Below are 57,671 nucleotides of genomic sequence, written 5' to 3'. Positions count from 1 at the left end.
TGTTATTGGAACTACCATCACTATCACCCCTACGCCTATGGCATGGGTTGGTGGTACAGGAGGTACAGGTCATGAGTCTGAATGGAACAGAGTAACCAACTGGAGTTGCGGTTTTGTGCCCACAGTTTCAGACGACATTCAGATCTCTGCGGCTACATTTAACCCTGTTGTTCCTGGCTCCTTTACTGCAACTGCAAGAAACCTTACAATTAACAGTGGCGCGGTGCTGGTAGTAGATGGTTCTGGCGAACTGGACGTCAAGGGTTCATTAAATAATAGTAATGAGATTACAGGTAATGGAAAGATTGTATTGAACGGCACTTCAGCCCAGTCAATTACTGGTATCGGTGCTATATCGAATCTGGAATTGAATAATAGTGCCGGCGCAGCAATAACAGCTGGTTCACGACTTATTTTAGGCCGATCACTTACAGTAACTTCAGGTACATTTATCACAAATGATAGCCTGGAGTTGGCATCTGCGGATACCAATTTTACCGGCCGTATTGCTGAACTTCCTTCTTCCGGAGCAGCAATATCGGGGAAGGTAAGAGTAGACCAATTTGTAATGGGTGGATATCGCAGATATCGTTTCTTCGCGCATCCTTTCACCGACACTATTTCTCTCGGCCAGTTGCAGACATATATCGACATAACAGGGCCGGGCGGCACTGCCAACGGGTTCAGATATACAGCGTCCAATGCGCCATCAGCGTTCAGATTAGACCCTTACACAAGTAATTACCTTGCCGGTTATGATCCGGGTTGGAAACCTTTTACAAAGATCAATTCCGCCGCCGCTGACACCAATAAAGTGCATCCGGGTCAGGGTATACGTGTGTTCTTCAGAGGCGCTAAAGGTGAAGGTTTAGGCTATGCCGGATACTTAGGTAGCTATTCACCTTCTTCTACTATCTTCAAGATGACAGGGAATGTGAATCAGGGTAGTGTTTCTATACCATTGGCTCAGGGTGTATCGGCAACATTACAAAGCTTCAATATGGTCGGTAACCCTTATCCGTCGCCTGTAGATATGGGTACAGTTATATGGAATGCACGTGCTGCCGGCCAGGTGACCGGTGGAGCATTCTATGTATTTGATCCGGCAATGGGAGCCGGTGGTCAGTTCGTTTCAGTGAACTTAGGTGGATCCGCGGTACCTTACTATGTGCAGGCCAATACTTGCATACAGGTGCGAGCCGACCATGATGGGGCTCATATAGACTTTACGGAATCGAATAAATGTGCAAACACCTCTAACTACCTCTTTAAGACTCCTGTTCAATATACCAGGCTGAGCGTTTATGATGTAAACAACCACATGTGGGATATGTTGCAATTTGACTTTAATGATAACGCAACTGATGATGAGGATAAAATGCTGGATGCGGTAAAGCCAATGGGTATAGCTGATTTTAACTTTTATAGTCAATCAGCCGACGATCAGAAACTTGCTGTTGATAGTCGTCCGTTCGTAGCGGAGAAGGTGATTCCTCTGGGTCTAACGAGCGGATACCAACAGCAATTCGTTATTCGTGCCGACAACGTATTTGTACCTGCAGGAGGTAAACTGGTACTTCATGACAAGTTACTCGGAAAGTATGTTGATATTAACCAGGGTACTGAATATGCGTTTACTATTGGTAAAGACGAGGCTACTCAGGGAAATCGTTTTGAGTTAGCTCTGAAATCCAATATGCCTGCACCTGTTAAAGCCCTTGCGGTAACTATGTCTCCTAATCCAACAACCGATGATGTTAAGGTTCGCTTCACATCGGGCAAGAACGAAAAGGTAACGATTCGTGTAGTGGACATTACCGGTGCAAGTATCTACAACAAGGACCTTGGCGAACAGCAAAATGGCACGATTAGTGTCCCGTTGAATACCTTTGCTGCGGGTATATATATGGTAGAGTTGACGCAGGGTGAACAAAAAGTAACACAGAGACTAGTGAAGGAATAGAAAACAATTGTTTCATATCAACAAAAATGCAGGGGCACTCCCTGCATTTTTGTTGATATTTTGTTGATAAGAAATAGTATATTGATAAATAATGCCTTACATTGTTCAATAGAAGCTTGTAAAAGCTGATTCCATTGATTATTTTTGTATTTTTATGCCCTGTTTGGAAGAACAGCCATTTACCGTTGTATTAAATTATAATTAAATTAATAAAAGATGAGGAAACTATTTTACTTTTCAAACCTATTTACCCTTTGTTTGATCTTATCGTCAATGTCATTAAAGGCACAGACAATTACTACCAACCCTACAAATCAGACTGTTTGTAGCGGATCTATTGCACAGTTCACAGTTGCGGCTTCTGATACGCCTTCGTTTGTTTGGCAGAAATCGATTGATGGTATTAGCTGGGATACATTGACAAACGGTGGTGCTTATGCCGGAGTTACAACTGATACATTGTCTGTTGCAGGTTCTGCAGCAGTTAATGGTCTGATGTACAGGGTTATTGCGTATAAGGCTGCCGGTGCTAATAATTCTGCAATGGCTATGCTTACTGTAAATCCATTGCCTGTGGCAGGAACGATTTCCGGTGCAGCTAATGTTTGTCTCACTTCATCAACAACACTTACTAACTCTGCTGGCGGTGGTACATGGAGTAGTACAGATCCTTCAATTGCTACTATTTCCGCTTCAGGTAATGTAGTGCCGGTTGCTCTTGGTATGGCTAGCATTTTGTACACAGTTACTAACGGTTGTGGTACTGCGGTTGCTTACTTTATGGTTACTGTAGACGGAACTATTACTCATATGCCTCTTTCAGGTCCTACAACTTTGTGCGTAGCATCTTATATTAATCTTACCGGCGGTCACGTTGGTGGTGTATGGTCTGCTTCAAATGGTAATGCTACTGTATCCTCCACTGGTATTGTTTCAGGTGTTGCTGCAGGAATGGACACTATTACAAATACTTATACTAATGCATGCGGTACAGACGTGGCGACAATGGTAGTTACCGTTGAAACACCGATAACTGCAGGTGCAATTTCCGGTCCCGCAGCTGTTTGTGCCGGTTCTCTGGCGCCGTTTACTGCTACTGTTTCTGGTGGTGTTTGGTTAAGCAATGATGCTGCTGTAGCTACGGTTGATCTGTTTGGTATGGTTACCGGAAGAGGTCAGGGTATTGCAATCATCTCTTACCTTTTCAGTAATTCTTGTGGCTCATTTACTGCAATGGATACATTACAGGTTGATCGCACCGTATCAGTGATCACTGGTGATGACAGTGTTGGTGTGGGCATGCATACAACGCTATCTGATAGCGTAATTGGTGGCATGTGGACATCAAATGATACATTGATCGCTACCGTTAATCCAACAACAGGCTATGTTACTGGTGTTGCTACAGGTACTACCAACATCGTTTATACTGCAACTAATATTTGTGGTGTTTCTTCTAATTTCATAGTAATGCACATTGGTATTCCTGGCGCTGCCGGTACATTGACTGCTGCTGATAGTGTATGTGTAGGTAGTACTATAACTGTGGTGCCTACAGTTGCCGGTGGTGTATGGACTGTCACTAATCCAAGTGCATCTGTATCTGCAACTGGTGTTGTTACCGGCCTTATTGGCGGTCGTCGTGATACTGTTGTGTACACTGTTACAGATGGTTTTGGTAGCACAGTTGTAAAGAAATCTATTTATGTCAATCAGCCTCCTGTTATTCATGTTGGCTTCCCTGCTACATATGTATTGGGTACTCCTTACACACTTGCTGATACCCCTTCTACGGGTACTTGGGTAAGCACAGTTGATTCTATTGCTACCTTCATCAGCGGACATACATTTATACTAACGCGCAGAGGTTTTGTAGATCTTATTTATACAGCATCTAATACTTGCGGTACTACTATTGATACATTTACTGTTGGTATTCAGGGTCATACTGCTGGCGTTAATAATGTAGTTAATAATGCCGGTGCGGTGTCTATTTTCCCTAATCCTAATAATGGTTCGTTCACTATCAACATTTCTTCTGAATCAAATGAAGTAGCAAATGTTATTGTAACGAATATGGTTGGAGAAGTTGTGAGCGAAATTAAGGTGCCTACAAACACACCTGCAGATATCACTTTGTCTCAGCCGGCAGGCATCTACATGGTTAGTGCATTTACAATAGATGGTAAGTCTACAGCAAGGGTAGTTGTTACTAAATAAGTATTTTATTTCCATAGTTTATTACATTAAGGAGGTTCATTAGAACCTCCTTTTTTTGCTTTTATTTAAGTTCAACTTCGACTATTTTTTGCTTGCAATTCTTTTTTAGGTTGTATTTTTTAATAAAAGTTTCTTATCTTCGCACTCCCAAAAGCGGGAAATGGCGTGTTGGTCAATCGGTTAAGACGCCTCCCTTTCACGGAGGAATGACGGGTTCGACTCCCGTACATGCTACCAAAGAGGGAACATGCAATTCAAATTGCAGTTCCCTCTTTTCCTTTTCCCCTGAAAGCCTTTCCAGTCTTGCAAAGTAGCGGAATGCCACATTTACTTTTGGGGTTCGACACTCGTCTTTTTTCCGATTGTAGTATATTCCATCAGGAAAGACCATATACTGAAGTTCCTGTCTGTCGTTGTAATCAGCGGAAGCCCATTCTGGAGCGAGTTTCGAGGACGTTCTAAAGGCAGCGTCTATGTATAAATCAAGGTTCGACACCCTATTCCCAAATTTTGCCCGTTCCTTTTCAATATCCTTCTTTTCGTCAATGAATTTCGCCTTGAATTTATCGAACATATCCTTGGTTATTTCCTCCAAAACATATCGTTCTTCTAGGCGTTCCAACTTCTTATCTACCTCAGTTAATTGCTTTTCGATATTCTGAATGTTCTCTTCTTTCTGCTCATTCGACTTATTATATTCCACAATCATTTGCTCTTTTATCAGGTACTGCATCGCATCGTCAAATTCAAGGCAGTATTCTGACAACGTTTGAGCAAAACGTTCATGAAGTGTATCTGCCCTCATATTGCAGTTGCATCCCTTTGTGTTGCACTTGTAGTAGTACTTCTGATTCTTGTATGCTTTGTATGCCCTAAGAAACTGCCCACACTCATCGCACTTATAAAACCGTTTAAGCGGTATTTCGTCATTCTCAGGGTTGGTGCGATAACCTTGCTTGTTTTCAGATAGAACGTCATTCGCTTCGAGGAATAGCTCTTTAGAGATCATCTTCTCGTGATTACCTTCTATTACCTGTCCTTCCAAAGCCGTATGCACCATAAGGCCACAATAAAAAGGATTGCGGAAGAAGGCTGAGATTCTCTGATTAGTTATTTTAAGCCCCTGAGTAGATGGAGGTGATGTTGAAATAACTTTAAAAGACCTCAACCTAACTATATCCAATTCTTCACCATACCCGGAACTAGATTACAATAAATTATTCAAACGCTTTTATAGGGGCGCACATTCAGAAGATGGAAACGGACTGGGATTATCTATTGTAAAACAAGTCTGCGATATGGCGGGCTACTCAATTAAATATCAATATGTCAATGACAGGCATGATTTTACGATTACTTTAAAACAAATCACTAAAACTGATTTTCATTAGAAATTGCCAATTATCTGTAACAAAATAAAACGCAGTACTATGTTTGCAAATTTGTATAAACTTAAACTTGCGATAATACTGCTCTTCATTTTTAATGATACTGTTGTCGCTCAAAATAGAAATCTGGACTATTATCTTGAATTAGGGCTGGCAAATAGCCCCTTAATAAAGGATTATCAAAATCAGGTTACAGGAGGTTTGATTGATAGCCAGCGGCTAAGGGCAACTTTTAGACCGCAGATAACTGCAACGTCCAACAATTCCATTTCACCAATCATAGGTGGCTATGGGTACGATGCAGCTTTGAGCAATCAGCAATCATTTAATGAGCTGATAAATGTAAACCAAGCCATAATCGGGAAAAATAATCTTAACTCACAGTATAAAAGTATTCGCTATGCAAATGATTCTGTCAGGAACGGAAAGAAACTAATTGAACAAGATTTAAAAAGAAGTATTACATCTCAGTACATTACAGCGTATGGCGACTTGCAACAATTGAACTTTAATATTGAAGTAAATTACATTTTAAGAAACCAAGAGGTAATCTTAAAAAAGCTAACCCAAAGCAATATTTATAGACAAACAGATTACCTGACTTTTTTAGTTACAATGAAGCAACAGGAGTTGCAGATGAAACAATTGCAAATCCAATACAATAGCGACTATGCTACGCTTAACTACTTATGTGGCATATTTGATACTACAGCCGTTAACATTGATGCTCCCGACATTAAGCTACAGTACCTGAATGATCCCTCTTCTTCAGCTTTTTTCCTTCGTTATAAAATAGATAGTATAAGACTTGCAAATGATATTTCAGTACTTAAGTATAGCTATCGCCCTAAGTTAACTGCATTCGTTAACGCGGGATATAGCTCTACTTTGCTTTATCAAGCTTACAAAAACTTTGGTACGGGTATAGGCATAAACCTGACAGTTCCAATTTATGATGGACACCAGCGTTCATTTCAGGAAAAGAAGATACAACTATTAGGCAGCACAAACCAGCACTATAAAGATTTTTTCACACTACAATATGCTCAACAAACAAGTATGCTGAAACGGCAGTTAGCGGCTACTGACTTACTGACCGCTGATATAAATGAGCAAATTAAATTTTCCGAAGGGTTGATAAATGTAAACGAAAAATTGTTGGAAACGGGAGATGTGAGAATTGTAGATTTTGTAATTGCAATAAATAACTTCCTGACTGCAAAAAATTTATTGACGCAAAACAACGTTAGCCGATTACAAATCATCAATCAATTGAACTATTGGAACCAATAAATTAAACGAGATGCGAGTATTGAATATTAAATATTGTTGGCTACTATACTTATTCACAATAGGCACTGCCTCTTGTCATACCGGTTCTTCGAAAGAGGAAACTTCTGGCGAAAAGCAGCCATTACAAGGTACTCCTGTCACCGTTACGAAAGTTAGTATCGATACGCTTACAGAATTCGTAGATCTCAGTGCCACGTCTGTATTTCTTCAGAAAAGCTACGTAAAAGCAAATGTAAATGGTTATGTACAGTCAGTGAATGCTGCACTTGGGAAGCATGTAGCTGCCAGGCAAACATTATTTATCCTTAAAACCAAAGAGGCGCAAAGTATCGGTAATTCAGTAAACAAGCTCGACCCCGGTTTCCGATTTTCAGGTATCAACAACATAAAAAGCAGTACAGGTGGGTATATCACGTTACTTAGCCACCAGTTAGGAGATTATGTGCAGGATGGTGAGCAACTGGCGGTGATCAGTGACGAAAGCAGTTTTGCATTTCTGTTGAGCCTTCCTTTTGAATTGAAGCGATACCTTCCCAATAACAATACGGTGGAGCTTTCCTTACCCGATGGCACAAAGCTAAAAGGTGTTGTAACAGAATCCATGCCTACGGTAGATCCTGGCTCGCAGACACAAAGTATTGTAATTAAAGTGCCGAATAGCCGGAACATCCCTGAGAACTTAATTGCCAAAGTGAGGATAATAAAAACAAATAAGGTTAATGCCCCTTCATTACCTAAAGCTGCGGTTCTCACCAATGACGTGCAAAGCAGCTTCTGGGTGATGATGATGATAGATTCAAACACAGCGGTTAAAGTACCTGTCAGAAGAGGAATTGAGACAAGGGATAACGTGGAAATACTGGAGCCAAAATTTGACACCAGCGCCAAGATACTCCTAACCGGAAATTACGGATTACCCGATACAGCAAAAGTCACGATTGTACAAAAACCAGAATGAAAAGTTTCTTCGTATCATATAAAAACCCGCTAACGGTCGTCATTGTATTCCTCATCATGGGGGGTATGTTTGCTTATAGTAAAATGCAAACAGCACTATTCCCGGAGATCACTTTTCCGAAAATCAAGATCATTGCGGATGCGGGGTTACAGCCCGTGAACAAAATGATGATAACGGTGACCAAGCCGCTGGAGAATGCTATAAAGCAGGTGCCTGATCTTAAAACAATACGTAGTACTACCAGCAGGGGCAGCTGCGAAATATCTGCATTTATGAACTGGGATGCTAATATAGACCTCAGTAAGCAGCGCATAGAATCTAAAATAAATCAAATAAAAAACGCATTGCCACCTGATGTGCAGATCACGGTGGAGAAAATGAATCCGTCCATACTGCCGGTAATGGGCTATACACTGGAAAGCAATAAACGCTCTCCTATTGAACTTAAGCAACTTGCAACTTATACCATAAAGCCATTTTTATCGCAGGTGGCAGGCATTTCGGAGATACGGATAATAGGTGGTCGGCAAAAGGAATACTGGCTTATGCTGGACCAAGCGAAAATGACCTCGTTATCCATAACGCCTGACTCCATAAATGCTGCACTGGCGCAAACAAATTTTATTAAATCGAATGGCTATCTTTCTGACTACCGTTATTTATATCTTACGGTTACCGATGCTACCGTTCGAACCACGGAAGAACTTTCTAATATTGTTGTTAAGAATGATGGTAAGCGTGTGGTGCTGCTCAAAGAAATTTCTGCCGTGCAGATACATGAGGGAACTGAATACATAAAGATCAATGCCAATGGAAAAGACGGGTTGCTGATAGCCGTGATAAAACAACCTAATTCGAACCTGGTAAATATTTCAAGGGACATTGAAGCGAAAATAAAGGAGTTGAGGAAGATACTGCCCAAAGATGTTGCTGTAAAACCTTATTACATACAGGCCGACTTTGTAAACGAATCTGTGAAAAGTGTTAAGGATAGTTTATGGATTGGGCTGGCACTGGCTATAATTGTGGCCATTATCTTTTTGCGGTCACTGAAGGCAAGCGCCAGCATTCTCATTACGATACCTGTTACGCTTGGGCTCACCCTGATCGTTCTCTATGCAGTCGGGTACACATTTAACATCATGACGCTTGGCGCTGTGGCAGCAGCTATTGGCCTGATCATTGACGATGCTATTGTGGTGGTAGAACAGATACACCGAACCCACGAGGAACATCCGGATGAGCATACAAATGACCTGATCCAAAAAGCGATCAATTATTTATTGCCCGCTATGGTCGGATCTTCTATAAGTACCATCGTTATATTCCTTCCGTTTGCTTTAATGAGCGGTGTGGCGGGTGCTTATTTTAAAGTCATGACCAACACCATGATCATTACGCTTGTATGCTCCTTCTTTGTTACATGGATATGTTTGCCGGTTGTTTATCTATTCCTTACCCGCAAGAAAAAAGCAGCAGTAGTCAAGAAAGAAGAAGTGGTACATAATGTAAAACCCCAGCCATGGGTATCTTTCTTTATTCACAAACCCTTGATAAGCATCATTTTTGTCGCCGGGCTTATCGTTTCGATTGTACTGATATTGCCAAGACTAACGACAGGTTTTTTGCCGGAGATGGATGAAGGAAGTATCGTACTGGATTATAGCTCACCTCCCGGTACATCGCTGGAAGAAACAGACAGGATGCTTCATGAAGTGGAGAAAATAATTATTGCTACACCGGAAATAGATGCCTACTCCCGCAGAACAGGAACGCAAATGGTTTTTTTTATTACAGAACCTAACCGTGGGGATTACCTGATACAGCTTAAGAAAAAGAGAAACCAGCGTACGGATGAAGTAATCAATGGCCTCAGAAAGAAAATTGAATCTAGCCAGCCAGCCCTGAGAATTGACTTCGGCCAGGTGATTGGAGATATGCTGGGCGACCTAATGTCATCAGTACAGCCGATAGAAGTTAAAATTTTTGGTGATAACCAGCAAAAGCTACAGGAGTTGTCTGCACAAGTAGCTGCTATTGTCTCAGGAGTTAAGGGCACCGCTGATGTTTTCAATGGAATAGTGATCGCTGGCCCATCTGTTCGCATTGTACCGACTTATGAACGACTAGCTCTTTTGGGTATTAGTCCAGCAAGCCTGCAATACCAGTTACAGACTTCTATGGAGGGGAACGTAATGGGGACAATACTTGAGAAAGAACAACAAACAAATATTAGAGCCGTTTATCCGGGCAACAGGAAAATAAGTGCAGCAGACATCGGCAAATTGCAGGTATTTCTGCCAAACGGTAATCTGACGCCTATAAGCTCACTCGCTCAAATTATAGTAGATTCAGGTGATGCTGAAATACAGCGGGAGAATATCCAGTCGCAGGGGGTAATTACCGCCCGACTGGAAAACAGAGACCTTGGCAGTGTAATAAATGATATTCAACAAACTGTAGCATCAAAGATTAGACTGCCACAGGGCTATCATATAGAATATGGCGGATCTTATGCAGAGCAACAGCAATCCTTTAAAGAACTGTTGATAATATTGATCTCGTCCAGTCTATTGGTATTCGGAGTGATACTTTTTCTCTTCCGAGATTTCCGAGTTGCGGTACTGATAGTGCTGCTCGCGGTACTGGGTATATCTGGCAGCTATATTGCATTATTTATTACACACACACCGTTGAATGTAGGCAGCTATACCGGCCTTATAATGATTGTGGGTATCATAGGAGAGAACGCAATTTTCACCTTTTTGCAGTTCCGAGACGCACTAAATGAAAAAGGTGTAGATGAAGCTGTGATATACTCCATATCCACACGGCTGAGACCAAAACTAATGACTGCTCTAGGAGCAATAATAGCTTTGATGCCATTAGCTTTGGGTATTGGGAGCGGAGCACAGTTACATCAACCATTGGCAATATCAGTAATAGGAGGATTTGTAATTGCATTGCCACTATTGCTAATTGTATTGCCCTCTATGTTAAGAATATTGTTTAGAAAAAGTATAATAACCGAAGTATAAGTTACAAATTAACCGACAGCAATATGCGTCAGCTAAATTTAGGATTAGTAGATGATAGATCATCAAAAACATTTGCGGATTTAATAGTAATCGGCTCCGATTTGCCCAGAATTCGGAAAATCTTTCACGATGTTTGCCCGAACATTAGAACACCCTTAGATTTGGATTAAGAACATTCGGATTTTATACGGAAAATCATTGCTGTTATGTCAAATAATGCTGAATTTACCATTGCACGGCTGGAAATAAAGGTCAAAAACCTCAATAAACAGGTCGTAGAAAAGCAAAATGCGCTGAATGATGCCCTGAATCAGGTAAAAGACCTCTCTACAGAAAATGAAAAGCTGAAAAGGAAGCTGAAAAAGCATGAAACGCCTGCTGAACATTACGATTATAGCTGGTCATGGATCAGCAAGATCGTTTTTTTAGTTACACTGGCTAACAAACCGCTCCGTTCTGCCGAAATCATTGAGGTACTACAAAAGAAAGAGCTGATATTGCATGAAAAGGTCAGCAAGGAGAAGTTTTTGTCGGCATTTCTGAATATGGCTATGCAACATGGCAGGCTAATTCCTTATAAATTGAAAGGGGTTAGGGGAAATTACTATTGCCTGCCGGAATGGGTGGATGAGGAAGGGAAACTAAAGCCGGAGATGAGGAGGAAGATTTATTGATTGAGTAATCATAAGGGGAACATCATGTTTGTTTATTGTTCCTTTTGTATAAGAATTAATGATAGAGCCTGTTTATTAATAGCTATTAAGGCTCGAATTTGAGACACATTGAGACCGCTATCTATGCTATGGCTTCAATCGTTCCACGACAAACTCTTCAAATGAATTTACGGCATAATTAGTGCTATTATGCTTCAGTAATGATATGTGTGTGTCATCTAATTTAGGTAAGTATTTATTTGCTCTGATTATTTTAAGTTCATCAGGCACCATATTACGAGGCAATACAGTAATACCCATCCCCGCTTTGACTGCGGCAATTGTGCCTGCATAACTATGACTTGAAAAAACTATACGCCATTTTTTATTCAACTTTTCAAGAGAGTGTATGGCCCTTGCGCGATATACGCATGGCTGTGGTGACAAAACAAGTTGCACAGGGTCATCATCTTCAAATCGGGTGATATTACTATTACCTACCCATTCTAATGCTTCCGACCACACTTCCATGCCGTTGGGAAAATCTTCAGGCTTATTCATTTTTACAAGAACAAGATCAAATTCCTTCTTCTTAAAACGGGCAAACAAATTAAGTGTAAGATCACATTCAACATTAAGCATGATTCGAGGATGAAGGGATGCGTATTCAGTAAGTACATCAGATAGAAAAACACTTGCGAAATCTTCGGGTAATCCAAATCTGACTTCCCCCTGAAGTTCAGGATGCTTGAAACGATCCATTGCATCGCGATTTAGCTGTACGATCTTTTTAGCATAGGTAAGCAGTATTTCACCCTCAGAAGTGAGTGAAAGATGTCTACCTCTTAAAAACAATGGCTTTCCAACCAAAGATTCAAGCTTGCTTATTTGCTGACTTACTGCTGACTGGGTGCGGGCAACTTTGCCTGCGGCACTCGTAAAACTGGCTGTGTCCGCAACAGCTATAAAACATTCAAGAGTTAGCGCATCAAAAAGCATTATTAGATTTTCTTATTGTAATCATTAGAATTAGTCGTTTTTCTTATACGCAAACATAAAATACTTTTGTGTCATTCTAAACCAAATTTTAAAAAATGAGGCAAATTTTGACAGATTTTACAAATTTATTTCATGTTGACAGGCTCAGTTTGCTCCTAATGGGGCTGGTTGCATTTGTGGCAATATCCATCGCATCATTCTCTATCCGCTATCTGAAAGGAGACAGGAGGCAGAAGACATTTTTTGTCAATTTGCTCGCTCTGGTTACAACCGTTTTTATGATGGTCTGCGCAGACCACATTCTAATCCTTTTGCTGTCTTGGGCAGTCAGTAATACCTTACTGGCAAGGTTAATGTTACATAAACGCGAGTGGGAGGCTGCAAGACAGTCATCCATTCTGGCTATAAAGAATTTTGCTTTAGGTTTTGTTTTTCTGGGTGCTGCACTGGCTATTTTATATAATGTTACCGGGGAAACCTCCATACAGGCTATGCTGGCAAAAAGCATAGAATCAAAATGGCTGATTGCCGCCAGCATATTTTTGTTACTGGCTGCTATGACACAATCAGCACTATGGCCTTTTCACCGCTGGTTAACGAGCTCATTAAACTCTCCTACGCCAGTATCTGCAATAATGCACGCCGGTCTGGTAAATGGCGGAGGTTTCTTACTCGCCCGCTTTGCGCCTATTTTAACCGGTCAACCCGCTATATTGAATGTGATATTCATTGTCGGGATCATCACTGCCCTTTTAGGAACATTATGGAAACTTATGCAAAGCGATATCAAGCGAATGCTTGCTTGTTCCACAATGAGCCAAATGGGATTCATGATTGCCCAATGCGGCCTAGGATTATTCCCTGCGGCAGTTGCCCATTTGTGCTGGCACGGACTGTTTAAATCATATTTATTCCTCTCTTCGGGGTCTGCTGCAAAAGAAAAACGCATCGATCTTGACTATCCGCCGTCAGTCAAAGATTTTTCTCTGGCTTTAATCTATGGAATCATAGCTGCTTGTATGTTCTCACTTTCTACCGGGAAACAAATATTAGTAATGGATACAACTTTATTCCTGAAATTCCTTGCCATGATTGCTGGTGTCCAATTCGCGCTGCCTATAATACGTGGTAATGCAAAAGGCAAATTACTGCTCGCTTTACTCGGTGCGATAGTTGCGGGATCTTTTTATGGATTTAGTGTGCGTCTTGTTGAAAGTGTACTTGAACCACTTGGAATTTCAATGCCACAACAACTCAATGTATTTCACTTCTTCGCTGCTGCACTATTGACAGTTTCCTGGTTGGCCATGATGTTCGCGCGCCCTTCCAAACAAACAGCCAATCCGGAGTGGTTGCTAAAAAAATACGTGCAAATGCTTAATGCAAGCCAACCACATCCAAGCACAATTACAGCTCACCGCAATAAATATCAATTCTAAAGAGGTTAAAAACATAAGTAATGGAAACAACAGAATTCATGGAAATGCCAACTAAGAGTGTAACGGTGAATGACCGTCAACAAATTGATGCTGCCATAGCAAAGAGCTGGTCAAAAATTGCACCATTCTGGCCTCTTAAAAACCTGATAGCAGTGAACCCCATTTCCGGCTTTGAGGATTTAACGTTCGAAGACGGATTAACAAATGCAAATGCATACTTTCAACAGCGGGAAATGCCTGTTGATCTGCTGCATGTAAATCGGGAAAGTATAAAATGGTTGCAAGCTTTCTTTGATGACGGGCAAGCAACTATCCCAATGCCGCTCAGGGAAAAGGGATTCTTACGGAGTACGTTAATGCTGCTACAGTTTGATCAACAAATTATCGGAAATGATAAACAGAAAATACATTGGCTTAAGACGCTGCCCGATAATCCTGAAGCTATTGTTTCAGAAACACTGTCATTGCTCGGTATTCAGTATACGGATCAGCAGCAATTTCTCACACTGATGCTGACAACCCTATCGGGATGGGCCGCTCATATTCAATACCGTGCCAATTGGGCTGATGCACAGGATGCTAAACATCCACACCCAGTTACGCAAACTGAATACCTAGCATTCAGGATAGTATTAACCTACCTGATATGGCCAAACGCTAAGGAGTTGCTCATTTGGCACAGAAGAGCTGTAGAGATTACTGATATTTCAAGCATATATAATAACGTTGTCGACAATGAAACCACATACAGACAAGCCTTACTAAAACAACTTGAAGCTAAACAACAGGTACGAAAAGAGACAAGAGCGGAGGCGCAGCTGGTATTTTGTATCGATGTTCGTTCGGAGCCTTTCAGGCGTGCTTTAGAGTCTCAAGGCAACTACGAGACTTTTGGCTTTGCTGGTTTCTTTGGGCTACCTGTTTCCATAGGTAATAGTGTGACTGGAGCATCGTATGCGTCTTGCCCGGTTCTGCTAAAGCCTGCCTATACGGTCGAAGAAAAACCCAACTGCTCACATCAATCCTGTGATGATGGATATAAAAGACTTAAGGGGATAAAAAAGCTTTATCAGTCACTTAAATATAATTTTTCTACCCCCTTTGCCCTTGTAGAAACCCTGGGACTGGCTAGTGGTGTCTGGATGAGCGTAAGGAGTTTGCTACCTGATAATGCTGCATCAATACAATCTGCAATCCGGAAATCTTTAGCACCAGATTATTCAGTAACACCAGATATTAGCAGCATACCACATCGGCAGCAGGTATCCTTTGGTATAGGCGCTTTAAAAATGATGGGACTTACAGAAAATTTTGCACCGCTGGTTGTTTTCTGCGGTCATGGCAGTACAACGGAGAATAATGCGTATGCAACAGCCCTCGATTGCGGGGCATGCGGTGGGCGGCATGGAGCGCCTAACGCCCGAATTCTTGCCAGCATACTGAATGACCACGAGGTACGAAGTGAGATTAGCAAGTTGGGAATAGCTATTCCTGATGATACAATTTTCCTGGCTGCTGAACACAATACAACTACCGATGAAGTAGAGATATATAATGAGGAGATGTCAGATAGTTTTGCAGCACAAGTACAGGCGCTTAAACAAAGCCTTGAATTTACCAGAAATGAAAATAGTTTATGGCGAAGCAGGCAAATGGGTGTTATGACAAATGAGCGGGAAGCAAGTAAGGCTACCGCATTGCGTGCCAAAGACTGGGCCCAGGTGCGACCTGAATGGGGCCTGGCCAGAAATGCATCATTTATTGTAGGGCCCAGGTGGCTTACCAAGGCTATCAACCTTGAAGGCAGATCATTTCTGCACTCTTATGAGTGGGAAAAAGACATTGATAGTTCATCGCTCACCACCATATTAACAGCACCTATGGTGGTGGCTCAATGGATAAACGCTCAGTATTTCTTCTCAACTCTTGACAATGTTGCATTCGGCGGAGGAAGTAAGGTAACTAAGAATATTACAGGAAAAATAGGCATCATGCAGGGCAACGCCAGTGACCTTATGAACGGACTTCCTTTACAGTCGGTCTTTAAATCTGATGACGAACCATATCACAATCCAATTAGGCTAACAGTGGTGGTTTATGCACCTAAAACAAAGATCGGTGAGATAATTATGCAACAACAGATTCTGCAAAAGCTATTTGGAAATGGATGGGTGCATATGATATGCCACGACCCCAAAGAAAATCTGAAATACCAACTGAATCGTGATCTTACTTGGGATCATACCAATTGGTAGGAAAATCTGAAATTTTAAGTTAGCCTATAAGTAAACACAGTCGGTTAGCGTTAAAGTCTGGAGAAGCTACAGGCTTTAACGCTTTTGTGTAATTTGAAGTAAATTCCACATGTGAAATTAGTGTGTTATTGAGAGCATTTGTTTACAATCGTTATAAAAGAACTGGTAAGTAAAGTGTCAAGTACTCTATCTATATTTGCTCGGTAACCTGTAGTTTACTTAAATCAAATCCCATCTCTTTCAATCTTGAGAGAATCTGCTGGTAAATTGCATCATTCATTTTAGGTGTTCTGGATAGTATCCATAAATATTTCTTGTTAGGATGGCTGACAACTGCATAGTTATAGTCGCCAGCTAAATCGATTATCCAATACTTTGCCCTAAAAGGCCAGAAAAACTGAACTTTCAGCTTCGCATTGCCGGAGTTCTTTTCAACAAATGCCTTCCCTTTTATGTAAGATTGCTTGCCATTCACACTGCCTTTGTTACATCTGTTTTCTACTATCAGATAACCATCCGGGCTTAAAGTATATTCAGCAGTTGTGCAATGACAGCCTTTTTGAAAACGTTGCGGATATGACGCAATTTCATACCATTTACCCGAATACTTTTCTACATCTACACTGATAACAGTATGTAGTGTTTGAGATCTCAACGTATTTACTGACATAAAAATGATGATTGAAAAAACTAAACTGATTCTTCCCTGAGAATTTGCTTTCCTTGCCACTAGATGTGTTTATATGTTTTTTAACTACAGAAATCAAAGCTCCGATTAAAAATTGTCAAAAGGCACAGGCATTCCATTTATTAAATGCACGATTTCCACAGGTATAGGTCTATGGCTATGACAATCAGAAGCTGCTCCAAATATTGTATTGCTAAAATAGAAAGTTGCTATACAATCATTGTAAAATATTATTTGCAATCTGTAATAGTAATACTACTATTACAAATAGTTTTATTACTTTTGCAGTGTGATGTGCACATAAGGTTGTAAAACACATCAAAGCCATTATGCAAAAAATAAGAATAGCTGTTGCCAAAGGAGATGGAATAGGTCCTGAAATAATGGACGCAACCCTATCGATTATTGGAGCTACTGGTGCTCCGCTAGATTTCGAAGTGGTAGACATGGGCAAAACCTGGTACGAAAAAGGCCATTCATCAGGAATGACTCCTGAGGCAAAGAATACAATTGAGCAGTTAGGAGTATTGCTCAAAGGCCCGATGGAAACGCCCAAAGGAAAAGGCATGAAAAGTATTAATGTAACCGCACGAAAAATGTGGAGTACATATGCCAACAAACGTGTTTTCAAATCGCTTAATGGCGTGGAAACAGTTTTCTCCAAGGCCGGCATCCCAATCGATATTACTATGGTAAGGGAAAATATCGAAGATACTTACGGGGGAATAGAGCATATGCTAACAGAAGATGTAGCACTTTGCCGCAGATTTATCACCCGACCCGGATCTATACAAGTACATAAGTACACATTTGAAATGGCCCGCAAGAAGGGTGCTAAAAAAGTCACCTGCGGGCACAAGGCAAACATCATGAAGATCACGGACGGGCTTTTTCTGGAATGCTTTTACGAAGTAGCAAAAGACTATCCTGAAATAAAGGCCTCGGACATAATAGTCGATGATCTTGCAATGAAACTGGTATCCAGACCAAATGATTTTGAGGTTATCGTTCTTCCTAACCTACAGGGTGATATACTTTCAGACCTTTGTGCGGGTCTTGTAGGTGGGTTGGGGTTTGCTCCGTCTGCTAATATCGGCGATAACGTATGCATTTTCGAGGCAGTTCACGGGTCAGCCCCAGATATTGCAGGTAAAAACATTGCCAACCCAACCGCTTTATTGATAAGTAGTTGTATGATGCTTCGCCACCTTGGAATGACACATGAAGCCATAGCAATTGAAAACTCGCTATACAATACTTTACAACAGGGTTACCACACTATAGATTTTGGCATTGGCAAAGATAAACAACTGAATACAACCGAATTTTCTCAACAGATAATAAAGAACCTTCAAATCACTAATAGGACAGACATAAATAATCTTAGCCTAACAAAAGCTCAGGAAAAAAGGGAAGTCTATCAGATTCTTCATACACCTACCAAGGGTGAGGCTATAGTGAATGGAGCGGACTTTTTTGTAGAAAGTACCGAACAACCAAAGGTTATAGCACACAAATTCAAAGACAAGTTGCCGGAGAGCATGTCACTTATCATGATCAGCAATAGAGGAACGCAAGTATATCCGGATGGTTCACTGCTTACTGACTGTGTAGATCAATTCAGAGTAAGAATAGAAAGGGAACCCGGTGCGCCGTCTTTAACTGCAGATGAAATTTTAGATTTCGCAAAGGAGATATCAAGGTCAATAAAAATATGCTCCATTGAGTGGCTGATGATGTATGGAGGTGTTAAATCATATTCTTTAGCTCAAGGACAATAATTAACTATGATACATAACGAGAAAGTGCGTATAGGCATACTGGGCGGCGGACAACTTGGTGCTATGCTTATACGATCAGCAATAGACTATGGATTAGATATTTCGGTTTTAGACAAAGATACTAATGCCCCAGCCGCCAGGTACACAAACTCTTTTGTTTGCGGAGACCCTAATAACTATGAGGATGTAGTGGCATTCGGAAAACAATGCGATATTGTTACAATAGAAAAAGAAGCTGTCAATACTGAAGCGTTAAGATACTTGCGAGATAAAGGAGTTAAAATTCATCCCTCTCCTGAGTTGATAGCTACCATTCAGGATAAACAAGATCAGAAGGAATTCCTGAAACACCATAATATTCCTGTTGTACCGTACGTATCAATTACGAATAAGGAGGAATTGTACAATAATGCCTCAAAACTACCGGCATGTTTGAAGATGAGGCGCAATGGCTATGATGGTAAGGGTGTAATGATGTTATATTCTGAGACAGACATAGAAAACGCTTTCGATGGGCCGGCAATTCTGGAGGAAAAGATGAATATAAAACAGGAAATATCGTTGATAGTAGCAAGAGGCGAAGATGGCGCGATTGAATGCTATGAGCCAACTCTGATGGTGTTTGATCCCGAAAAGCACCTACTTGATTATCAGATTTGCCCTGCCAATCTGGAATCAGAGATCTCTAATCAAGCATATGAAATTGCCATAAAAATTGCTGCAGAGATGTCTTTGGTAGGTATTATAGCTATAGAAATGTTTATCACAGATAATGACATATTGCTCGTTAATGAAATAGCACCAAGACCTCATAACAGCGGTCACCACACAATAGAAGCATGCCCTACGTCACAATACGAACAGCTGATAAGGGCAATAACGGGTTTCCCACTTGGCGATACCCGGCTAAACTACAAGGCAGGACTTGTTAACCTGATTGAAACCGGCAAACAGCTCGACCTGTCAGCTATAGTAAGTAAGCCTACTATGCACCTTCATTATTACGGGAAAGCCAATAGTAAGATTGGAAGGAAGATAGGACACATAACGATTACCGAAGAAAATATTGATGGGGTACATGCGCAAATAGCCGCTATTAAAAACATTCTAAACTAAAAAAATGGAAACACCGATGATAGGAATAATAATGGGTAGTAGCTCTGACGCTGCTATCATGAAACCAGCGGCAGACATTTTGGATCAATATAAGATCCCTTATGAGTTCACAGTTATCTCTGCACATCGTAGTCCGCAAATTATGTTTGACTATGCCAGCACAGCGCTTGACAGAGGCCTTAAGGTAATTATAGCAGGGGCAGGCGGCTCAGCACATCTGCCAGGGATGGTGGCCGCTATTACCACTATACCTGTGATAGGTGTGCCGGTAAAATCAAGTAATTCATTGGACGGTTGGGATTCGTTGTTGTCCATTGTACAGATGCCTAATGATATCCCTGTGGCAACTGTTGCAGTTAATGGAGCTCATAATGCAGGCCTACTTGCAGTACAAATACTGGCTACACATGATGGCCGGCTTATGGCAATGCTAAAGGAAGCAAAATTAAAAAATGTCGAGAAGGTTAAAAGCCAGCAAACAGATGTTAGTCTAAAAGCATAGCAACAATTCACTTTACCCAACAAACGCAATATATGGTACAACAAAGCGAGATTGTAATGATACAGGGATGCTTTCAGTCGGAACACGCGAAAGGCTTGATCATGAATTTGATAAAAGATAAAATTCAGATAGAGCTAAAAAGTTTCAAAGGGGACACCATCAGCGAAGACTATTTGCAATACGATGAAGAAAGGAGAACTATAGTAGAAGAAGAGCTGAAAAAAGCGCTGGATAAGATCGGCGACAAGAGAGTAAATCTTCATGCTATAATTGTTGTAGAACCATTGCTGGATTAGTATGAACGATATTATCAGGCAATACTTCGCCGGGCGAAAAATTGTTATTGCCACGATGCATGGTAAAGAAGCCATCATTGGCCCTATTCTGAAAAGTGAATTGGGACTAGAGATTGTTGTTCCAGCAAATTTTGACACAGATGCTTATGGAACCTTTAGTGGGGAAATAGAGAGAAATGTAGACCCGGTGGAAGCCGGAAGAATAAAATGTACTGCCGCCTGTGAATTGACCGGAAGCGATCTCGCAATTGCAAGTGAAGGCTCATTTGGACCTCACCCGTCAATGTTTTTTGCTCCCGCAGACGATGAAATACTTGTACTGCTTGATTTGAAAAATAATGTTGAAATTAAGGCCAGGTTAATTAGCACTAATACAAACTTTGGAGGTGACGTCTTTACAGATTGGGATAGTGCTAAAAAATTTGCTGAGGCGTCGCTTTTCCCGTCTCACAGCCTAATCATCCGCAAATCAAAAAACAATAATGAAGATATAGCAAAGGGTATATCCTCATGGAACGATCTTCAGGAAAAATTCGCAAAGTTTTTTGGGAAATATGGAGCTGTATTTATAGAGACTGATATGAGGGCAATGCATAACCCAACCCGACAAAAAGTAATACAGGAGGCTACCAATAAACTAGTTAAAACAATTATAAACACATGCCCGAATTGTTCGTTGCCGGGCTTTGACGTAAAGCTTGTCAGAGCAGGATTGCCCTGTAGCTTATGCACATCACCAACTAGAAGTACTTACTCGTTTGTATACGAGTGTCAGAAATGTGAACATAGAGCCGAGATAAAATACCCTAATGGCAAAGAATCCGAGGAACCTATGTATTGTGATTACTGCAACCCTTGATAGAAAATTCCAGATATGATATTTGAAACTGAAATAGGAACTGATATTTTACGTGCAAAGCAATTGCTGGACAAAGAAGAAATAGTAGCAATTCCTACGGAAACAGTTTATGGCCTCGCAGCCAATGCATTTAGCGAAAAAGCAATCAATAAGGTTTACCATGCGAAAGGCAGGCCGACTACTAACCCACTGATCATACATGTTGCCAGCAAGAATTGGATATATGAAGTAGCAAATGAAATAAACGAAAAAGCAGAGTTGCTTATTGAAAAATTCATGCCCGGCCCGCTAACACTTTTACTTCCCAAAAAGAAGTTTGTTCCGGATATAGTTACATCGGGACTACCTAATGTAGCGATCAGATTTCCCGCCCACCCTGTCGCAAATAAATTATTAGAGCTACTTGACTATCCATTGGCGGCTCCAAGTGCTAACCCTTTCGGCTTTATCAGCCCCACAACTGCAAAACATGTATATAGCCAAATGAGCGGTAAAATTCCCTTTATACTTGACGGAGGAAAATGCACAGCAGGAATAGAATCAACAATAATTGGCTTAAAAAACGAGATGCCTGTGATATACAGGTTGGGATCTATAACTATTTCCGAGATAGAGGATGTTGTGGGGCCGGTAACCATCAATTCAGACACAACGAAAACCTTAGCACCAGGAATGCTTAAAAAACACTACTCGCCACGTACGCCGCTACTGCTAACCCAAAACGTAGAGCAGGCACTGAATATATATGCGGGCAAAAAAATTGGACTCTTAACCTATAACTCTTATAGTCCACAACTTCAGGAACAACATCAGATAGTTTTGGGAAAAACAACTAACATGAGCGTGATTGCCTATAATTTATACTCGGCAATGCATACAATGGACAATGCTGGTTATGACTTAATCATAGTGAACAAGTTGCCAGATGAGGGAATTGGAAAATCAATAAACGATCGGTTAAACCGAGCATCAACCGTATAACATGAAGTCAATAGTTATAAAACAAGCTAACATTGTCAATGAAGGTGAAGTTTTCGTAGCGGATATATTAATCCAAAATGGTATTATACAAGATATAGGCCAACTTGATGGAGCGGTAGATAGTATTGTAATAGACGGTGCAGGTAAATACATTCTACCAGGCTTAATTGATACTCATGTTCATTTCAGGGAACCGGGGCTTACTCATAAAGGAGATATTTACACAGAGGCAAAAGCAGCAGTGGCTGGCGGCATTACTTCTTTCATAGAAATGCCCAACACAATACCAAACACGCTGACTAGTGAACTGATAAAAGAAAAAGAAAGAATTGCATCTGAAAAATCATTGGCCAACTATTCGTTCTATCTAGGCATTAATACCGGGAATTATAATGAGCTGATGAATGTGGACAATGGCACCGTGGGTGCAATAACTGATGACGGACTATATTTTTCAGGAACTGGCAATATGCTGTCCAACAATTCTGATTATATGCAAAAATTATTTGCGTCCACAGATAGTATTATTTCTTTGCATTGTGAAGACGAATCGATAGTTGAGGACAATTTGACGATTGCGCGTGAGCGATATGGCGACAACATACCTATAGAAGAACATTCCCGTATAAGAAGTGAAGATGCTTGCTACCAGGCTACCTTTCGGGTATTGGGGATGGCAATAAAGTTCAACACACGTTTACACGTACTCCATTTATCAACGGCTAAAGAAGCCATGTTATTTAGTAATGATGTGCATATAAGTAAGAAGAGGGTGACCTCTGAGGTATGTATACATCATTTGTGGTTTTGTGATGATGACTATAAAACATTGGGAGTAAATATTAAGTGGAATCCTTCAATAAAAAGGAAGGAGGACAGAAATGAATTGATGCGAGCCCTAAATGATGACAGAATCGACATAGTTAGCACAGATCATGCGCCTCATTCGCAAACAGAAAAACAACAAAATTATATAAGCTCACCTAGCGGCGGACCAATGGTGCAACATGCTCTCGTTGCTATGCTAGAGCTGGTAAAACAAAAGGCAACATCTATAGAGAAAGTAGTGGAAAAGATGTGCCACAACCCGGCAATACTATTTGGCATAGAAAAACGAGGGTTTATACGAAAAGGTTACTACGCAGACTTGGTAATAGTGGACATGAATCAAAAATGGAAAGTTGACAGCGCTAATATTTTGTACAAATGTGGCTGGTCGCCATTTATGGGGTACACTTTCAGCTCTGCAGTTTGTACGACTATTGTAAACGGGCATATCGTGTATCACCAGGAAATCTTTGATGAGTCAATAATGGGAAAGCAACTAACATTTAAGTCATTGAAGCAAAACGCTAAAAAATCGCAAATATGAATTATAACCTATTGATCAACAACCTTACCAATCCTACATTGTTATTTTTCGCCCTCGGTGTATTAGCTTCTCTAGTGAAAAGTGACCTTGAAATACCGGCATCTACTTCGAAATTTATATCCTTATATCTTTTATTTTCAATTGGCTTTAAAGGTGGCCAGGAACTAGCTCATAGCGGTTTAAATAGAGAAATTGTTGTTACATTACTATTGTCGATATCACTTGCCACCGTAGTTCCTTTGTATACTTTCTTTATGCTAAAGAAAAAATTAAGCATAGAAAATGCTGGTGCAATAGCTGCTACATATGGCTCTGTGAGTGCTGTAACTTTCGTAACAGCTACACTGTTCTTAGATAGTTTGAAGGTGAACTATGGAGGACACATGGTTGCTTCAATGGCATTAATGGAAGCACCGGCAATAATAATAGGTGTCATGTTAATGCGAAAATATGGGGCGCACACAGGCAACAATCATAGCATGGGCCGAATAGTTCACGAATCCCTTACCAACGGGTCTGTTTTTATGATCGTTGGTAGTTTAGTAATAGGAATCATTTCAGATGTGAAAGGAGCTGAAGGCATCAAACCATTTACCACAGATATATTTAAAGGCTTTTTGGCCATCTTTCTTTTAGAAATGGGGATGGTAGCTGCCAGACGGTTCTCTGCCTTCAAAAATTACGGCTGGTTTGTAACACTTTTTGCAATAGTAATTCCCATAGTTAACGGTTTAATGTCCATCATAATAACTCACTTTTTAGGTATCCATCCCGGTAATAGGCTGTTATTGGCAATTCTGGCCGCTAGCGCATCTTACATTGCCGTTCCGGCAGCCATGAAGCAAGCAGCTCCGGACGCAGACCCCGGTCTATATATTCCAATGGCATTAGGGCTAACTTTCCCCTTAAATATTACTATTGGCCTGCCATTATATTGGATGGTCATCCAATCGTTTTAATTAATTGCAAAATGATTGTATTACTATCGTCAACCTGCAAAAAAATATTATTCATAAAACTGAATCAATCTTAAATGCTAACTTTGCTTCAGCAAATACTATTACTATTATGGAAGTGCAACTTCAAATAAAGATGAATCACAAGTTATATTTACGGGATCCTGAGACATCAGAATTGGGTAAAGGCATTATAAGGCATGGTATTGAAATGATCTATGAGTTGGGCTTCGAAGATTTCACATTCAAGAAACTTGCTGTAAGGGTAGGCACAACTGAAGCCAGCATTTATAGGTATTTTGAAAATAAACATAGACTACTCACCTACATAACTACATGGTTTTGGACGTGGTTGGAATACCAGCTTGTATTTAGCACCAACAATATAAGCAACAGCAAACAAAAAATTGATGCTGTTATAAAATTACTCACGTCTCAGGAAAAGGACGAATTTGCATTAGAGCATATTAATAAAAATGTGCTGCAAAAGATCATTATATCTGAGGGAGATAAATCTTATCTTACTAAACATGTAACTGAAGATAATAAGGCCATGTTGTTTAAACCATATAAAGATCTATGTCATAGAATAGCGGAAATATTTCTAGAGTATAAGCCCGGATACCCTTATCCTCACTCTTTAGCCAGCACACTAATAGAAACAGCTCACAGACAGATATATTTCAAGGATCACCTGCCACGCCTAACTGATTTTGGAAATGTTAAAGACACTAATATCGTAGTACACTATCTTAGTCACATGATATATAGTATGCTGGACGCCGTAAAAAAGAAGTAATTTTAATAAAGCGTAGCCGAAGCCCAAAGTAGACTAACATATGCTTTTTGCCACTTAGCTTTCAACTCAATTAGTTTTTGTGCAGTCTCCAGCACCTTACTTTGCCGTGCATTAAGCAAGAACAGAGAACTTTCTCCGGTTTCGAATTTTAGCCGTTCGCCCTGGTATAGCTTAATAAAATTAGTGTTTGTGCTGGTCATTATATTGAGTTGCTGCCTTACAGCCAGTAGCTCGTTGTAATAACTTCTTGTCTTGTTTTCAATTTGTAGTCTTGTGTTGTTTCTATCAAGATCCGTCTCAAATATTTTTAGTTTAGCCGCACTGTATGCCCCCCTGGCGTCTCTTAAGAATAATGGCATTGCAAAACTAAAGCCTACTTTATGATTATTTTCCAGTAAAGGCAAATTTAATTCTTGCGGGTAGTTGTAACCTTTACTCAGAATATTTCCACTCAAACTGAGCTTTGGCATCAACGACTGTGCTTTCAACCTCTTATCGATTTCGAGTATGTCCATTTTGTAGTTGATAGACCGCAATTTAGGATGCATGTCTAAAGCAGAAAGCAGTGCATTAAGGTCGGGTATACTAGTAGCGGCTTTATCAAAATCGGTTGTGTCCGGTAAAATCATATCTGACCATTCAGCAGGCGAATTATTTTCCAGCCACAGATAGTTCGACAATTCCATTCCTGCGTTACGGAACGCTAGCTGCATAACACTTTCCTGAAAGGAGAATGTCTGCAGCTGAGTTATCGCCTCTACAGTGTCAATAGCGGGGCGCAGACCCTGCTCAAATTCTAACTTGACGAATCGTACCCTTTCTTCCCCAACAGCTACAGCACTTGAAATTATTCTATAGCTACAGTATTTTTCGACCCAGTTCCAATAAGCGGCAAGTCCATCATACAAAAGGTTATTAACTGCAAGTTTTCTTTCCTCGGCAGTTTGTTGTTGCAACGCCTGTGCCTGCCTGAGCGTTGCCCTGCGTTTATCAAATAACAATTGATTAGCAGGCACCTTCACACCTATATAACTTGTTTGCCCCAAAGTAGATTCCGGAGAAACTCTGCTCCCAACAATTTCTTCTACCCCCGCTTTTAAATCTATTCCGTACCAGGTAGGTATTGTCAGTTCCGGTTTAAAATAACTATAATATAGTTTGCCATCGAATGTCTTTCTGTCAAGCGTAGTGCCTATTTCGGGATCAAACACACCACGAGATTGCTGTACGTTAGCCGTTGCCCGCTCTACTTGCAAATCGGCTTGTTTAGCAATAGGATGGTACTGCTTTACAATATTGATAAAATCGTCTTTGGTTAACACATGATGCGTACTATCGCCGGCCATGCAGGTAACAGAAAGCAAAACAGATACCAAAACAAGCAAATATTTACTTCTTTCCTTTATCATTGCTTTTTTCTTTTGTTTGGTAATATTCAGGAGGGAACCCATTAATATTTCGCCACAATTCATACCAAACGGGTACATCTTTGAGAAGTGCTATGGCAGATGCACCGGTGCCAAGCATTAGCGTCTTTGGCCACGGTCTATAAGATTTATCTTCTCCCACAAGTATCCTGAATTTTCCATTGCTGCTAACAGAGCTTTCAATTACTGCAATTTCACCACTAAAAATACCATAAGAAGCCTTAGGCCAGCCGCTAAATACGATAGCGGGGTATCCGTCGAAAAGGAAGCGCACCTTTTGACCTTTTGATAACAAGGGAAGATCCACAGGTCGTACATAAATTTCAACCGCATGGTCTATTTGTAACGGAACGATCTCTGCTATTTTTTCTCCTTCCTTCAGTATTTCATTCAGTCCCGATTTATTGGCTTGCACTATTTGCCCACTTTGTGGGGCAATTAGGTAGTACATACCGTTCCTTATCCTGTAGTTTTCGTACTGATTACTCAGTTTAGCAACATCTGCTGTGCTATTAGATATTTCACTTTGTGCTGCTGCTTTTTCGCCCTGGGCTTTTGATTTTTTTTCCAGAAACTCCGCCTGAGCCTGAATCAGTTCAGTTTTAGTATTGAAGAATTTCATTTCAGCACTCGTTTTCTTAGCCACAGCACTCTGATAATATTGGTTACGCTGCTCCAGTTGCACAAGAGACGACAAGCCGCTATCCCTCATTATTTTTTGCCGGCGAAATTGCACTTCAGCAATTCTCATATCATTAGCGGCGGATACCGCCTCAAAACTGTCGGCTACCACTTTTAGCGATAATTGCTTCAATTTTAATATCAATACTTGCTGCATCGCTGTTATCTGCGCATCAGTAGCAGCTACCTTATCTCCATAAAAACCTACGCTCGATTTTTTTGCATTGATCTGCTCTTTTGTTCTGTTCAATAGTTCTGGATCAAGGTAATTATCTTTTATTTCTGCAAGCTGGGCTATTGTATCTCCTGCCTGCACTATATCCCCCTCCTTAACGTACCATTTAATAATGCGACCGGGAATGATCGAATTTAATTCCTGCGGGCGTTGCTCCTGCCTCAATGTAGTGATCGCACCTTTCGCTCGTATGTTTTGAGTCCATGGTAAGAAGAGTATGATAATAAGTGATACCAAGGCAGCTATCAACCAGTATCGCACATGATTTTTCACACCAATCCTATAAACAAGATCAAATGACCGAAACTTAGTGTTTGTTACTTCCCGCTCTATAGTTTCTTTTATCTCTCTCATAGATTGTTTGTTTTTATTGATTTAACAGCGCCTTTATCCATCTCGATTATCAAATTGCATTTTTCAGCGAAGGCTGCATCATTTGTGACGACAATAATTGTCTTATCATTCAATTGCTCCAAAATGTGCGTCTGTATTTTCTTAGCATATTGCTCTTCAAGGCCCAACCACGGCTCTTCAAGCAGCAACAACTGTGGGTTATGTATAAGTGCTCTTACAAGCAAAACCTTCTTTACTATTTTATCGGGTAGGTGGTTGCCAATGGGTTTTATTTCAAATTCATAACCCTCTTTATGGCTATTCACAAATTGTTTCAAACCGGTTATTTCAGCCAAATGATTCATCTGCTCATAAGTGATACTATCGTTACCAATGCAAATGTTTTCCTTTATTGTTCCCTGAAATATCTCCTGTATACTCAATAGCACACCAACGTTTGCCCGTATGGAACGAATATCATAGGTGTCAATCGGAATCTTATTGATCAATATACTTCCGTCGAAGTTTTGATAAGCCCCGCTTAACAATCTTATAAGAGTTGATTTGCCTGCACTGTGAGCACCCACTATACATACCTTACTACCCGCAGGTATATTAAACGATAAATTTTTCAATATCAGTCTATCACTACTGTATCCAAAACATACGTCCTTGACCTCGATGGCGAACCCGGCGTTGCCATTTGTTAATTGGTGATTACCCACTTTTTCTTTAGGTTTCTCTAATAATTTGTTGATCTTCTCTACAGAAGTAAGCACATCATATATATTATCAAGGCTAACTATCATTTTTTCCACCGAGCTTATGATCATGAGAATAACTATCTCGGATGCGATAAATTGTCCAACATTTATTTGCTGATCTACAAGTAGAATAGCGCCAACAATCAGCATCGCTGAAATGATCAACAGCTTAAAAACGATTAATGTCCAATATTGAAAAAGCAGTATTTTGAAGTGCGATGTTCTTGATTCGAGGTATCCCGAGACATAATCGTCAGTCTTATTGATATGCAAAGAACTATCTCGTGAGAATTTGAAAGTGGTAATGACTCTTGCAATCTCCTGTAAATACCCCGCAACTTTATATTTGTAGTTACTTTCTTCCAGACTTGTTTGTAAGCCTTTATTTCCGGTTGTTACTAAAATGAGATACAGTACAGCCAGCAGCAGTAATCCGAAAAAAATAAATACCGGATGATAGAACGAGAGCAGCACTAGACCGAAAATTATTTGAATTGACGCGGCTGGAATGTCAAGCAAGATTTTTGATATGCCTTTTTGTAACGATACGGTGTCGAAAAAACGATTGACCAGCTCCGGCAGGTAATAGTTGTCAACATCTTGCAGGTTTAATTTAGGAATTGTATCTGCATATTTGAATGCGTACCTTACAAAGAGTTGTTGTTGTATTTTTTCAATCAACTTCATTTGATTAACCTGAAGCAACCCCGCCACCAAAACACCTATTATCACTAGTGCTATGAGTAATATCATTGACGTGGAAATAGTGCCACCAAGTACAAAACTTATAATTGACTGTATTCCCAACGGTAATGATAATTGCACTACTCCTGCTATTATCGCATAGAAATATATGGATGAAATTTCAGATTTTTCAAATTTTAATACCTCAAGAAGTTTCACTAATGTGCTCATTCGCTTCTCTGCCATATAGTTGTAATTTTAGCAAAGATACATAAATACTGCTTTTTTAGATAGTAATACTATTGTCAAAGTGTTAAAAATGACAAAAAAAGATAGCGATGTATTTTTTAGCTTTATAGATCAATTAAACTTTCGGCCAATTTTGTAGAAATTGCAACATCGCAGGTAAATTCCTTTTAAACTAAATGGGTTAAGGGAAAATACTATTGCCTGTCGGAATGGATTGATGAAGAACAAGACCCGATCCCTGTAAATGAGGGAAAAAATCTGTTAGTGAATATTAACGTTCCAATTCTTCAATAGTTGGCAGTCGAAGTACTATGCAAAATCGCATTTAATGTAATTTTTTAGACTACAAAGAAGGAAATTTAAGACCTTCCAATAGTCAAAAAACTATCTTTGTGATCTCAATTAAACGATGGCCAAGCAAATAAAGAAGCTTAAATTTAAACAGAATGCCTCGCTTCAGATTGAAGTTGTGCCGTTGCACACGTTGATAACGGTAAATAAAGAACATCTTCTAACCCCGCATCGAACAAATTTCTATCATATCTTTCTATTTGAAAATTGTCAGCCAACTCATTTTGTCGATTTTGAACCTATAAGTATAGAACCTTACTCTTTTTTGTTTATCGACAAAGATAGAGTACATCAGTTTGACCAACTGCTGAAATATGAAGGCCGTGTCTTAATTTTTACCGATGACTTTTATTGTATAACAGACAACGATACCAGGTTTTTAAGAAGTAGTATCTTATTCAACGACTTTGCAGGCTCACCAACAATAGTACTTAATAAGGCTAGTTTTGAAAAATATACTAATATTTGTCAAAGCATCACTGAAGAATTAGGTTTGCCAGACGACGACTCAAAGCATACGCTATTAAAGAACTTACTTCAGAACTTTTTGCTTCTTGCAGAAAGGGAAAAACGAAAGCAAGGGTTCTTGGAATTGAAAAAAGGAGCTGATCTGGATTATACGTTGCTGTTTAGGGATTTATTGGAAAATAAATACACTAAATTAAAGAGTGTAAACGACTATTCTAAAATTATTTGTATATCTGAAAAGCGGTTGGGGCAAGCGACTTCGAAGATTTTAGGCAAGTCGCCAAAAGAAATAATAAATGATAGAATCCTATTAGAAGCAAAACGCCTTTTAGTACATTCTAATTTATCTGTTAAAGAAATAGGGCAAGAATTGGGATTTGAAGATCCGGCATATTTTGTTCGTTATTTCAAAAAGAATACAGAAGCCACGCCCGTAGAATTCAAAGAAAGTCACCTCAAAAAGTAGTTGTTCTAAAAGTGCCATACAAAGGCTGATTTGTCCATTGTGCAAAGTTTGAAACCCACTCATCTTTGCATCATAATTAATCACATCAATCGTTTTAAAATGGACAAGAACAGGGACGCTATAACAGCATTTTACAAAAAAGCACTGACCGTAAACACAGAAACAACACCAACGGCTGTATTGACAGAAGTTTTAGCCGATGATTTTATTTCAAGCGGTTCGGTAGAGAGCAAAGGAAAACCTGCATTAATAGGACAAGTTGAATTCTTTTGGAAATTAATTCCGGACCTAAAATGGGAACCGCAAGACATTGCCAATGATGGCAATAAATATGTAGTTCGCAGCTTGGTTAGTGGAACACCCAATGGCGACTTTATGGGAACACCAACAGACGGTACAAAATCATTTAAAATTATGTCGATTGATTTTCACACTGTTATTGATGGCAAATTGACTTCTGTACATCATTTAGAAGATTGGGGAACGGCAATGAAACAATTAAAATCTTAATCCTATGAGCAAACACATTGATATAGTTCCAAAATGGTTGAGAATTGTAGTTGGCATTTTAGCGTTACTAAATATTTTGTTTGGCGTTATGGGCTATTTTGACATGTCTATCCTTTTTAAAGATGGTACCGGACTTGACCTCACTAACGCCATTTTGAAAATCGCAAGTTTTGAATTTGCTGCAAGAAATCTTGCCATTGGTTTAGGCCTTGCTATTGTGGCTGCAAAAGGAGTTCCAGAAAGCATTACCATTGTTACTATCATTAGAGCTTTGATTGAGATTCAAACAATAATTACAATGATGGTAACCGGAAATATTTCAGCAATGATTTTAATGCCATTGGTGTTTTTAGTTGCTGAATTGTTTATCATTAAAACGTTAATAGGTGTAATTCAAAAACGAGACGCAGCAAAATGAAAAAGATCAGGTTAATTTTTCTGTTTCTGTTTTCTGTGGCTTCTATAACCGGATTTTTGCATCGTAGGGCACCGCACAAATATTCTATAATCCAAGTCTCTTCGCAACCTTATAAATTTCAATCAAATCATCCCATATTTGGTTCGACATTTCCCCTGTCGAGCCTACATTTTTAATCAGCTGAAAAGCCCACTAGTATTAGCTTGTGGGCTTTTTTGTTTGTTTAAAAGTAACAGTGAAGTAACAAATATTATGCCCCCTCTTGAACTCTTCAGAGAAAGTTACTACCCACTTACATAGTTCACCTGACTCATAATCAGGGGGTCCTTGGTTCAAACCCGAGTGGGACCACAGAATGAAATCCCTTAGAAAGCAATACTATAAAGCTTTTTAGGGGATTTTTCCTTTTTAGGAGTACTCTGATGAAGAAGGTAGAAATCAGCTTTATTACCCTATTTGTTTTACAAATGTTTTACAAGAAAAACAGGTGCCTTGCTACAAATCCACAAGCATGGCAATTAGTTTTAAACTATTTCTTGACGAAAGAACAGCAAAGGGCAATGGACAATACTCCCTAAAGCTAAGGGTAACGTATAATCGAAAACACAAGGTTGTACCCCTAAACGTTATTTTGCAAAAAGAAGACTGGAACTCTACAACCCAGAAGGTCAAACCATCTCACCCTAATGCCAAATTGATTAACATTAAAGTAAATCAGACTTTGAATGAAATACAAGAGAAGGCATTGAAATATGAAACACTGGAAAAAGTGTACACAGTGGATGACCTATCTTGCACGAACAACCCTAATACCTTAACTACCTTTAACGCATTTGCCGAAAACGAGATTGCCAGCCTTATGAACGCAGGAAGAGTTGGGAATGCAAATGCTTATAGAGATGCATCAAATAAACTGATAAGATTTGCAAGTAATAAGCCTATCAGATTTGAGAACATCGACTACAAATTTCTGGAACAGTTCACTCAATCTATGTTGTCAGACAATATTAAGGTAAATACGGTTGCTATCTACATGAGGGAAATAAGAGCACTTTACAACAAAGCTATTAAGGCAGATATAGTCGAGCAGAAATATTACCCGTTCAGCAAGTATAAAATAAAGACGGAAAAGACTATTTCTAGGGCTTTAACAGCCAAGGAGATGAAAGCTATCGTGAAGCTGGGATTAGAGCCTAATACGCCTATATGGCACAGTAGAAACTATTTTTTGCTCTCTTTCTATCTGATTGGCACCAATTTCTCCGATTTGTTCAAATTAACTTGTAGCAGCCATGTAGATGGGAGAGTAATCTTTAATCGTAGCAAGACCCATAAGGTATATAGTATCAAATTGAACTCTAGTGCAGCAGGTATTTTGAGTATTTATAAAACTAGCCTTGCCAGCCATTATCTTTTACCAGTATTAAGCATTGGTGACAACCCTGATATTGCAAAGAAGAAGGTAAAGCAGGCGATAAAAACAACAAACGAATACCTAAGCAAGATTGCAGAGCAATGCAAAATCGAAAAAGAGGTAACCACCTACTACGCTAGGTACAGTTGGGCTAATATCGCCAAATCATTAGGCTACTCAAAAGATATTATCTCGGAGGCTTTGGGGCATAGTTACGGGCTTGCAGTAACAGGTATCTACTTAGATAACTATGGCAATGAGATAATTGATGCAGCCAATGAAAAAGTAATTGCCGCAGTGATAAAATAGTCCTGCTTAAACTCCATCATTTTCTTACTTTTGAATTCAAACAAAAAATAAGCACATAAGAAAACAACAGCATTTCATATAAGAGTTTGCATTTAGCACAACTGTCTTTGTTCTTGAAAGGTCGAAAATTCAAATCGTACAGAGGAAGTTTAGCAAATGCTCGGGTTATGCCTGGGCGTTGCTTCACTTTGTACGATAGGGCTTCGACCCCCTCAAGAACAAGTGAATGTCAATGTTCAGGTATTTTATTTTAACCCGATAAAAAAATCAAATGAGAAGACTAACGATTATCATTGTTGTGATGCTTACCACTATATCAGGGTATAGCCAAGTGTATAAATTTAGGGCCTTTGAAAGAACAATATATGAGCCGAGCGGCTCAAAAGAGATTACAAAGGTAAGCACACTTATTTCAGTTGATTTTAACGAAAATAAAATAGTAGCTTATATAGGCGATAATGCGATGCATGTGGATATAATTAAGTACCTACAAACTATTGATAAAGCAGAAGGAACAGAAATGAATATGATAGGGGTAGACGATAGCAATGTCAAGGTAAATATCAAATTGATGCTATTTAATGGCACATCTGAGGCGGGAATTATATTTGATTATGAGGGTATTAAGGGAGGTTGGATTTGTTACTCAATGAAGGATACAAGATAGGGGGCGCAGATATCTGCCCCCTTCTTTTTGTAATTCTACATAAAACAAGAATGTAATTGCCAATTTATTAGTAAATTCATAAGGGTAATTATAATAGCCAAAACTTAAATGCAATTATTACAAACATGGAACAGAAAGAAGCAATCAATTATATCAATTTAGACAATCGTTTTAAAGACCTTAATTGCATAGAGCCTTCAACATTTTGCTTTCTCCCTGAAAATATAGAAGATGCAAAATCGATGGATGAATTCATCTACACTGATAATGCACTAGTATTACGGAAATTATTTAAAGCGAATAATTTGCCTGAGGAAAGACTACACGATAATATTAGTAAAACTAGGCAAAGGCGGTCAGCAGATTGGTATGGTCCCACTTTATTTATAGGATACAGTCTATGGACCCAAAATCCTAATATGGTTTCGATAGGCTTAAGCGTAATAGCAAACTATGTTACGGATTTTTTTAAAGGCTCATTTGGGGAAAAGAAAATTAAATTAGAAATAGTCATAGAGACAACGCCAAAGAAAATTTACAAGAAACTCACCTATGAAGGAGATGCCCAAGGATTAAAAAATATAGAAGATTTAATAAAAAAAATGACTAAATGAAATTTCCATTTCCTGAGTTGGTTGAACTTTTAGACGAATATAACAAAACACTTTCGACAGCACAATCAAAGGCGATATTTGTAAGAGGTATAGAATTACAAAAAGCTCAAGTACTTGAGGTTGAAAAGCTTGTTGACAAATTGGAGAAAGCAAAGCTTGAAAGCATAGAATTGCTCAACGAAAAAAAAGCCAATTTCTTACTTAGCCTGATATTTGCAGCGATTGCAATAAAAGAAGAACTGAAGTTAATAATTAGCCTTAAAGAAGATAACACCGATGCTGCTTGGGTTTGCTTGGTTAATGCTCAACAGCTGATAGAAACAGCCGTAAGAATACAGCCGTTCCACGGGCAGAATTTAATGGGGTATGGCAATAAACTACAAGGTTATGAAACGTTACTGTTTCCTAGTATGAAATTCGCTAGCAGGGGGTGCATTGTAGGTATTACTGAATGTTCGATTTGCAATCAAAATTTTGCAGATTGTGACCACCTAAAAGGCTATGCATACATGGGTAAAATATGCAGTGAGATTATCCATGAAATAATTGAAATTGAAGAGATATCTTTAGTTGACAATCCTGCCGATAAGTTGTGTAGAATACTTTCCTTTTCTGGTGAAGAGGGCAAAAAACTGGATATTTTCACTCACAGAGAAATAACAGAAATTAACTAAACAAAAAAGTAAGGGAGAATGTAAAAACACTATCCCTTACTGTTAAGTCGAACAGTTAAGCTAGTTAAGCTATTTAAGATGCCAGTTTATATTGACCCTTCTCTAGTTTAATAATCTTCTTTTCTTCAATGAGTTTTTTGAGATTAGAAGATATTGTTGGTTTCGACATTTCACGGCTATCTGCAAATCTATCTTCGATTAAGGAAAATGGAATAATCTTAGCACCCCTTTCGTCTTGCCCAACGATGAAATCTAACAGCTTTTCCTTATTGGCATCATCCCTACGACCATCAGCTACAGAAAGCAGTTTTATTTCATCCGCTTCACCAGAGATATTAAGCCAAAGGTCATTGTCAATCGTAAAAGTCTTCACTTTATCATTGTCTGTAGCTGCATATCTGAATGCAACATCTTTGATATAACGCTTGCCATCCATTGCTTTGTTTAAACCAATCATGAAATCACACTCTTGGGCAATAACTCTGCTACCTGCAACTACGTCAATGCTCAAAGGTCTGTCATAGAGTTTTGTAGTATGATGTATCACAACAATAGTAGTTTTTGTGTTTTCAGATAGCTCCTTAATTTTACGCATGACCTCTTTTGCTTTATTGCTCTCTTCAATTTGACCAGCATACATATGGGTTAAAGAGTCCAAAAAGACGACGCTAGGGTGCACTTCATATATTGTATCTTCTACAATTTTCCAGTCAGCATCACTAATTAGATAGCGTGGCATCCGTTCATTAATAACAATATAATTTTCCAGCCAATCAGTGCCATGAGCAGATGTCAATTTTGTAATTTGCTTGCTATTCCTTTCGGTTCTGCCAGTGTAAAATTCTTCTAGGGAAATAAATAACACTTTTCTGTTTTCAATATCAATAGGCAACCCCAAGTATTGAGTCTCGCCAGATGCGATACACATGCCTAAGTTCTCACAAAACATGGTTTTACCAGATTTGCTTGGTCCGAAAATAATACCGATAGAATTTTCTTTAATTCCAGAGTATATCATTTTAGGTTTGGGTTCTGATGCGGTGCGTTTTATCATATCGCCTAAACTGGCAGTGTATTTTGAAGCAACCTTATTTTTAGTGAGTTTATTTTTGATTTTTAAAACGGCACTTTTAAAACAATAACCGATAAGGTGGTTAAAGTATTGGTCTTCTTTTTTTAGCAGACTATATTTTAGCCCACCCCAATTAAAAATCATTGATTCTTTCATAATGTTTGTTGTTTAATTTGATAATTAACGTACGGTCTATCTTCTTCGATTTATTGTGGCCAGATAAAATGTTACGGCCAGTGGAATAATTAATTCCTCTTGCACTGCACCACTCTTTTATATTGGAAAACCGTTTGCCAAGTTGGTTATCTATAACCCCAACTGCAAATGTGTGATTTCCTTTCTGATTGGTGTTCAAACCCGTATCGTATGAATGTTGGACATTTAGAGCATGAGTTGTCCACTCAAGATTGGCAGACGTATTATCTGATTTGTCGCCTGATATGTGATTTACTTCAGGTAAATTATCGGGATTAGGTAAAAAAGCCTCTGCAACTAACCGATGTATAAAGCGGGTATAGGTTTTCCCATCTTTACTTAACCTTACTTCTGAATAGCCGTAATTATTACGACGAACTTTTAATGCTTTTGCCTTTAGTAGGCGCTTTTTTTGATTTGGCAATGTAATTATACGTTCAACGCTATCAACACTACCATCATCGCTTATTTTATAGAAACCATTGAACTCAGCAATAGGTTCCCAACGAGTGAACTGCATTTGTATTTCATATTATACTTGATTTTGAAAATTTATGATGCCAATAGGTCTTCATTTCCATTGGGAGTTACGCTCTTCGATAAGAACAAAGCACGGGTGTAACTCGTTACATGCTTTGAAATCATATTGGCACTTTGGACTTTTCATTTTCAGTCCGTAACCTAAACAGCCTTTAACATAATTTTAATATACATAAATCTATAATGCAAAGTTAATCGAATTGACAGTTAATTAAAAGACAAAAATGTTATTTATAACTTGACAGATTAGAATGAAGGAGAAAGAAAGGGTACGTGCCGCAAGCTATTTTCAGGTACTTTTCAGAGAGGCTGATGTAGGAGGATACACGTAGTATATATGTCGTTAAAAGTCGAGTTTTAACCAAACAGTGTTGCTTCTTTCTTTAGATTCTAGCCCCAATCTATTCAAATCCCCCTACACTAGTTTGTGACCCCCATTTTTAAGCTCAAATTAATATCATATTTTTTTTTCGCCAAAAAATTTGACCTGTATAAGAGAAATTGTACCAGTCCTATAACAACCCCAGTCCTTTCATTGGGGATGGGTGTTACCCCGCCATTGTTTCCTTATATTTGCTTACCAAATACCCAGGAAAATGAACCAATTTGAAAAAGTACTATTCCTAGAATTAACCTGCTATCAACTGATAAAAGTGGCTACAGAGCAGGAAGAGTATCTAAAAGCTTATGGGCTGCTGTCAGAAGAAGAAAAAAAAAATCATGCGTTGCTTCATCAACAAATTCACAATGCTTGGTCTTATATCAATAGTCCTTTCTTAAATGGAGTGAACAGACCTCTCGCTGATTCAATATTTGAGTACAATGAACGGGTAGCTGCTATAGATGATAGAATATTGCAATTATGCAAGGATTTTGACATTACCTTGAGTGAAACGGCTACTCCTACATCAGAGAAATTTAAAGGAGCTATAAGAGAGTATTTGGGCCTATAATTTCCTCATCTCACTGTGTTAAGTGCAATCTAAGCACTCATTATATCCGAGGTAAAAAGGTATGGTGTTGCTGTGCCTACTCACTAAAACTACGCCAGATAGCACCGTTGCATAACAGCCATGAAAAATGGCAGTTACTCCACTCCGCACAAAGCCAGCCCTACAGTATCTGTCATAGTTTGCCAACGCTTCACAGCCCACCACTCCAGCCCCCTATGCACCTTTATTAAAGCTATAGCCAACACACAAGGCTATAATAGCATTAATAAATCTGCGGGGCTTCCTCAATTTTCGATGCCACCACGCTTGCCAATCTGCCCTTATTATTATGTCTCCCTGCGGGGCTAAGGCCGTAAAGCGTTCTGCAATAGATTTCATGCAACCTTATAGGCTACACACAAGGCTAAACAATAAGGTTGCATTTCCATCTTTTGCGGGCAGTTGGCATGGCAGCCACCGCACAACCTACACACATAGCCCACCGCCCTTGCTAACCGCACTGGTGGCAGCTTTTACTGACTACAACATAGTTACTTAACAACTTCCGCACTGCCAATGAAGGGCTTTAAACCTGCCATAATAAACCCCATTCAGTGTCATTGCGTGTTACCTCATATAAGTTCACAATTAAATCAATTTTATGGTAAAAGAAATCAATAACATGCACGACGTAATAACCTTCATTGACATAATTGCGAAGGAAGTTAAAGAATTAAACCCTTTTCAGGAATTCACATATGATAGACTGGCAAGGTCATGTAGCATGTACTCTATTGAAGAAGCTGCAATAAGAGGCCAATTAATGGATAGCTGTTTTGATATCTGTAGTAAGCAGAACAAAAATTTTATGTACTTGATGCTGGTTTTGTTTACAGAAGCTAGAAATGGCACTTAAATCGTCTTGATATGCCTGCCAATTAGTCCTCATTTCTGTTTAAATTTGAGAAAATAAACCTAATGCAGGAAAATAAGCGTTTTGATGACGAGAAGTATCAGAGTGCAATAGAAGCACAAGAAAAGCTGATACAAGAAAGAATGAAAAGTGTAAAACAGGGGGACGATGTTGTTCACTTGGTATATATGGGTGAATTTGACGATAACGAACTAACTGAGGTAAATCAACATTTAGTAGGTGCAGGGCTTAGGCTTAGCAGCTACAATAAAAATGGGATTATTACAGCAAATCTCGAACTGTATAAAATCATTTCTCAAATAGTCATTTCTCAACCGTTACTAATTGAAATCCTAAAGGGAGTAGGTCCGAACGCTATTTGGGATGCGATAAAAATTGCAACGGTAATGCTTTGGAGAATATCTATAGGTAAAAGTTTCTTTAAGGTAACTCGAGGAAATGTAGAAAGCAGAGAAATGACGTTTGGAGTTAAAGTAAAGCTAGATGCAAATACAACCTTTGATTTTGAATTAAAGGGTGACGTATCTCAAGAGGTAATTGCAGAGTCACTTGATAAAATGCTCGACTTCATCAAGCAACAACAACCCAAACTCAAACATCAAATAGAAGATTATGTTTATTATGTGCCTGAAACAAAACAATGGATTAAAATTGACGTGATGGAAGCAATCCAAAAGTTGGGCGAGGAAAAAACATCAAAATTTAGACCCTCTAACAGAGAGGCATGACATACTTTTTTAACCAGCAAGCACAATGTTTTACAACTGTTAGACAAACTAAGTACAAATAGGCTGAAAGCATTGGTATTACTGCATTATAAGAGATTTCAGAACTGACTCATAATCAGGGGGTCCTTGGTTCAAACCCGAGTGGGACCACAATCATAAAGTGATTGAATATTAAAGAGTTGTACAGTCGTACAGCTCTTTTTTATGCCCTTTTTAAAATGACTTGCACTAAATGTCGCAATAACAGTTGCATAGGCTGCACTATTGGCTTTTGATAGTATGTTGTAAGCTATCATAGATTGAAGGTCCAGAATGACCTTGTAAAGAGTCCCAAATGAGTTTGTGAGTAGGACGTGAATGGTGCATCAACCCAGCTGAGCATTAGCGGATTTGACCTCCTGATAGGGGTTATTTATTACACGCAATCCTCGTATCTTTAATAGGCAAATTCTCTCCTATGCTATCAGATGTCCTACTACAAAACAAAAATGAGTGTATTTGGTATATTAACCACATGCGAATCATAATTAACAAGGAAAATAATCGAATATTTTTTAGGAATGACAGAGAGATTGAGGTGTGCGAACGTTCTATTCGCGATTTTAAAGACCTTTTGAAAGAAACTGAAAATTTGGTTATACGATTAACGTACTTGTCTTTTTCTGTTTCAGAGTTAAACATTATAGCAAACTATATTAATAGGAATAAATCCAAAATGCAATCATTGGATGGAAAGACATTGGTTACTTCTTATAATATGGATACATTCAAAGATTTCCATTTTAAAAAAATTGAGAAAATGGGAGAATTAGTCGATTTGTTGATTGATTACAATAATATTATATATGATTTCGAATTGAAAAAAACTGATTCATTTTATAGGCAGTTGAGACTAAGAAAAATATCTCTTATAGATGACTTGAGCTCAGGAAACCAAAATATTCTGACACAACCGTCATTTTCAACTTCGCCCTCTACATCTGCAATTAAAGAAAAAGAAGAGCCCATCTTTTTAAAAAATGAAACAGAATATCCAATTTATTATGCTATATATAAAGACAGGCATGCTAAGATTAAAATTGGTTCTGGAATTTTTTTGAAGCGTAGCGCAAATAGTTTTGATCTTGGTTATCGACATTTAAATATTATTTTCTTTCCGAGCGGATTTGAATATCCCAAAGGCGGTTTTGGAACTTTAAAAAGTGGATTTAGATTCAAGTTCGTGCTAAACCATTCCAAAAGCAAAATAATATTACTTGACGACAAATAATAACTGATACCATGTAGGAGAAATAAATTTGTCTGGTGCACTATTGACTGGAAGCGCCGGAGACTATCACAATCCTGGCAAGAGAGGTATAACTGTTTCTAACGGATGGTTGTATGTCGATCTCGGAGAGCTTGCATCCTGTGACACATTGAACGCTACCGAATTAAAATCGATAGCAGATCGATTTGAAAATAGGTAGTGAGTATGGAATCAGAAAGGAGTCTACTATGGGCTCTTTTCTGCTTTTATCATAGTAGAAGAAACCTGACCACTATCTTGCGCTAACTTAATATCTTGTAGTTGTGCTGTTATAATTGATTGTAGTTAAAATTGACCCTACAGACAGCTTCTAATGGCGTCGTAGTAAGGTTGACATGGTGTGTCAATCCAGCTAAGCTATAGGCCCAAACTTTTAATTGAGAATATTGGCAAAACCTCATATATTGGCATCAAACTTTAGCTTGTGCCGCATCTGTTTTTAAAGAAAGACCACTTTAATGAAAATACTGGCTTCCAAACTCGTAACGCCATTCTGACTCTAACACCGTATGCCCCAAAGGTGCTTATGATAGGCACATACAATGATGGAGGTAATGCGAATAATCAGGCAGACTTCTTCTATGGCAGGAATTACTTTTGGCCAATTTTCGAAAACTTCTCGCAAAACAATAGAGCATTATCACAGAGAAGATTTGCCGCGAACCAGCAAGGTATTGCTAATGCAAATCCACCAACACTTCAAAGGATTCTTATTTTATGCAGTCAGTTTAAACTGACCTTTGCCGATTTGATTCAGGACGTTTTGATACCACTGCCGAACCATGATGACACGTATCTTAATCAAGCTGTGGGCGCAGGGCAAACTACAAACAATCATGAAAATATTGCCAAATTTATCAATGACACGCCTTCGATAGAGGATGTTTATCTGACCACAGCATTACAAGGTTATCCACATTTAAATGGCTTATGGGAGTATATCGTTCAACATTCGCGAGGCAATGTGACTTTCAGAAAGATTTTAACACCATCAGGTCGAGGTAATATACCTGCAATTCCAAATCAAGTTAGTGCAGTACAGAAAATTGCACGATATTGGGTTTGGGTAAATGACCCAGCGTCACCGAATGGTGTTGTTATGAACGCTACCTTTCATCAAATGAATCACGAATGGCTTATCCAGTCTGGCGTTAATCCTATGATATACTAAATCCAAATATAATGTTCATAGTTTAAGTTCGATCGTTAATGCATAAAGGCTGACGCCTGATAATTAACTTCAAAATGGAGGTAATGTGTGGAAAAGGAAATGATTTTCTACACGTTTATTATTATCAAAATATAGCGATCAGATAGATTTATTAAATAAATTACATTTAAAATCAAAACATGCGCCATAAAATATTAGTTCTATTAGCTCTTTGCGTAAGCCAGTTTTGTAACGGTCAAGTGACGCAATTACATTATTCTGGGAATAATAAAAAGATAGCATTTGCTGTAGAAGCCGCTAATAAGATATTACGAGACCCATCATTCTATAACAGAATCGATACAATTGCGAGATTTGATAATTCTGAATATAGTGGACATCGAATAGTGAATGAATTTCAAAAATTAGGCCGTGTGATTGAAGTTACTGACTATTGGCGTCCAATTGCTTGGGCTAATGCAAAAACTGTAACCAAAATAAAAATTAACAGTGCTAAATTACGCAGAAGTCATTCATCCATTACCAACACTCTTATACATGAAACTGTACACGCTGTAGATTGGATCACAAATGGAGAATGGAATTATACTCATAGTGGTAACAGTCCAGAAGGACAGAGTGCAACTGCACCATGGATTATTGGCTCTATCGCTGAAAGTATGGTCAATAAGTAGAAAAATAAGCAGCACTTAAATTGTATTTTAGTTTTTACCATTGAGAAAAGGGACTGTCGTTTAATATGTTGTTCTAATGAGCTACCGTTATAGCCATCCGTTAATAATAAATTGTCGCGCTGATTGTCGCAATAAAGTTGCTTTCAGGATATTTAAAAAGTTAACTAACTGCATGTTTTAATGCGGGGTCAAAATTGACCCCGAGTGTGACGTGACAATTGTCTTGTCTGCATTGCCTTTCATTCATCAACAAATTTGTTCACTCGCCTGATTATGAATCAGGTGTCCTGTATGAAAGTGTAAAAAGCGTAAGACAGTTTGTGTGCTGGTATATTTTCCATTATAAACATAACGTCCATTTTTTAAGCTAAACACTTCAGTCCCTGAACTTTGTTGTTTCTGTAAGTATAGTCTATTAAATGTTACTTTGGCGTATCGCTTTGCGTTACCTTGTCATCTGCTAAAAGGATAGCTTTGATACGTTCAATATGTACCTGCGATTGTTTAGCTCGTTCAATTGCAGATTTCGATGCACCACCTTTCAGATTTTTAGACATCGTTGTCAGCAGGTTCCTCCGTTCTTCAAACATGCGCAATGCCGTCCACATCGTCTCTTCAATTTGTTTTGTTTGTTCAGCAAGCAGTGCCGCTGCAGTGTAGGCATGGCCTGTATGACAGCGATAACGCATTAAAGTCCCTTTATCAATACGCCATAATACACCACCACAACCAGGACAATTAAATGGGACCTGTTCACCTAATGAGTTGACGGAAGGCAAATCGCTTAACACTCTTTCGGCTATGGTAGATTCAATTTCAATATCTTTTGGAATATTCTTCTGGGTTTTAAGTTTCCGCTGCATTAGATTTAACAGCACTCCACCCATTTGTGCAATCGGCAGACAATAATTTACTTTGAGCTGGTTTAAGGCATTCGCCGGCATGTCGGGATAGTCTGCATCCTTGGGGTCTTGAACAATGCAGATACCTCCGCATCTCTGTACAGCAATCAATCCTGCGGTTCCGTCATCTAAATAACCAGTGAGAAGTATTCCAGTTACCCTGTTCCCAAACGCTACTGCCGCAGAACGAAACAATGGATCGATGGCAGGGCGGTAACGGTTTTCTTGCGCCCCTTTTGTGACCAACAAGGTGCCACCTTTTTCAATCATCAAATGATGATCTGATGGCGCTAAATAAATGTTGCCTGCTTGGACAATGTCGCCTTGGACTGCGTGACGACTACAGAGTTTTCCATTTTTGTTCAGGGCATCCATCAACACATCTCCTGTTGCATCTGAAGAAATATGTTGAACAATAAGCAAAGGCGCCGGGAAATCAGAAGGTAATTGGCTAATTAAACTTATCAATGCTTTCAGTCCACCCGCGGAAGTACCGATCACAACAATTTGTTTGCTTTTATGACTTGTATTTGGGGATTTTACTGGTTTCATATAGTATGATTTAATATTGTACTGTAATAATTATGCCCTTGGATACATTTATGTCCATGAATAATTACTTAGTAAATATTTTATCCTCAGTATGATGTTTTGTTTTTCTCAAATCGTCTCATCATAACGTCTTTGCATGTTCAGACAATTTCCAGCCTTGTCAATTCAAAAAATAACAACGTTCTGCTTACTAAATCCCATTAAAAAAGCACTGGGTTTTGTTTCAGCTTTATTTTGCACGAATTGATTGTGTTCCTTAGACATGACAAACATGATATGAAGTCATTAAAACAACTCCAAAAGAGGAACAAAAGAGAGCATTTAGTCCGGGGTCAATATTGACACCCACTTACAGCAGCCCGAAAGCCTTGCCTTTCGCCCTCCACACAAAGTAGGAAGTAAACCCGATTAGAAATCAGGTGCCCATTGAAAAGTCAACTCGGTATTTGTATCCTAACGTTACCAGATACAAGAATATCTTGTTGATTTACCTTGCTGATGAAACTTGTTCAATAAGTTCCAATGCTTTCCCTCTTGCCTTTGCTTCATTCTCTGCCTTGATTAACGCATAGATGAGAAACCCGTTATGTTGCTCACAGGTATAACTACCTTCCATTATAGTATTTACTGATAGTCTGCATGAATCGATTTTGTTCTTAATGAAGGTTACCTTATATATCAGCATAAAGTGTTATGAAGCTCTTTTTCTTATCATGAGACAAAAGCAAAAATATAGAAATACAAGCTCTTTCGGCGTAATATAAAAGCACAAAATTTCTCTCTAATTTTTTTTGCTTTTTTTTACAAATTTATTCATTTTTGTGACATGGGAAAGCTCGTCTACAATAACAAAAAAGCCGTGTTCTTTAAGTCCCTTAAAGGAGATGTGGAAGGTTACTTCGCTGAAGGAAGAATACAGAAAACTGGTGATTGGAGGCTATATATTAAGTCTCTGATTTTGATATTATCTGCTTTGGCGCTGTATTTTTATCTCCTGACATATAGTTACTCTCTACCAATCGGGATGATTTTATCTTCGGTGTTAGGATTCGTTCTATCCGGTATTGGGTTTAACATTATGCATGACGCAAATCATGGCAGTTATTCAAGTAAAAAGTGGGTAAACGACCTAATGGGGCTTACACTTAATGCATTGGGTAGTAATGCGTTCATATGGAAACAGAAACACAATATCATCCACCATACATATACTAATGTCGATGGGATAGATGACGACATTGCAAAGAGCCCTTTGATTAGGCAGAGTAGCACTCAGGTATGGAAACCGCTTCACCGTATCCAACACATCTATCTATGGGTTATTTATGCCCTGAGTTCTATATTATGGATATTCGTTACTGACTTCGTAAAATATGGCACCCGGAAGATATATACCACTGAGCTGAAAAACATGACTTTCAAAGAGCATTTTATCTTTTGGTTTAGTAAGGCGCTTTACATATTTTTTTACATCATTATTCCTATAGCAATAGTAGGATCACAGCGGTGGCTTGTTGGTTTTATTTGTATGCACATTACATTAGGTTTGTCACTCGCTGTAGTATTCCAGCTGGCCCATGTTGTTGAAGAAACAGAATTCGAGTTTTGCGGGGATGACGATGTGGTAATCGAAAATGAATGGGCAATCCACCAGCTTAGAACGACTGCAAATTTCGCTCCTGGAAATTTGTTTATAACCTGGTTTGTAGGCGGGCTCAACTATCAGATCGAGCATCATCTTTTCCCTCGGATAAGCCATGTTCATTACCCGGCACTGAGCAAAATAATACAGGCAAAATGTGTAGAGTTCGGTATCCAGTATAACTCTATACCTACAATGGGTAGTGCGATAGCTTCACATTACCGGCATATGCGCTCCTTGGGTGTCGGCCTAAAGATGGAAACGAAGACTTCTTATTAGAAAACAGGGAAGCTATAAAACAAAGAAGCTGCCCATTTGAGCAGCTTCTTTTAAATGATAAATATAAAATATTAGATAACGGAGACGTTAACTGCATTTAAACCTTTCTTACCATTTTCTACCTCATAAGACACGCTGTCATTTTCACGAATCTCACCAGCAAGGCCCGAAACATGAACGAAAACATCTGCGCCGCCTGCTGATGGTGATATGAAACCAAATCCTTTAGTTTCATTGAAAAACTTTACTGTACCTTGTTGCATTCTTAAAATTTAAACTATTAATAAAGGGTAAAGATACGTATTTAATTTATCTATAAAAATTATATTTTTTGAGCGTTTAATATCTTAAGAGATTGACATTGATAAACCCATAGCCAAAACACTATAAGCTACTTTGGTAGTAATGTATTTACCAACCTTAGGTATTCCCTACACACGGCTACATTTGCCATATTATTTGACCTTAAATTTTATTATCAAATTTTAATACCGAACCGTTTTATGATAGAACAAGTAGAAATAGGAGCATTACATTTCGATGATTACAAGGAATTGCTTTCGGCGATGAAAGCTTCCTATCAAGGGTGGCAGGGCGGTTATTGGAGTGCCGACGCAATACAAAGCCTGATAAGTAAATTCCCGGAGGGTCAGATCGTAATTAAGTCTGGCGGCGTAGTTATCGGCTGCGCCCTCTCGCTTATCGTTGACTATAAAAAATTTGGTGATGTCCATACTTACAAACAAATAACGGGTAACTACACCTTCAATACCCATACGCGTAAGGGTGATGTGCTATATGGCATTGAAGTGTTCATACATCCTGATTACAGGGGGCTGAGATTGGGAAGAAGGCTTTATGATGCCAGGAAAGACCTTTGCGAAAACCTGAATTTGAGAGCGGTGATTTTTGGCGGGAGACTGCCTAATTATCATGAATATGCCGGTCAGTTGTCACCTAAAGAATATATACAGAAGGTAAAGAACAAGGAAATATACGACCAGGTGCTCACCTTCCAGCTTTCTAACGATTTTCATGTTATCAGGGTACTCAATAACTATATGCCCGAAGACGAGCAGAGCAAAGAATTTGCAACTTTACTGCAATGGGTAAACGTGTATTACGAGGCAGATCGTAAAAACCTGTTCAATGTAAAAACTTATGTGAGGGTGGGATTGATACAATGGCAGATGCGCCTTTACAAGGACATGGATGAAATGTTTAGCCAACTGGAATATTTTGTCGATTCCGTATCGGCTTACAAAAGTGACTTCGCAGTACTGCCTGAATTATTCAACGGGCCTTTGCTGGCAGGATTTAACCATTTATCAGAGGCTGAAGCAATGCGCGAATTGGCTAAATTCACTCCAGAAATAAAGGATAGGTTTAGGGAAATGGCTATTCGTTACAATGTCAATATCATCACTGGCAGCTTGCCAAGTATCGAGAAAGACTCCTTGAAAAATGTAGGTTTTCTATGTCACCGCAGCGGCGCCGTCGATGAATACGAAAAAATACACATTACTCCCGACGAGGCAAAGCACTGGGGTATACAAGGCGGCAATAAGCTAAAGGTTTACCATACTGATGCTGGCAGGGTGGGTATACTGATATGTTACGATGTCGAGTTTCCCGAACTGGCAAGGCTGCTTGCCGACGAGGGTATGCAGATACTATTTGTACCGTTCCTCACGGATACACAGAATGCTTACATGCGTGTCAGGCTATGTGCACAGGCGCGTGCAATAGAAAATGAATGTTATGTGGCTATAACTGGCAGTGTAGGCAATCTGCCCAAAGTGGAAAACATGGACATCCAGTACTCACAGGCAGCGGTATTCACACCCAGCGATTTTGCGTTTCCGTCAAACTGTATAAAAAGTGAGGCAACCGCCAACACTGAAATGATACTTATTGCGGAAGTCGACCTATCGTTACTTGACGAGTTGCATAGTTATGGAAGCGTAAGAAATTTGAAAGACAGGCGAACTGATTTTTATGAATTGAAATTAAGAGATGGTGATTTAAAAACCGAATATTAGATGTTGTAACTACTGCTATATTAATCACCAATACTTTACCTTTGGAAATATAATATAGCTGTTACTGTATGAACAAGAACGGGCCGATTATCGTTATTGAAGATGACATCGATGACCAGCAGTTGCTCATCGAAATATTTGACAAACTGCAATACAAAAATGAAATTGTTTACTTCACGGATGGCAATGCAGCACTTGAATTTTTAAATAAAACAGAAATACATCCCTTTCTGATTTTATCGGATGTCAATATGCCAAGGATAAACGGGTTCGAATTAAGAAGTAAGATTTTCACTAATGAACAACTACAGACTAAGTGCATACCTTATCTGTTTTTTACAACTGCAACTACGAAGAAAGCTGTTTTGGATGCATATGCTTTATCAGTGCAAGGATTTTTTGTAAAACCCAATTCAATAGATGGACTTGAAAGTACTATAAGAAAAATAGTGGAATACTGGCAAGAGTGTATCGCACCTAATCAATTTGACTAAGCCGGAACAATTTTTAGTTAGTCTATTGCTTTTGATGTCTTAAAATTTGTCGCGTTGACAGTCGCAATAAAGTTGCTTCCAAATTGCTATTTTATTCCCATTTTTACCGCTGTCATAGGAGAATATTTATCTGTAAAATAAGCTCCATGTCTTGACAGACTTGAACTGGAACAAAACTTGAAAGGATCTTTTTATAATAATTGTGGTGAATTTATGCCAGCTCATAATCAGGGGGGGCATGCTTCAAACCCGAGTGGGACCACAATCATAAAGTGATTGAATAAAAAAGAGTTGTACAGTCGTACAGCTCTTTTTTATGCCCTATGATTTACTTGTCGCACTAAACGTCGCTATAAATGTCGCAGTAGATGTTGCATAGGCTGCACTATTGGCTATTCTAAAGTTTTGTTGAACTATGCAGCGCTTATATAGTCGGGGTCAATATTGACCCCAGAAAGAGCTTAGAATGATGCTGTAGAGTGTTTATTAGTGAATGACATGGTGCATCAAACCAGCTGAGCATTAACGGAGTAAGCTCCGTATAGGACCTGTCGGCTTGCGCTCTAAAAAATTTGTTCAATTGAATGATGTTAAAAAAATATTCATAATTTTATCTACATGGAACAAATTGACCTCAGCAAGTATAAATCAACACCTATAAAGTTAGATGCTAAGACGCGCGGCCTATTATTGATCGCAGTTGTTGTCTTCTTATTCTGTCTAATATACCGTCATGATTCATAGGAAACACTCTTATTCTTCGAAGGTTACTAGGAGTTTGAGTAATCATTTCGCTCAGACCTCTTGCTAATACCCGCCTTGTGAGGCGCGTTTCTAACGACAGAAATCTTATAGCCCTCTCACTGTCAAGAAAACCACCAGCACTTACTTCATATTGTGTGCCAGCTATTGCATGCCTACTAAATTCTTCAATTATCTCATCCCACAGGTAGCTGATTTGATCTGCTCTAAGCTGTTCAATTCGTTGGGGATTTTTTTGAAAAGAGTCCCAAGCACCTTCAGCGAACAAAATTTCAGTATCTGAATTATGATTTTTAGGAATTACAAAATCGTGTTCCTTATCTTCATTGAGTTCTTTAAGATAGTGGGCCAGCATTTCTTCTTCGCCAGTGCTAGAAATTCTAATTGCCCATCGTAAAAATTTCTTTCTCTTTGATAAATATGAAGTAAAGTCCGCTACCGTATCTCTTGTTTTCAATATTATATCCAAAGTTGTATCATCCAGAACATGTAGAAAAGATTTTTCAACGTCCAAATCACCAATGGTAAAAGGAACTACATGTTGATTAACTCCTACAATTTGATTGTCGTACATTAGACTACCACTACCGCCAAACATCTCTCTACATACCGAAGATGCTCCATGAGCTACCAAAACTAAATGGAATTTAGTTTTCTCGGTGATCTCTACAGGTATTCGAAGTTTATGTTCACACTTACTATCTGTATAAATTTTGTTGGGATACTTTATGATACGTTTTTCCGCTCCCCATAGTTGTTTAGCTGAATCAGAAACGGCGCTACGAAACCAACGTTGCCAAGCAAGTTCGATGTTTTCTATATTAGGAAATATACAATCCTTTACAGAAAAAATAATAATGTCGTCTCCAGCAACGACTAGCAGGTCACATAACTCTTTCGTTGGTTCCCTAAAAACATTTACATTACTCCATAAGGATAAAAATGTTTTCTTACATAGCTCGTTTAGGTATTTTTCCGAATCCGTAAATCCTTGACCAAAGATTGCCATTACTTTTGAACAAACATAGCATTTTTTGTCAAATGAATATTTTAGTTTCGTTACTAAGATTGACTAAAAGGACATTATTAGTTAGAAATTGTTCTACCCGTAACGCAACTAGGTGCTATTATTAATAACTCTATAAATGTACAAGTGTCCAAGCACCTGTATTTGGGCAGCGACATAGGTATTGGTGCATCTTATCTGAACAAACAAGAAGAAAAGGAAATGGGCACGGATTTAATGTTGCAACTAGATATTAAAGTCGGGTGGAGGTTGTGAACTTACTAATAAAGGCTACAGTAAAATGTAGCCTTTATTAGTAAGTTTAAATAGTTAGTTTATTTACTACATTTTTTATGTATTAGTCTGAACCAGTTATAATTAAAAGGTCAATCTGGCGTTCAGAGAACTATTGGTTATTGAATGTTCCTATGAATAATTTTAACATAAGACACTAAGTGTCCTTGTCATTCAAGATGATTTGGTGCATAACATTTTTGCCAATAGGTAACTATAGCTTTTATTGTGTCCGTAACTTCAGTATAATTTGATGGTTTTAGAAAAAAGCCTTGAACGGACATTGTATAAGCATCATATACAGCTTTTTGACTTACACCTGTTGAAAAGAACAGGTAAGGAATGCATTTCTTACAGAGTTCATTGTTTGTATAGATCATGCTTCTCAACTCGAAGCCGTCTAATTTAGGCAGATTTACGTCTGATAATATTAGAAAAGGGAAAAGCTCGGTTACCTTTAGATACTCCAATGCTTTTTCCCCGTCGGTAAAAAAGACAATTTCGTTTTCATAGTTCAAATCTTCAAAAATAGACTTTAATACCTCGCAGTCATCGGCATCGTCTTCAATAATAATGATAGGCCCTTGCTTGTTCATAATTCCATTTCAAAAAATAATATAAATATAATGCCACAGATTATATTTGCGAATGGAAATAGGTGAATAACCATCATTGGATATCTTTCCCTTAAGATGCCTTTTAATACCTCGTTCGTTTTATGTCCTACATTAATTGGTATGTCAGATATGAGGTTTAACTAAGCGGATATCCTAAACCAGGACATTTAATCACTACATTTATAAGGCGTTTTTTATAGGTTTTGGCAGGTTTAATGCCGGAGGTGAAATTTCAATATTTTAGTATCTTTACCCTTGATAGGGTTTATAGGGGCTAGCCTTTTCTCAGGCTGGAAATGTCAACTATAATTGTCATCATGGTAAATGAATTTTGAATTTACACTTCCTGCAAATTGAGTATAAACTTGTCTTTTGAAGGCTGCATGGGATTTTCCATCAGCATGTTGAGGATATTTTGAATGCACTTTATTTGCTCTTGGAAGCTGCATTTGTGCAGGTAGTAGTGAGCGCCCATTGAATATAATACATCAATAATCTGATCTCCTAATGAAGTGGAGCACATTATTACGGGAATATGCTTTAGGTTTTCATTCCGTTTTATTTCTTTAACACATTCTAAGCCGTTTTTACGAGGCATATTGAAATCAAGGGAAATAATATCAGGTAAGTTCTCTGAATTTTTAGAAAGATAATCCATGAGCTTCGCTCCGTCGGAAACAGATATAAATTTTGTAACAATTGATAACTCATTAAGTGCTTTTTCAAAGAAGTAGCGGTCATCTGCATCATCATCTGCAAGCAGAATATTAAGTGATGCATTTTGTAGTGTGTGTATCATAGGCAACTAATTAAATCACTCCGCAAAAACAATGACAAAATGATGGTAAAAAAAGTGCTTTGGATTTGTTTCTCCAAGAGGACATATGCACTGTCAACCCTCAAAAAAAAGGGGGCAGGAAAATAAATTCTGTTTAAGAATAGTATTGCAACGCAGATATCGCATTGTAGCGATAAAGGTACACTTTTTCGGGCGGGATATGGGAAAAAAAGTTATTTTAAAAATAGGTTTTCTGGTTCCCAAAAATTTATACGTATTGTGCGTGAAGATTGTTAGTCTATTCCATTTTCTGCTTTAGTTTGGTGCTGATAGTCCATGGAAATCTATAAAATCATCAGGTGTAATAGGCCGCCATTTCCGCTTTTTATAATCGGTGGAAAATAAAACACAGGAATCATCTTTTTATCGGACATTTACGAAACCCATGAATGTAAAGGATTATATAAATATATTCGAACAGTCTTCTGAATTGTTGGTCGTCATCGATACCAGCTGTGCTATAGTGGCCGCATCTGACGCATTTTTAATAACTACACGAACGGTTAGAGCAGACATAGTCGGGCGTGATATTTTTGACGTATTTCCCGACAATCCTGGTGATATGACCTCAAACGGAGAAAGTATTTTACGAGCTTCGTTTAACCGGGTAATAAAAAATAAAGTAAGTGATAAGTTGCGGGTGGTTAAATATGATATTCCAAAGCCGGAACTGGAGGGTGGAGGTTTTGACGTAAGATATTGGCAGGCGGTTAACTCGCCCGTGCTCGATGAGCAAAACAATGTGAAGTATATAATTCAGCGGGCGGAGGATGTTACAGAAAATGAGCTATTGATATCACAGATTGAATTTGATAAGAAAGCGTTGAAACTGCTTGAAGATAGTGAAAAACGCTACAACACGATGCTCATGCAATCGCCATTCGCTTTTGCAGTACTGAAAGGTAAAAACAGTGTGATCACATTTGCCAATGACCGTTTGAAAGAAACCTGGGGAAAAGGAAACAACATTGAAGGGAAGCCATTGATTGAGGTTCTTCCTGAATTAAAAGACACCCCATTTCCAACTCTGATTGATGAAGTTTACAAAACAGGAATTCCATATCATGCCAATGAAATCCTGGCCCCGAAGCACATTGAAGGACAAAAGGAGGATGTATATTATAATTTTGTTTACCAGCCTTACCGTGAAGCAGATGAAACAATTTCGGGTGTTACCATTATTGCCTTTGACGTAACCGCCTCTGTAATAGTAAAAAAAGCATTAGAGGCGCAGTATGAGGCGGAGCAAAAAGCGTTGAAGGAGATTGAAGACAGCGAAAAGCGATACAACATGATGCTTATGAAATCGCCATTCGCTTTTGCTGTACTTAAAGGAAGAAACATGGTGATAACCCTTGCCAACGATTCCGTAAAAGAAATGTGGGGAAAAGGCAAGGACTTGGAAGGAAAGCCTCTACTTGAAGTTTTGCCTGAGATCAAAGATTCCGAATTTCCGGGTTTGCTCGATAATGTGTACACCACCGGTGTTCCCTTTTCAGGAGAGGAACTTTTGGCCCCGGTTTTTCGCAATGGTAAATTGGAAGATGTCTATTTCAATTTTGTTTACCAGCCTTATTTGGAAGCAGACGAAACTATTTCGGGTGTTACCGTTATTGCTTACGAGGTAACCGCTGCGGTGATCGTTAAAAAAGCATTAGAAGCAAAGCGGGGGCGGAGCAAAAAGCATCGAAATTGGTGGAAGAAACCAATAAGCGCTATTACACCATGCTCATGGAATCGCCATTTGCTTTTTGTGTTATGAAGGGAAAAGACATGACAGTAACCCTTGCCAATGATTTGACAAAAGAATTTTGGGGGAAAGGAATGGATGTAGAAGGCAAAACCTTGATGCAAGTGTTGCCAGAAATGAAAAACCAGCCATTCCCTGCCATGCTTGATAGCGTTTACACCACCGGCATTCCTGTTTACGTCAACGAAATGCTTGCACGGTTACAGCATAAGGATGAAATGAAAGAGCGATATTTTAATATCGTTTATCAACCTGACCATGATGCCGATGGAACAATTTCTGGGGTCATCACGATTGCCTACGATGTAACAGAAATGATACTTGCTTGTAAAAAAATAGAAGAAAGCGATAAGCGGTACAACATGATGCTCATGCATTCGCCATTTACGTTTGCCGTGCTAAAAGGCAGAGATTTGGTGATTGCCTTTGCCAATGACAGGGTTAAAGCAGTTTGGGGTAAAGGGAATGACGTAGAAGGTAAATCGCTGCTTAACCTTATGCCCGAACTTAAAGATACGCCATTCCCCGCGTTGATGGATGAAGTGATGGCCACCGGTGTTCCTTATCAGGGTAGAGAAGTGCAGAGCCCACATAATGTGCACGGGCATGCGAGGGAAGAGTATTTTAATTTTGTTTTCCAGCCTTATTGGGAAGCGGACCAAACTATTTCGGGTATTACTATTATTGGGTATGATGTAACCGAGCAGGTGATTGCAAAAAGGAAGATTGAAGAAAGCGAACAGCGGTTTAGGAGCCTGGTGGAGAAATCGCCTTTTCCAATTAGTATTTTCAAAGGGAAGGAATTGAAAATGGAAGTGGCGAATGAGCCCCTTCTTAAAATTTTTAATGTGGGAAAGGAAGTACTGGGCAAGCCATTACTGGAAATCTTACCTGAAATGAAAGAACAGCCTTTTATGGCATTGTTGTTAGATGTTCTTGAAAATGGGGCTACCCATTACGGCAGCGAGCAGCCTGCTTACTTCCTGCGCGAAAACGGAGAAAAAGATACTCGTTATTTCAATTTTGTGTACCAGCCGTACCGCGAAAATGACAGGTCTGTTTCAGGTGTAATGTCTTTAGCTACTGATGTAACCGAACAGGTGGTTGCACGTAAAAAAATTGAAGCGCAGGTTATTATGCATGAAGAGATGCTCATGAATGCCCCATATGTGGCATGTACGCTCGAAGGCCCAAACCATGTGTTTTCATTAGTAAATAAGCAATACCAGCAACTATTTGGGAGCCGTATATTAAAAGGTAAGCCTTTCATAAAAGCACTACCTGAAATGGAAGGCCAAGGTTTTGACAAGCTTTTGGATAACATTTACAACACGGGAGAAACCTATGTTGGTTTCGATATTCCAGTCACATTTGCCCGGGAAGAAGGCCATACACCTGAGTTGGGCTACTTCAATTTTAGCTACCAACCGATGTTTGATGAAAATCGAAAAATCTATTCCATTTTGGGTTTTGGCTATGAGGTTACAGAAATTGTAAAGGCAAAATTGATAATAGAAGAAAGTGAACTTCAATTTAGAGTGCTGACAAATTCTATGCCCCAAAAAATAACAAACGCTGATGCCGCAGGGAATATGATCTTTTTTAATCAAAAATGGCTTGATGATACAGGTCTAACCTTTGACGAACTAAAAGATTGGGGTTGGGAAAAGTCAATCCATACAGACGATTTGAAGTTAACAGTAGCTAATTGGAAACATTCTATTGCCACAGGTGATGTTTTCGACATGGAGTGCCGCATTCAAAATAAGGAAGGCGAGTATAGATGGCATTTGAGCAGGGCTGTACCCATTAAAGATGAAACAGGTAAAATATTGATGTGGGTGGGCAGCAACACAGATATTCATGAGCAGAAAGAACAGAGAAAAGAATTAGAAAAAGCAGTGGAGAAAAGAACAGAAGAGTTAAAAAAAATAAATGTTGAACTTGAAAATGCGAACAGGGATTTAACCGCTTTCGCATATATTTCGAGTCACGATTTACAGGAGCCTTTGCGTAAAATAAATAATTTCGTTGACGTTATTCTCGCAGAAGAAGAACAAAATTTATCTGATCTTGGCAAAAAATATTTCCTGAGATTGCGGGAAACTTCTAAACGTATGCAAGTGCTAATAAAAGATTTACTTGCCTTTTCCAGCTCAGGCAACTCAGAAAAAATATTTGAAAAAACAGACCTCAATTTACTTTTGGATGAAGTAAAATTTGACTTTGAAGAAATTATACAACAAAAGAAAGCAACTATAGACGCAACAGGTCTTGGCGATATGGTCGTCATACGCTTTCAATTTCGACAACTTCTGAACAACCTGATTGGCAATTCCCTAAAGTTCTCAAAGGAAAACACGGCGCCACATATCACAATAACAAGCAAAATAGAAAAAGGGAGTACTTTAAATAATGAAAAACTGTTACCGGAAATTAACTACTGTCACATTATTTTTACCGACAATGGCATAGGCTTCGAGGCTGAATATCAAGACCGTATTTTCGAAGTATTTCAGCGTCTTCACAGCGTTGAGGAATACAAGGGTACGGGAATAGGCCTGGCGATCTGTAAAAGGATCGTTGAAAACCACAACGGCATCATAACTTCAACAAGTGAACTGAACGAAGGAGCAAGATTTGACATTTATATTCCTGTAGACCCCGTTCTTCCAGATGTTCCGCCGAGCATCAGGAACTAATAATAGAAATCCGTTTGCGACGGCATTCAGACGCAGTAAAGCTGTATTTTACTTAACCGCGTCAAAACCTCCATCATTTGGTTCGATAAACTTCCCGTCTGGGGCACTTAGAGCGAAATTGCTCGAATATTGATGGGGCTGCTCGTGGCGAGTAGCCCCATTTCCTTTACCGACGCGGCTTTCGGCGGGAAGGTATTAATCAAATTGGCGGTTCGATAACTGTTGTCATGGTAAGCAAGGGAGCTATCGAACGCCAGTTCAATAAAGTATTTTTTTTATTTATTTGGAGTTTATTTTGACTTCCTAGCCCTTCGGACATCCGGAAGAACGGGGCTCGCTCATTATTCAAAATATCATACACGAACAGTCTGTAACCGATTATATTTACAGGATGGGAGTCCTCAAAATCGCTGCTA

Annotated in this window: 50 protein-coding genes, 1 tRNA gene and 1 pseudogene (1 of these 52 running past the window's edge); 37 read left to right on the top strand and 15 right to left on the bottom strand. The window is 38.9% G+C overall.

All coding sequences use genetic code 11. The features are described 5' to 3' along the window. The 3 genes from CJD36_RS21540 to CJD36_RS21530 form a co-directional block, all read left to right on the top strand. Window positions 1-1,963, top strand: partial view of a CUB domain-containing protein gene (locus CJD36_RS21540; RefSeq protein ID WP_105041280.1) — the end only. The gene continues 6,446 nt to the left of window position 1, outside the view; only the last 1,963 of its 8,409 coding nucleotides appear in the window; the start codon falls outside the window, past its left edge; its stop codon occupies window positions 1,961-1,963. Between the two features lie 216 nt (window positions 1,964-2,179). Beyond that, window positions 2,180-4,183: an Ig-like domain-containing protein gene (locus CJD36_RS21535; protein WP_105041279.1), complete on the top strand. Its 2,004-nt coding sequence runs from the start codon at window positions 2,180-2,182 to the stop codon at window positions 4,181-4,183. Window positions 4,184-4,345: 162 nt separating this feature from the next. Continuing rightward, window positions 4,346-4,420, top strand: a tRNA-Glu gene (locus tag CJD36_RS21530). Here CJD36_RS21530 and CJD36_RS24065 read toward each other — a convergent pair. Further along, a complete protein-coding gene (locus CJD36_RS24065; protein WP_394337901.1) occupies window positions 4,380-5,351 on the bottom strand; it encodes a recombinase family protein in 972 nt (323 codons plus the stop codon). The genes CJD36_RS21530 and CJD36_RS24065 overlap by 41 nt on opposite strands. On the opposite strand from CJD36_RS24065, the pseudogene CJD36_RS24060 reads away from it, so the two are divergent. From CJD36_RS24060 to CJD36_RS21500, 5 genes and pseudogenes are all read left to right on the top strand, one after another. Next, window positions 5,329-5,574: pseudogene (locus CJD36_RS24060) on the top strand (ATP-binding protein); the annotation flags it as partial. The gene CJD36_RS24065 and the pseudogene CJD36_RS24060 overlap by 23 nt on opposite strands. A 39-nt stretch (window positions 5,575-5,613) precedes the next feature. Then, window positions 5,614-6,864, top strand: a complete 1,251-nt coding sequence (locus CJD36_RS21515; protein ID WP_105041277.1) for a TolC family protein — start codon at window positions 5,614-5,616, stop codon at window positions 6,862-6,864. Between the two features lie 10 nt (window positions 6,865-6,874). Continuing rightward, window positions 6,875-7,822, top strand: coding sequence for an efflux RND transporter periplasmic adaptor subunit (locus CJD36_RS21510; protein WP_240609406.1), 948 nt, complete (start codon window positions 6,875-6,877; stop codon window positions 7,820-7,822). Continuing rightward, window positions 7,819-10,860 carry an efflux RND transporter permease subunit gene (locus CJD36_RS21505; protein ID WP_105041276.1) on the top strand — a complete coding sequence of 1,014 codons (3,042 nt, stop codon included), beginning with the start codon at window positions 7,819-7,821 and terminating at the stop codon, window positions 10,858-10,860. The genes CJD36_RS21510 and CJD36_RS21505 overlap by 4 nt, the downstream gene beginning before the upstream one ends. Before the next feature lie 206 nt (window positions 10,861-11,066). Beyond that, window positions 11,067-11,534 carry a hypothetical protein gene (locus CJD36_RS21500; RefSeq protein WP_105041275.1) on the top strand — a complete coding sequence of 156 codons (468 nt, stop codon included), beginning with the start codon at window positions 11,067-11,069 and terminating at the stop codon, window positions 11,532-11,534. A gap of 126 nt (window positions 11,535-11,660) precedes the next feature. On the opposite strand, the gene CJD36_RS21495 is transcribed toward CJD36_RS21500, so the two are convergent. After that, window positions 11,661-12,512 carry a LysR substrate-binding domain-containing protein gene (locus CJD36_RS21495; RefSeq protein ID WP_105041274.1) on the bottom strand — a complete coding sequence of 284 codons (852 nt, stop codon included), beginning with the start codon at window positions 12,510-12,512 and terminating at the stop codon, window positions 11,661-11,663. A 95-nt stretch (window positions 12,513-12,607) separates the two neighbouring features. Here CJD36_RS21495 and CJD36_RS21490 point away from each other — a divergent pair, with 95 nt between their 5' ends. Continuing rightward, window positions 12,608-13,951: a proton-conducting transporter transmembrane domain-containing protein gene (locus tag CJD36_RS21490; protein WP_105041273.1), complete on the top strand. Its 1,344-nt coding sequence runs from the start codon at window positions 12,608-12,610 to the stop codon at window positions 13,949-13,951. A 20-nt stretch (window positions 13,952-13,971) separates the two neighbouring features. Continuing rightward, entirely contained in the window at window positions 13,972-16,206 is a 2,235-nt protein-coding gene (locus tag CJD36_RS21485) for a DUF2309 domain-containing protein (protein ID WP_205685678.1), read from the top strand. A 190-nt stretch (window positions 16,207-16,396) separates the two neighbouring features. Here the strand turns inward: CJD36_RS21485 and CJD36_RS21480 are convergent, their stop codons facing one another. Further along, window positions 16,397-16,936 carry a lipocalin family protein gene (locus tag CJD36_RS21480; protein ID WP_205685677.1) on the bottom strand — a complete coding sequence of 180 codons (540 nt, stop codon included), beginning with the start codon at window positions 16,934-16,936 and terminating at the stop codon, window positions 16,397-16,399. A gap of 287 nt (window positions 16,937-17,223) precedes the next feature. On the opposite strand from CJD36_RS21480, the gene CJD36_RS21475 reads away from it, so the two are divergent. The 9 genes from CJD36_RS21475 (at window position 17,224) to CJD36_RS21435 (ending at window position 25,556) form a co-directional block, all read left to right on the top strand. Further along, entirely contained in the window at window positions 17,224-18,675 is a 1,452-nt protein-coding gene (locus CJD36_RS21475) for an isocitrate/isopropylmalate family dehydrogenase (RefSeq protein ID WP_240609405.1), read from the top strand. 6 nt (window positions 18,676-18,681) lie between these two features. Continuing rightward, window positions 18,682-19,791, top strand: a complete 1,110-nt coding sequence (locus tag CJD36_RS21470) for a 5-(carboxyamino)imidazole ribonucleotide synthase (RefSeq protein ID WP_105041271.1) — start codon at window positions 18,682-18,684, stop codon at window positions 19,789-19,791. 16 nt (window positions 19,792-19,807) lie between these two features. Beyond that, window positions 19,808-20,293 carry a 5-(carboxyamino)imidazole ribonucleotide mutase gene (purE, locus tag CJD36_RS21465; protein ID WP_240609404.1) on the top strand — a complete coding sequence of 162 codons (486 nt, stop codon included), beginning with the start codon at window positions 19,808-19,810 and terminating at the stop codon, window positions 20,291-20,293. 32 nt (window positions 20,294-20,325) lie between these two features. Then, complete coding sequence (locus tag CJD36_RS21460; RefSeq protein ID WP_105041269.1) at window positions 20,326-20,589, top strand: hypothetical protein; 264 nt, start codon at window positions 20,326-20,328, stop codon at window positions 20,587-20,589. A gap of 1 nt (window position 20,590) precedes the next feature. Then, on the top strand, window positions 20,591-21,448 hold the full coding sequence (locus CJD36_RS21455) for a DUF6671 family protein (RefSeq protein ID WP_105041268.1): 858 nt from the start codon (window positions 20,591-20,593) through the stop codon (window positions 21,446-21,448). Between the two features lie 15 nt (window positions 21,449-21,463). Continuing rightward, window positions 21,464-22,429 carry an L-threonylcarbamoyladenylate synthase gene (locus CJD36_RS21450; protein ID WP_105041267.1) on the top strand — a complete coding sequence of 322 codons (966 nt, stop codon included), beginning with the start codon at window positions 21,464-21,466 and terminating at the stop codon, window positions 22,427-22,429. A 1-nt stretch (window position 22,430) separates the two neighbouring features. Further along, window positions 22,431-23,801, top strand: a complete 1,371-nt coding sequence (locus CJD36_RS21445; protein WP_105041266.1) for a dihydroorotase — start codon at window positions 22,431-22,433, stop codon at window positions 23,799-23,801. 11 nt (window positions 23,802-23,812) lie between these two features. Further along, entirely contained in the window at window positions 23,813-24,760 is a 948-nt protein-coding gene (locus tag CJD36_RS21440; protein WP_205685676.1) for a sodium-dependent bicarbonate transport family permease, read from the top strand. A gap of 133 nt (window positions 24,761-24,893) precedes the next feature. After that, window positions 24,894-25,556, top strand: a complete 663-nt coding sequence (locus tag CJD36_RS21435) for a TetR/AcrR family transcriptional regulator (protein WP_205685675.1) — start codon at window positions 24,894-24,896, stop codon at window positions 25,554-25,556. 2 nt (window positions 25,557-25,558) lie between these two features. Here the strand turns inward: CJD36_RS21435 and CJD36_RS21430 are convergent, their stop codons facing one another. From CJD36_RS21430 to CJD36_RS21420, 3 genes are read right to left on the bottom strand one after another with little or no spacing between them, the layout of a single operon-like run. Beyond that, a complete protein-coding gene (locus CJD36_RS21430) occupies window positions 25,559-26,965 on the bottom strand; it encodes a TolC family protein (protein ID WP_161499414.1) in 1,407 nt (468 codons plus the stop codon). Continuing rightward, window positions 26,946-28,253, bottom strand: coding sequence for an HlyD family secretion protein (locus CJD36_RS21425; protein ID WP_105041262.1), 1,308 nt, complete (start codon window positions 28,251-28,253; stop codon window positions 26,946-26,948). The genes CJD36_RS21430 and CJD36_RS21425 overlap by 20 nt, the downstream gene beginning before the upstream one ends. Continuing rightward, a complete protein-coding gene (locus CJD36_RS21420) occupies window positions 28,250-29,926 on the bottom strand; it encodes a peptidase domain-containing ABC transporter (RefSeq protein ID WP_105041261.1) in 1,677 nt (558 codons plus the stop codon). The genes CJD36_RS21425 and CJD36_RS21420 overlap by 4 nt, the downstream gene beginning before the upstream one ends. A gap of 412 nt (window positions 29,927-30,338) precedes the next feature. Here CJD36_RS21420 and CJD36_RS21415 point away from each other — a divergent pair, with 412 nt between their 5' ends. The 7 genes from CJD36_RS21415 (at window position 30,339) to CJD36_RS21385 (ending at window position 35,820) form a co-directional block, all read left to right on the top strand. Beyond that, window positions 30,339-31,214: a helix-turn-helix domain-containing protein gene (locus CJD36_RS21415; RefSeq protein WP_105041260.1), complete on the top strand. Its 876-nt coding sequence runs from the start codon at window positions 30,339-30,341 to the stop codon at window positions 31,212-31,214. 99 nt (window positions 31,215-31,313) lie between these two features. Then, window positions 31,314-31,724 carry an ester cyclase gene (locus tag CJD36_RS21410; RefSeq protein ID WP_105041259.1) on the top strand — a complete coding sequence of 137 codons (411 nt, stop codon included), beginning with the start codon at window positions 31,314-31,316 and terminating at the stop codon, window positions 31,722-31,724. A gap of 4 nt (window positions 31,725-31,728) precedes the next feature. Further along, window positions 31,729-32,142, top strand: a complete 414-nt coding sequence (locus CJD36_RS21405) for a hypothetical protein (RefSeq protein WP_105041258.1) — start codon at window positions 31,729-31,731, stop codon at window positions 32,140-32,142. A gap of 511 nt (window positions 32,143-32,653) precedes the next feature. Further along, entirely contained in the window at window positions 32,654-33,865 is a 1,212-nt protein-coding gene (locus CJD36_RS21400) for a site-specific integrase (RefSeq protein WP_105041257.1), read from the top strand. A gap of 271 nt (window positions 33,866-34,136) precedes the next feature. Beyond that, entirely contained in the window at window positions 34,137-34,532 is a 396-nt protein-coding gene (locus CJD36_RS21395; protein ID WP_133162751.1) for a hypothetical protein, read from the top strand. Between the two features lie 125 nt (window positions 34,533-34,657). Continuing rightward, on the top strand, window positions 34,658-35,146 hold the full coding sequence (locus CJD36_RS21390) for a hypothetical protein (protein WP_105041255.1): 489 nt from the start codon (window positions 34,658-34,660) through the stop codon (window positions 35,144-35,146). After that, window positions 35,143-35,820, top strand: a complete 678-nt coding sequence (locus tag CJD36_RS21385) for a hypothetical protein (RefSeq protein ID WP_105041254.1) — start codon at window positions 35,143-35,145, stop codon at window positions 35,818-35,820. Before CJD36_RS21390 ends, CJD36_RS21385 begins: the two co-directional genes overlap by 4 nt. 73 nt (window positions 35,821-35,893) lie before the next feature. Here CJD36_RS21385 and CJD36_RS21380 read toward each other — a convergent pair whose 3' ends face one another. Continuing rightward, window positions 35,894-37,048, bottom strand: coding sequence for an AAA family ATPase (locus CJD36_RS21380; protein WP_105041253.1), 1,155 nt, complete (start codon window positions 37,046-37,048; stop codon window positions 35,894-35,896). Continuing rightward, on the bottom strand, window positions 37,026-37,607 hold the full coding sequence (locus tag CJD36_RS21375; protein ID WP_105041252.1) for an NUMOD4 domain-containing protein: 582 nt from the start codon (window positions 37,605-37,607) through the stop codon (window positions 37,026-37,028). The genes CJD36_RS21380 and CJD36_RS21375 overlap by 23 nt, the downstream gene beginning before the upstream one ends. A gap of 616 nt (window positions 37,608-38,223) precedes the next feature. On the opposite strand from CJD36_RS21375, the gene CJD36_RS21370 reads away from it, so the two are divergent. From CJD36_RS21370 to CJD36_RS21340, 6 genes are all read left to right on the top strand, one after another. Continuing rightward, window positions 38,224-38,580 carry a hypothetical protein gene (locus CJD36_RS21370; protein WP_105041251.1) on the top strand — a complete coding sequence of 119 codons (357 nt, stop codon included), beginning with the start codon at window positions 38,224-38,226 and terminating at the stop codon, window positions 38,578-38,580. 640 nt (window positions 38,581-39,220) lie between these two features. Continuing rightward, a complete protein-coding gene (locus CJD36_RS21360; protein WP_105041249.1) occupies window positions 39,221-39,475 on the top strand; it encodes a hypothetical protein in 255 nt (84 codons plus the stop codon). A gap of 62 nt (window positions 39,476-39,537) precedes the next feature. Continuing rightward, window positions 39,538-40,221 (top strand): hypothetical protein, encoded by a 684-nt coding sequence (locus CJD36_RS21355; RefSeq protein ID WP_105041248.1) that lies wholly within the window; start codon window positions 39,538-39,540, stop codon window positions 40,219-40,221. A 457-nt stretch (window positions 40,222-40,678) separates the two neighbouring features. Next, window positions 40,679-41,491 carry a hypothetical protein gene (locus CJD36_RS23095; RefSeq protein WP_105041247.1) on the top strand — a complete coding sequence of 271 codons (813 nt, stop codon included), beginning with the start codon at window positions 40,679-40,681 and terminating at the stop codon, window positions 41,489-41,491. Between the two features lie 463 nt (window positions 41,492-41,954). Further along, a complete protein-coding gene (locus CJD36_RS21345; protein ID WP_105041246.1) occupies window positions 41,955-42,701 on the top strand; it encodes a hypothetical protein in 747 nt (248 codons plus the stop codon). A gap of 179 nt (window positions 42,702-42,880) precedes the next feature. Further along, window positions 42,881-43,375, top strand: coding sequence for a SprT-like domain-containing protein (locus CJD36_RS21340; RefSeq protein ID WP_105041245.1), 495 nt, complete (start codon window positions 42,881-42,883; stop codon window positions 43,373-43,375). 422 nt (window positions 43,376-43,797) lie between these two features. Here CJD36_RS21340 and CJD36_RS21335 read toward each other — a convergent pair whose 3' ends face one another. Beyond that, on the bottom strand, window positions 43,798-44,829 hold the full coding sequence (locus CJD36_RS21335) for a chemotaxis protein CheB (RefSeq protein WP_105041244.1): 1,032 nt from the start codon (window positions 44,827-44,829) through the stop codon (window positions 43,798-43,800). 487 nt (window positions 44,830-45,316) lie between these two features. Continuing rightward, window positions 45,317-45,514: a hypothetical protein gene (locus CJD36_RS21330; protein WP_105041243.1), complete on the bottom strand. Its 198-nt coding sequence runs from the start codon at window positions 45,512-45,514 to the stop codon at window positions 45,317-45,319. A gap of 141 nt (window positions 45,515-45,655) precedes the next feature. Here CJD36_RS21330 and CJD36_RS21325 point away from each other — a divergent pair, with 141 nt between their 5' ends. Beyond that, the gene (locus CJD36_RS21325) at window positions 45,656-46,750 is read left to right on the top strand and encodes a fatty acid desaturase family protein (RefSeq protein WP_105041242.1); all 1,095 of its coding nucleotides are present in this window, start codon (window positions 45,656-45,658) and stop codon (window positions 46,748-46,750) included. Between the two features lie 71 nt (window positions 46,751-46,821). On the opposite strand, the gene CJD36_RS21320 is transcribed toward CJD36_RS21325, so the two are convergent. Then, entirely contained in the window at window positions 46,822-47,013 is a 192-nt protein-coding gene (locus CJD36_RS21320; protein ID WP_105041241.1) for a cold-shock protein, read from the bottom strand. Window positions 47,014-47,253: 240 nt separating this feature from the next. Here CJD36_RS21320 and CJD36_RS21315 point away from each other — a divergent pair, with 240 nt between their 5' ends. Together CJD36_RS21315 and CJD36_RS21310 are read left to right on the top strand one after the other, a co-directional pair. Continuing rightward, on the top strand, window positions 47,254-48,792 hold the full coding sequence (locus tag CJD36_RS21315) for a carbon-nitrogen hydrolase family protein (protein WP_105041240.1): 1,539 nt from the start codon (window positions 47,254-47,256) through the stop codon (window positions 48,790-48,792). A gap of 68 nt (window positions 48,793-48,860) precedes the next feature. After that, a complete protein-coding gene (locus CJD36_RS21310; protein WP_105041239.1) occupies window positions 48,861-49,286 on the top strand; it encodes a response regulator in 426 nt (141 codons plus the stop codon). Between the two features lie 670 nt (window positions 49,287-49,956). Here CJD36_RS21310 and CJD36_RS21305 read toward each other — a convergent pair. The 3 genes from CJD36_RS21305 to CJD36_RS21295 form a co-directional block, all read right to left on the bottom strand. Next, window positions 49,957-51,057, bottom strand: a complete 1,101-nt coding sequence (locus CJD36_RS21305) for a hypothetical protein (RefSeq protein WP_105041238.1) — start codon at window positions 51,055-51,057, stop codon at window positions 49,957-49,959. A gap of 461 nt (window positions 51,058-51,518) precedes the next feature. After that, a complete protein-coding gene (locus tag CJD36_RS21300) occupies window positions 51,519-51,944 on the bottom strand; it encodes a response regulator (RefSeq protein WP_105041237.1) in 426 nt (141 codons plus the stop codon). Between the two features lie 358 nt (window positions 51,945-52,302). Next, a complete protein-coding gene (locus CJD36_RS21295) occupies window positions 52,303-52,764 on the bottom strand; it encodes a response regulator (RefSeq protein WP_105041236.1) in 462 nt (153 codons plus the stop codon). A gap of 424 nt (window positions 52,765-53,188) precedes the next feature. Between CJD36_RS21295 and CJD36_RS21285 the strand changes: the two genes are divergently transcribed. Together CJD36_RS21285 and CJD36_RS21280 are read left to right on the top strand one after the other, a co-directional pair. Further along, window positions 53,189-54,565, top strand: coding sequence for a PAS domain-containing protein (locus tag CJD36_RS21285; RefSeq protein WP_105041234.1), 1,377 nt, complete (start codon window positions 53,189-53,191; stop codon window positions 54,563-54,565). Continuing rightward, window positions 54,535-57,255 (top strand): PAS domain-containing protein, encoded by a 2,721-nt coding sequence (locus CJD36_RS21280; protein ID WP_161499413.1) that lies wholly within the window; start codon window positions 54,535-54,537, stop codon window positions 57,253-57,255. Before CJD36_RS21285 ends, CJD36_RS21280 begins: the two co-directional genes overlap by 31 nt. 199 nt (window positions 57,256-57,454) lie before the next feature. Here the strand turns inward: CJD36_RS21280 and CJD36_RS23550 are convergent. Then, the coding region (locus CJD36_RS23550) for a hypothetical protein (protein WP_205685674.1) at window positions 57,455-57,671 on the bottom strand (217 nt) is incomplete at its 5' end.

It is taken from the genome of Flavipsychrobacter stenotrophus (assembly GCF_002954265.1).
GTDB classification, from domain to species: domain Bacteria; phylum Bacteroidota; class Bacteroidia; order Chitinophagales; family Chitinophagaceae; genus Flavipsychrobacter; species Flavipsychrobacter stenotrophus.
Note: the sequence above shows the minus strand (reverse complement) of the source record. Positions and strands in the feature narration are given on the sequence as shown.

Bases quoted from the DNA above. Each gene is read 5' to 3' on its own strand.
- CJD36_RS21420 (WP_105041261.1), bottom strand. From the start codon at position 29,926: ATGGCAGAGAAGCGAATGAGCACATTAGTGAAACTTCTTGAGGTATTA.
- CJD36_RS21445 (WP_105041266.1), top strand. From the start codon at position 22,431: ATGAAGTCAATAGTTATAAAACAAGCTAACATTGTCAATGAAGGTGAA.
- CJD36_RS21385 (WP_105041254.1), top strand. From the start codon at position 35,143: ATGAAATTTCCATTTCCTGAGTTGGTTGAACTTTTAGACGAATATAAC.
- CJD36_RS21330 (WP_105041243.1), bottom strand. From the start codon at position 45,514: ATGCTGATATATAAGGTAACCTTCATTAAGAACAAAATCGATTCATGC.
- CJD36_RS21500 (WP_105041275.1), top strand. From the start codon at position 11,067: ATGTCAAATAATGCTGAATTTACCATTGCACGGCTGGAAATAAAGGTC.
- CJD36_RS21375 (WP_105041252.1), bottom strand. From the start codon at position 37,607: ATGCAGTTCACTCGTTGGGAACCTATTGCTGAGTTCAATGGTTTCTAT.
- purE (WP_240609404.1), top strand. From the start codon at position 19,808: ATGATAGGAATAATAATGGGTAGTAGCTCTGACGCTGCTATCATGAAA.
- CJD36_RS21395 (WP_133162751.1), top strand. From the start codon at position 34,137: ATGAGAAGACTAACGATTATCATTGTTGTGATGCTTACCACTATATCA.
- CJD36_RS21510 (WP_240609406.1), top strand. From the start codon at position 6,875: ATGCGAGTATTGAATATTAAATATTGTTGGCTACTATACTTATTCACA.
- CJD36_RS21300 (WP_105041237.1), bottom strand. From the start codon at position 51,944: ATGAACAAGCAAGGGCCTATCATTATTATTGAAGACGATGCCGATGAC.
- CJD36_RS21305 (WP_105041238.1), bottom strand. From the start codon at position 51,057: ATGGCAATCTTTGGTCAAGGATTTACGGATTCGGAAAAATACCTAAAC.
- CJD36_RS21355 (WP_105041248.1), top strand. From the start codon at position 39,538: ATGCAGGAAAATAAGCGTTTTGATGACGAGAAGTATCAGAGTGCAATA.
- CJD36_RS21295 (WP_105041236.1), bottom strand. From the start codon at position 52,764: ATGATACACACACTACAAAATGCATCACTTAATATTCTGCTTGCAGAT.
- CJD36_RS21485 (WP_205685678.1), top strand. From the start codon at position 13,972: ATGGAAACAACAGAATTCATGGAAATGCCAACTAAGAGTGTAACGGTG.
- CJD36_RS21325 (WP_105041242.1), top strand. From the start codon at position 45,656: ATGGGAAAGCTCGTCTACAATAACAAAAAAGCCGTGTTCTTTAAGTCC.
- CJD36_RS21315 (WP_105041240.1), top strand. From the start codon at position 47,254: ATGATAGAACAAGTAGAAATAGGAGCATTACATTTCGATGATTACAAG.
- CJD36_RS21390 (WP_105041255.1), top strand. From the start codon at position 34,658: ATGGAACAGAAAGAAGCAATCAATTATATCAATTTAGACAATCGTTTT.
- CJD36_RS21460 (WP_105041269.1), top strand. From the start codon at position 20,326: ATGGTACAACAAAGCGAGATTGTAATGATACAGGGATGCTTTCAGTCG.
- CJD36_RS21425 (WP_105041262.1), bottom strand. From the start codon at position 28,253: ATGAGAGAGATAAAAGAAACTATAGAGCGGGAAGTAACAAACACTAAG.
- CJD36_RS21505 (WP_105041276.1), top strand. From the start codon at position 7,819: ATGAAAAGTTTCTTCGTATCATATAAAAACCCGCTAACGGTCGTCATT.
- CJD36_RS21515 (WP_105041277.1), top strand. From the start codon at position 5,614: ATGTTTGCAAATTTGTATAAACTTAAACTTGCGATAATACTGCTCTTC.
- CJD36_RS21495 (WP_105041274.1), bottom strand. From the start codon at position 12,512: ATGCTTTTTGATGCGCTAACTCTTGAATGTTTTATAGCTGTTGCGGAC.
- CJD36_RS21535 (WP_105041279.1), top strand. From the start codon at position 2,180: ATGAGGAAACTATTTTACTTTTCAAACCTATTTACCCTTTGTTTGATC.
- CJD36_RS21490 (WP_105041273.1), top strand. From the start codon at position 12,608: ATGAGGCAAATTTTGACAGATTTTACAAATTTATTTCATGTTGACAGG.
- CJD36_RS21415 (WP_105041260.1), top strand. From the start codon at position 30,339: ATGGCCAAGCAAATAAAGAAGCTTAAATTTAAACAGAATGCCTCGCTT.
- CJD36_RS21370 (WP_105041251.1), top strand. From the start codon at position 38,224: ATGAACCAATTTGAAAAAGTACTATTCCTAGAATTAACCTGCTATCAA.
- CJD36_RS23095 (WP_105041247.1), top strand. From the start codon at position 40,679: ATGCTATCAGATGTCCTACTACAAAACAAAAATGAGTGTATTTGGTAT.
- CJD36_RS21280 (WP_161499413.1), top strand. From the start codon at position 54,535: ATGGAATCGCCATTTGCTTTTTGTGTTATGAAGGGAAAAGACATGACA.
- CJD36_RS21450 (WP_105041267.1), top strand. From the start codon at position 21,464: ATGATATTTGAAACTGAAATAGGAACTGATATTTTACGTGCAAAGCAA.
- CJD36_RS21455 (WP_105041268.1), top strand. From the start codon at position 20,591: ATGAACGATATTATCAGGCAATACTTCGCCGGGCGAAAAATTGTTATT.
- CJD36_RS21410 (WP_105041259.1), top strand. From the start codon at position 31,314: ATGGACAAGAACAGGGACGCTATAACAGCATTTTACAAAAAAGCACTG.
- CJD36_RS21470 (WP_105041271.1), top strand. From the start codon at position 18,682: ATGATACATAACGAGAAAGTGCGTATAGGCATACTGGGCGGCGGACAA.
- CJD36_RS21340 (WP_105041245.1), top strand. From the start codon at position 42,881: ATGCGCCATAAAATATTAGTTCTATTAGCTCTTTGCGTAAGCCAGTTT.
- CJD36_RS21310 (WP_105041239.1), top strand. From the start codon at position 48,861: ATGAACAAGAACGGGCCGATTATCGTTATTGAAGATGACATCGATGAC.
- CJD36_RS21400 (WP_105041257.1), top strand. From the start codon at position 32,654: ATGGCAATTAGTTTTAAACTATTTCTTGACGAAAGAACAGCAAAGGGC.
- CJD36_RS21320 (WP_105041241.1), bottom strand. From the start codon at position 47,013: ATGCAACAAGGTACAGTAAAGTTTTTCAATGAAACTAAAGGATTTGGT.
- CJD36_RS21360 (WP_105041249.1), top strand. From the start codon at position 39,221: ATGGTAAAAGAAATCAATAACATGCACGACGTAATAACCTTCATTGAC.
- CJD36_RS21435 (WP_205685675.1), top strand. From the start codon at position 24,894: ATGAATCACAAGTTATATTTACGGGATCCTGAGACATCAGAATTGGGT.
- CJD36_RS21430 (WP_161499414.1), bottom strand. From the start codon at position 26,965: ATGATAAAGGAAAGAAGTAAATATTTGCTTGTTTTGGTATCTGTTTTG.
- CJD36_RS21285 (WP_105041234.1), top strand. From the start codon at position 53,189: ATGAATGTAAAGGATTATATAAATATATTCGAACAGTCTTCTGAATTG.
- CJD36_RS21335 (WP_105041244.1), bottom strand. From the start codon at position 44,829: ATGAAACCAGTAAAATCCCCAAATACAAGTCATAAAAGCAAACAAATT.
- CJD36_RS21475 (WP_240609405.1), top strand. From the start codon at position 17,224: ATGCAAAAAATAAGAATAGCTGTTGCCAAAGGAGATGGAATAGGTCCT.
- CJD36_RS21380 (WP_105041253.1), bottom strand. From the start codon at position 37,048: ATGAAAGAATCAATGATTTTTAATTGGGGTGGGCTAAAATATAGTCTG.
- CJD36_RS21405 (WP_105041258.1), top strand. From the start codon at position 31,729: ATGAGCAAACACATTGATATAGTTCCAAAATGGTTGAGAATTGTAGTT.